This window comes from Armatimonadota bacterium (genome assembly GCA_017993055.1).
Lineage (GTDB): Bacteria > Armatimonadota > UBA5829 > DTJY01 > DTJY01 > JAGONM01.
Genome location: JAGONM010000015.1, coordinates 1 through 57671, shown reverse-complemented (window position 1 = coordinate 57671; position 57671 = coordinate 1). Strand labels below are relative to the sequence as shown.

General features: G+C 65.9%; 45 protein-coding genes (1 of these 45 running past the window's edge). 34 read left to right on the top strand and 11 right to left on the bottom strand.

The features are described 5' to 3' along the window. From KBC96_07660 to KBC96_07590, 15 genes are all read left to right on the top strand, one after another. Window positions 1–1436: the 3' portion of a UDP-N-acetylmuramoyl-L-alanyl-D-glutamate--2,6-diaminopimelate ligase gene (locus tag KBC96_07660; GenBank protein MBP6964265.1), read on the top strand. 40 nt of this gene lie to the left of the window's left edge; only the last 1436 of its 1476 coding nucleotides appear in the window; its start codon lies beyond the left edge, outside the window; the stop codon is at window positions 1434–1436. 7 nt (window positions 1437–1443) lie between these two features. Continuing rightward, complete coding sequence (locus KBC96_07655; GenBank protein ID MBP6964264.1) at window positions 1444–2829, top strand: UDP-N-acetylmuramoyl-tripeptide--D-alanyl-D-alanine ligase; 1386 nt, start codon at window positions 1444–1446, stop codon at window positions 2827–2829. Beyond that, window positions 2822–3796 (top strand): phospho-N-acetylmuramoyl-pentapeptide-transferase, encoded by a 975-nt coding sequence (locus KBC96_07650; GenBank protein MBP6964263.1) that lies wholly within the window; start codon window positions 2822–2824, stop codon window positions 3794–3796. The genes KBC96_07655 and KBC96_07650 overlap by 8 nt, the downstream gene beginning before the upstream one ends. Beyond that, window positions 3787–5190, top strand: coding sequence for a UDP-N-acetylmuramoyl-L-alanine--D-glutamate ligase (gene murD, locus KBC96_07645; GenBank protein MBP6964262.1), 1404 nt, complete (start codon window positions 3787–3789; stop codon window positions 5188–5190). Before KBC96_07650 ends, murD begins: the two co-directional genes overlap by 10 nt. Window positions 5191–5193: 3 nt before the next feature. Continuing rightward, entirely contained in the window at window positions 5194–6363 is a 1170-nt protein-coding gene (ftsW, locus tag KBC96_07640) for a putative lipid II flippase FtsW (protein ID MBP6964261.1), read from the top strand. Beyond that, window positions 6308–7405, top strand: a complete 1098-nt coding sequence (murG, locus tag KBC96_07635) for an undecaprenyldiphospho-muramoylpentapeptide beta-N-acetylglucosaminyltransferase (protein ID MBP6964260.1) — start codon at window positions 6308–6310, stop codon at window positions 7403–7405. The genes ftsW and murG overlap by 56 nt, the downstream gene beginning before the upstream one ends. A 37-nt stretch (window positions 7406–7442) precedes the next feature. Beyond that, entirely contained in the window at window positions 7443–8837 is a 1395-nt protein-coding gene (locus tag KBC96_07630; protein MBP6964259.1) for a UDP-N-acetylmuramate--L-alanine ligase, read from the top strand. Then, on the top strand, window positions 8834–9742 hold the full coding sequence (murB, locus tag KBC96_07625; protein ID MBP6964258.1) for a UDP-N-acetylmuramate dehydrogenase: 909 nt from the start codon (window positions 8834–8836) through the stop codon (window positions 9740–9742). Before KBC96_07630 ends, murB begins: the two co-directional genes overlap by 4 nt. Further along, on the top strand, window positions 9742–10761 hold the full coding sequence (locus KBC96_07620) for a D-alanine--D-alanine ligase (protein ID MBP6964257.1): 1020 nt from the start codon (window positions 9742–9744) through the stop codon (window positions 10759–10761). The genes murB and KBC96_07620 overlap by 1 nt, the downstream gene beginning before the upstream one ends. Further along, window positions 10758–11546, top strand: coding sequence for an FtsQ-type POTRA domain-containing protein (locus tag KBC96_07615; protein MBP6964256.1), 789 nt, complete (start codon window positions 10758–10760; stop codon window positions 11544–11546). Before KBC96_07620 ends, KBC96_07615 begins: the two co-directional genes overlap by 4 nt. A 144-nt stretch (window positions 11547–11690) precedes the next feature. Further along, window positions 11691–12464, top strand: a complete 774-nt coding sequence (locus KBC96_07610; GenBank protein MBP6964255.1) for a DUF881 domain-containing protein — start codon at window positions 11691–11693, stop codon at window positions 12462–12464. Between the two features lie 53 nt (window positions 12465–12517). Beyond that, window positions 12518–12820: a small basic family protein gene (locus tag KBC96_07605; protein MBP6964254.1), complete on the top strand. Its 303-nt coding sequence runs from the start codon at window positions 12518–12520 to the stop codon at window positions 12818–12820. 34 nt (window positions 12821–12854) lie between these two features. Next, on the top strand, window positions 12855–14093 hold the full coding sequence (gene ftsA, locus KBC96_07600) for a cell division protein FtsA (protein MBP6964253.1): 1239 nt from the start codon (window positions 12855–12857) through the stop codon (window positions 14091–14093). 29 nt (window positions 14094–14122) lie between these two features. Then, window positions 14123–15160, top strand: coding sequence for a cell division protein FtsZ (ftsZ, locus tag KBC96_07595; protein ID MBP6964252.1), 1038 nt, complete (start codon window positions 14123–14125; stop codon window positions 15158–15160). Window positions 15161–15270: 110 nt separating this feature from the next. Then, window positions 15271–16995, top strand: coding sequence for a radical SAM protein (locus tag KBC96_07590; protein ID MBP6964251.1), 1725 nt, complete (start codon window positions 15271–15273; stop codon window positions 16993–16995). A gap of 239 nt (window positions 16996–17234) precedes the next feature. Here KBC96_07590 and KBC96_07585 read toward each other — a convergent pair whose 3' ends face one another. The 3 genes from KBC96_07585 to KBC96_07575 are packed head-to-tail and all read right to left on the bottom strand — an operon-like array spanning window position 17235 to window position 20632. After that, on the bottom strand, window positions 17235–18314 hold the full coding sequence (locus KBC96_07585) for a hypothetical protein (GenBank protein ID MBP6964250.1): 1080 nt from the start codon (window positions 18312–18314) through the stop codon (window positions 17235–17237). A gap of 15 nt (window positions 18315–18329) precedes the next feature. Beyond that, entirely contained in the window at window positions 18330–19400 is a 1071-nt protein-coding gene (locus KBC96_07580) for a PD40 domain-containing protein (protein MBP6964249.1), read from the bottom strand. 32 nt (window positions 19401–19432) lie between these two features. After that, the gene (locus tag KBC96_07575) at window positions 19433–20632 is read right to left on the bottom strand and encodes an MFS transporter (protein MBP6964248.1); all 1200 of its coding nucleotides are present in this window, start codon (window positions 20630–20632) and stop codon (window positions 19433–19435) included. Between the two features lie 283 nt (window positions 20633–20915). Here KBC96_07575 and KBC96_07570 point away from each other — a divergent pair, with 283 nt between their 5' ends. The 10 genes from KBC96_07570 to KBC96_07525 all read left to right on the top strand — a co-directional run bounded on the left by KBC96_07570 (window position 20916) and on the right by KBC96_07525 (window position 33205). After that, entirely contained in the window at window positions 20916–22013 is a 1098-nt protein-coding gene (locus KBC96_07570; GenBank protein ID MBP6964247.1) for an EVE domain-containing protein, read from the top strand. Further along, window positions 22010–23923 carry an endo-1,4-beta-xylanase gene (locus tag KBC96_07565; GenBank protein MBP6964246.1) on the top strand — a complete coding sequence of 638 codons (1914 nt, stop codon included), beginning with the start codon at window positions 22010–22012 and terminating at the stop codon, window positions 23921–23923. The genes KBC96_07570 and KBC96_07565 overlap by 4 nt, the downstream gene beginning before the upstream one ends. Window positions 23924–23977: 54 nt before the next feature. Then, window positions 23978–24850 (top strand): NAD(+)/NADH kinase, encoded by an 873-nt coding sequence (locus KBC96_07560; GenBank protein MBP6964245.1) that lies wholly within the window; start codon window positions 23978–23980, stop codon window positions 24848–24850. 198 nt (window positions 24851–25048) lie between these two features. Then, window positions 25049–26737 (top strand): DNA repair protein RecN, encoded by a 1689-nt coding sequence (recN, locus tag KBC96_07555; protein MBP6964244.1) that lies wholly within the window; start codon window positions 25049–25051, stop codon window positions 26735–26737. Next, window positions 26734–29079 (top strand): hypothetical protein, encoded by a 2346-nt coding sequence (locus tag KBC96_07550; protein MBP6964243.1) that lies wholly within the window; start codon window positions 26734–26736, stop codon window positions 29077–29079. Before recN ends, KBC96_07550 begins: the two co-directional genes overlap by 4 nt. A gap of 28 nt (window positions 29080–29107) precedes the next feature. Next, a complete protein-coding gene (locus tag KBC96_07545; protein ID MBP6964242.1) occupies window positions 29108–29311 on the top strand; it encodes a 4Fe-4S binding protein in 204 nt (67 codons plus the stop codon). 1 nt (window position 29312) lies between these two features. Then, window positions 29313–30518 (top strand): 3-methyl-2-oxobutanoate dehydrogenase subunit VorB, encoded by a 1206-nt coding sequence (locus KBC96_07540; protein MBP6964241.1) that lies wholly within the window; start codon window positions 29313–29315, stop codon window positions 30516–30518. Continuing rightward, the gene (locus KBC96_07535; GenBank protein MBP6964240.1) at window positions 30502–31245 is read left to right on the top strand and encodes a 2-oxoglutarate oxidoreductase; all 744 of its coding nucleotides are present in this window, start codon (window positions 30502–30504) and stop codon (window positions 31243–31245) included. Before KBC96_07540 ends, KBC96_07535 begins: the two co-directional genes overlap by 17 nt. A gap of 25 nt (window positions 31246–31270) precedes the next feature. Next, complete coding sequence (locus KBC96_07530) at window positions 31271–31810, top strand: 2-oxoacid:acceptor oxidoreductase family protein (protein ID MBP6964239.1); 540 nt, start codon at window positions 31271–31273, stop codon at window positions 31808–31810. A gap of 594 nt (window positions 31811–32404) precedes the next feature. Then, on the top strand, window positions 32405–33205 hold the full coding sequence (locus KBC96_07525) for a C40 family peptidase (protein MBP6964238.1): 801 nt from the start codon (window positions 32405–32407) through the stop codon (window positions 33203–33205). Window positions 33206–33970: 765 nt separating this feature from the next. On the opposite strand, the gene KBC96_07520 is transcribed toward KBC96_07525, so the two are convergent. Continuing rightward, on the bottom strand, window positions 33971–34804 hold the full coding sequence (locus KBC96_07520; protein ID MBP6964237.1) for a DUF1819 family protein: 834 nt from the start codon (window positions 34802–34804) through the stop codon (window positions 33971–33973). Between the two features lie 792 nt (window positions 34805–35596). Here KBC96_07520 and KBC96_07515 point away from each other — a divergent pair. Beyond that, window positions 35597–37573: a hypothetical protein gene (locus KBC96_07515; protein MBP6964236.1), complete on the top strand. Its 1977-nt coding sequence runs from the start codon at window positions 35597–35599 to the stop codon at window positions 37571–37573. 1264 nt (window positions 37574–38837) lie between these two features. Next, window positions 38838–40382: an AAA family ATPase gene (locus KBC96_07510; protein ID MBP6964235.1), complete on the top strand. Its 1545-nt coding sequence runs from the start codon at window positions 38838–38840 to the stop codon at window positions 40380–40382. A 253-nt stretch (window positions 40383–40635) separates the two neighbouring features. Here KBC96_07510 and KBC96_07505 read toward each other — a convergent pair whose 3' ends face one another. After that, the gene (locus KBC96_07505) at window positions 40636–41196 is read right to left on the bottom strand and encodes a four helix bundle suffix domain-containing protein (GenBank protein MBP6964234.1); all 561 of its coding nucleotides are present in this window, start codon (window positions 41194–41196) and stop codon (window positions 40636–40638) included. A gap of 214 nt (window positions 41197–41410) precedes the next feature. On the opposite strand from KBC96_07505, the gene KBC96_07500 reads away from it, so the two are divergent. Beyond that, window positions 41411–42775, top strand: coding sequence for a hypothetical protein (locus KBC96_07500; protein ID MBP6964233.1), 1365 nt, complete (start codon window positions 41411–41413; stop codon window positions 42773–42775). A gap of 92 nt (window positions 42776–42867) precedes the next feature. On the opposite strand, the gene cysK is transcribed toward KBC96_07500, so the two are convergent. Then, the gene (gene cysK, locus KBC96_07495) at window positions 42868–43758 is read right to left on the bottom strand and encodes a cysteine synthase A (protein MBP6964232.1); all 891 of its coding nucleotides are present in this window, start codon (window positions 43756–43758) and stop codon (window positions 42868–42870) included. Between the two features lie 954 nt (window positions 43759–44712). Further along, complete coding sequence (locus tag KBC96_07490; protein MBP6964231.1) at window positions 44713–46824, bottom strand: family 10 glycosylhydrolase; 2112 nt, start codon at window positions 46822–46824, stop codon at window positions 44713–44715. Between the two features lie 293 nt (window positions 46825–47117). Here KBC96_07490 and KBC96_07485 point away from each other — a divergent pair, with 293 nt between their 5' ends. The 6 genes from KBC96_07485 (at window position 47118) to KBC96_07460 (ending at window position 53364) form a co-directional block, all read left to right on the top strand. Beyond that, window positions 47118–47828 carry an SIS domain-containing protein gene (locus KBC96_07485; protein MBP6964230.1) on the top strand — a complete coding sequence of 237 codons (711 nt, stop codon included), beginning with the start codon at window positions 47118–47120 and terminating at the stop codon, window positions 47826–47828. Between the two features lie 32 nt (window positions 47829–47860). Then, on the top strand, window positions 47861–49717 hold the full coding sequence (locus KBC96_07480) for an endo-1,4-beta-xylanase (protein MBP6964229.1): 1857 nt from the start codon (window positions 47861–47863) through the stop codon (window positions 49715–49717). Window positions 49718–49897: 180 nt separating this feature from the next. Continuing rightward, window positions 49898–51163 (top strand): aminotransferase class III-fold pyridoxal phosphate-dependent enzyme, encoded by a 1266-nt coding sequence (locus KBC96_07475; GenBank protein ID MBP6964228.1) that lies wholly within the window; start codon window positions 49898–49900, stop codon window positions 51161–51163. 206 nt (window positions 51164–51369) lie between these two features. Next, window positions 51370–51582, top strand: a complete 213-nt coding sequence (locus KBC96_07470; GenBank protein MBP6964227.1) for a ribbon-helix-helix protein, CopG family — start codon at window positions 51370–51372, stop codon at window positions 51580–51582. Beyond that, window positions 51566–51832 carry a type II toxin-antitoxin system RelE/ParE family toxin gene (locus tag KBC96_07465; protein ID MBP6964226.1) on the top strand — a complete coding sequence of 89 codons (267 nt, stop codon included), beginning with the start codon at window positions 51566–51568 and terminating at the stop codon, window positions 51830–51832. The genes KBC96_07470 and KBC96_07465 overlap by 17 nt, the downstream gene beginning before the upstream one ends. A 134-nt stretch (window positions 51833–51966) precedes the next feature. Further along, a complete protein-coding gene (locus KBC96_07460) occupies window positions 51967–53364 on the top strand; it encodes an MFS transporter (GenBank protein MBP6964225.1) in 1398 nt (465 codons plus the stop codon). 123 nt (window positions 53365–53487) lie between these two features. Here the strand turns inward: KBC96_07460 and KBC96_07455 are convergent, their stop codons facing one another. From KBC96_07455 to KBC96_07440, 4 genes are all read right to left on the bottom strand, one after another. Next, window positions 53488–54615 carry a M20/M25/M40 family metallo-hydrolase gene (locus KBC96_07455; GenBank protein MBP6964224.1) on the bottom strand — a complete coding sequence of 376 codons (1128 nt, stop codon included), beginning with the start codon at window positions 54613–54615 and terminating at the stop codon, window positions 53488–53490. Between the two features lie 152 nt (window positions 54616–54767). Then, window positions 54768–55172: a four helix bundle protein gene (locus tag KBC96_07450; protein MBP6964223.1), complete on the bottom strand. Its 405-nt coding sequence runs from the start codon at window positions 55170–55172 to the stop codon at window positions 54768–54770. Between the two features lie 59 nt (window positions 55173–55231). Then, complete coding sequence (locus KBC96_07445; protein MBP6964222.1) at window positions 55232–56269, bottom strand: SIS domain-containing protein; 1038 nt, start codon at window positions 56267–56269, stop codon at window positions 55232–55234. A gap of 29 nt (window positions 56270–56298) precedes the next feature. Then, window positions 56299–57483: a GNAT family N-acetyltransferase gene (locus KBC96_07440; protein MBP6964221.1), complete on the bottom strand. Its 1185-nt coding sequence runs from the start codon at window positions 57481–57483 to the stop codon at window positions 56299–56301. Window positions 57484–57671: the final 188 nt, after the last annotated feature.

The following is a 57671-nucleotide window of genomic DNA, read 5'->3' as shown; positions in this document are numbered from 1 at the left end:
CCTCTCCCGCGGCGGCCGACCCCGAGATAAGCTCGATAGCCTACGACTCCCGACGCGTCCTCCCCGGCGCGTTGTTTGTTTGCATCAGGGGCGGCAGATTCGACGGCCACGAGTTCATCGGCCAGGCGGTGGAGTCGGGCGCCTCGGCGCTGATCGTGGACTCCCCGGCGCGAGTTCCCGCGGGCACGAGCATTCCCGTTCTCTCCGTCGCCGACGCGCGCGACGCGCTCTCGGCTCTCGCGGCGGAGTTCTACGGGCATCCGTCCCGGCGGTTGAAGCTGGTCGGCATCACCGGCACCAACGGCAAGACGACTACGACCTACCTCGTCGAGAGCATGCTCCGCCGTGCCGGGCGCAGGGCGGGAGTCATCGGCACCCTCGGAGCCAGTATTGACGGCTCGTCCGTGGATCTGGACAGGACCACGCCGGAATCGGTTGACCTGCAGGCGATCCTCTCGAAGATGGTCGAGCGGGGCATCGAGGCCGCCGCGATGGAAGTCTCCTCCCACGCCGTCTACATGCGCCGTACCGTCGGCTGCGAGTTCGACGTCGGCGTCTTCACGAACCTCACCCAGGATCATCTCGATTTCCACAAGTCGCTCGACGAGTACTTCGAGACCAAACTCCGGTTCTTCCGCGATTACCCGAAGGCCTCCGACAAGCCGTTCGTCGCCGTCGTGAACGCCGATGATCCCTACGGCCCGAGGGTGATCGAGGCGGCGCGCGGCACGTCGCTGACGTACGGGGTCCGAGGCGGCGCCGACGTTCGGGCCTCCGGGATTCATGCGACTCCCCGCGGGGTCGAGTTCCGCGCGTCGTGTTCCCTGGGGGAGTGCGATGTCCGGATGCGTCTCGGAGGTCTCTTCAACGTCTACAACTCCCTTGCCGCCGTCGGGGTCGGCGTCGTTCTGGGGCTCGGCCTCGACGATATCAGGGAGGGCCTGGAGGCCGTTCCGGCGGTCGCCGGCCGGTTCGAGTCGGTGGACTGCGGGCAGGACTTCGCCGTGATCGTTGACTACGCGCACACGCCTGACGGCCTGGAGAACGTGCTACGCGCCGCAAGGGAGATCGCAGACGGCAGGCTGATCGTCGTTTTCGGCTGCGGAGGTGACAGGGACCGAGCGAAGCGGCCGATCATGGGGCGGATCGCTTCGGAACTCGCCGATATGTGCGTCGTCACCTCCGACAACCCGCGGTCCGAGGAACCGATGGCGATCATAGATGAAGTTCTTGCGGGGATGGAGCGGGCTTCGGCGCCTGCGGAGGTCGTGCCTGATCGGCGCGAGGCGATCGGTCGGGCGCTGGCCGCGGCCTCCGCGGGAGACGTCGTCATCATTGCGGGCAAGGGCCACGAAACGTATCAGATATTCAGGGACGAGACGATCCACTTCGACGATCGGGAAGTGGTCCGGGAACTGCTCGAGAAGAAAGCTTGACGGGGACTTGGAGAAACTGACTCTGGCGGAAGTCGTGAAGGCCGTGCAAGGCCGCCTGGTCCGAGGAAATGCCGACGCGGAGATCACCGGCGTCAGCACGGACACGCGAACCCTCGCTCCCGGGGACGTCTTCTTCGCGCTCGTTGGCGAGAACGCCGACGGGCACCTGTACGTCTCCCGCGCGCTCGAGGCCGGGGCAGGCGCGCTGGTCGTCTCCGACGAATCCGCGATCCCCGCGGATGTCCGGGCGCCGGTCATCCTGGTCGAGGACCCACTCTGGGCGCTCGGCGACCTTGCCGCCTTCTACCGATCCAGGTTCGACGTGCGGGTCGTCGGTGTCACCGGCAGTGTCGGCAAGACCACTACCAAGGAGATGCTCGGCGCGATCCTCCAGCGCAAGTGGTCGGTGCTCAAGAACGAGATGAACTTCAACAACGAGATCGGCGTGCCGCAGACGCTGTTCCAGCTCGACCGCGGCCACGAGGTCGTCGTGCTCGAAATGGCGATGCGCGGCATCGGCGAGATCCGCCGCCTGGCCCAGATCGCCCGCCCGGAGGTCGGCCTGATCACGAACGTCGGCCTCTCCCACATCGAGAGGCTCGGCTCTCAGGGAGCGATCGCCGACGCCAAGGCGGAACTGCTTCAGGAGCTCCCGCCGGACGGGCTTGCGGTGCTGAACGCCGAGGACGGATACTTCAACCTGATGACCGAGCGCTTCGGCGGGCGGGTCCTCAGTTTCGGTTCGTGCGACGATGCCGACGTGTGCGCTTCCCGGATACTTCAGGCGTCCGACGGCCGATGCGAGTGCGTCATCCGCGCGGAGGCGGGGGAGATAGGGGTCTCCCTGCCCGTCGTCGGCTATTACAACGTCTACAACGCGATCGCCGCCGCGGCGGTGGCTGTCGGGATGGGCGTGGAGCTTGAGACCATCAAGGACGGGCTGGAGAGCTACACCCAGCCTTCGATGCGCATGGAGTTGACCAGGTCGCGGCGCGGATTCACCGTGCTGAACGATTCGTACAACGCCAGCCCCTCCTCGATGATCGCGGCACTCAAGACGCTTCAGGCTCTGGTCGGCTACAAGCGCACGATAGCGGTGCTGGGCGACATGCTGGAGCTCGGCGACTACGCCCCCAAAGCCCACTGGGACGTCGGCGCCGCCGCGGTCCGAAGCGGCGTGGTGAGTCTGGTGGCTGTCGGCCCGCTCGCGGCGGAGATAGCCGCCGGGGCGAAGGATGCCGGGCTTCCCGACGCCGAGGCGGCATGGTACCCGGACAGCTCGGCGGCGGCGTCTCAGATAGGTTCGCTGGTCAGGAAGGGCGACGCCGTCCTCGTGAAGGGATCCCGGGCGATGAAGATGGAACAGATTGTGAGGGCGCTGCTCGATGAATAAAGCCGCAATCGCATTCCTGGTCGGTTCGGCCGCGTCGCTGATCCTCGGGCCCGCGATCATACGCCTGCTGGCCGGGCTGAAGGTCCGCCAGACCATAAGCGAAGACGTGCCGGAACGCCACCGCGCCAAGCAGGGGACGCCCACGATGGGCGGGTTCATCATTCTCGTCGGCGCGGCGGCCGGACTCGCGTCGGTCCGGGCCGGCAACGGCGAGCTGACCGCGGTGATCCTGCTTACGCTCGGGATGCTGCTCCTCGGGTTCCTCGACGACTTCCTTATCGCCGTTCGGGGCAAGTCCCTCGGCCTCAAGGCCAGGCAGAAGCTGCTCGGCCAGTTTGTCATCGCCGGCCTGTTCATGTGGTGGGTCTACGCTAACCGCACAAGCGGCACCACCGTACTACATCTTGGGAGGGAGTCATTCTGGGACCTGGGGTGGTCGTACTATCCTCTCGCGGTCCTGGCCGTGGTGTGGGTGTCGAACGCCTTCAACCTCGCGGACGGTCTGGACGGCCTGGTGGGCGGCATGTCGCTGATTCTCTGTCTCGCCCTCGGCGCGATACTCGGATGTCTTCCCGGCACGGTTGACCTCGCGGCATTCTCGTGGGCGATAGCCGGAGGGTGCCTGGGCTTCCTCTGGTACAACACGAACCCGGCGAAGGTGTTCATGGGCGACACCGGCTCGCTCGCCCTCGGAGCGGCGACTTCGGGCGTCGCCGTCGTGGCGAAGATGGAACTGATCTACCTGGTGCTCGCGCTGGTGTTCGTCGTCGAGGGCGTCTCGGTGATGCTCCAGGTCGCTTCGTTCAAGCTCACCGGCAAGCGCATCTTCCTCATGACGCCGATTCATCATCACTTCGAGAAGGCCGGCTGGGCGGAGCAGAAGATCGTCGTCAGGTTCTGGATCGTCGCGGGACTGCTCGCGGTGATCGTGCTATACTATGTGGGGGTGCTCAACCTATGGCGCTAGAAAAACAGACGGATTTCTACGGAAAGAGGACGCACATCATCGGAATGGCCCGCTCGGGGCTTGCCGCGGCCGAGGTGCTCGCCGCCCTCGGCGCTCACGTTACCATGCACGATATGAAGGACGCCGGAGCGCTCGGGGACGCGATGAAGACGGCGCACGAACTCGGCATCAGGGCGCAAGTCGGGGCGGAAGCATACGAGGGCATCTCCACGGCCGAAGTCGTCATCACCAGTCCCGGCGTGCCGGAAACCTGCCCCGGCCTGATCACCGCCAAGCATCACGGGGTCCCCGTGCTCTCTGAGATCGAGCTGGCATACCGCATCTCGCCCGCGCCGATCATCGCCATCACCGGCACCAACGGCAAGACCACGACCACCGCGCTCATCGGCGAGATAATGAAGGCCGACGGCAGGCACACCTACGTGGCGGGAAACATCGTCGCCGGCGAGACCCGGCTCCCGCTGGTGCGCGCCGCCTTCAGGGCGTCCGCCTCCGACGTCATCGTCGCCGAGATCAGCTCGTTCCAGCTCGAGTGGGTGACCTCCTTCCGCCCGAGGGTCGCCGTTCTTCTGAACGTGACCGAGGATCACCTCGACCGCCATCCCGACATAAGGACTTACGCCGCGACCAAGGCTCGCCTGTTCAAGTTCCAGCAGAAGGCCGACTACGCGGTTCTCAATGCCGACGACCCGGTCGTCATGCAGTTCGCGCCGGGAATCAAGAGCCGCGTGATGCTCTTCAGCGGCTCCCGCGAAGTCGGCATGGGTACATTCGCCCGGGGGACCGAGGTCTGGATCCGCACCGCCGAGGGTGAGTCTTTCGTGTGCGATACCGCCAACATGAAACTTCGAGGAAAGCACAACCTGGAGAACGTCCTCGCGGCGTCGGCGGCGGCCGTCGCTTTCGGCGCGAGCCGCCACGCCGTCCAGGAAGCGGTGGACTCCATCCTGCCGCCGGAGCACAGGCTGGAGCCGGTTGCCGTGCTTCGGGGCGTCGAGTTTCTCAACAACTCGATGTGCACCAACGTCCGGGCCGCCGTCAGGTCGCTGGAGGCGATCGGCAGGCCGGCCGTCGTGATAGCGGGCGGCAAGGACAAGGGCGCGGACTACGGGCCGCTGGGCGAAGCATTCGTCACCTACGCCCGGCACGTGGTGCTGATCGGCAAGGACGCCGCCCTGATCGAGAAGGCCGCGCGCGACGCGGGATTCGAGCGCCTCAGCCGCGCCGAGTCCATGCAGGAGGCGGTCCAGCAGGCGTGGGAACACGCGGAGCCGGGCGACTCGATAGTACTGTCCCCGGGATGCGCGAGTTTCGATATGTTCAATGACTTCGAGCACCGCGGGCAGGTTTTCAAAGAGGTCGTGGCCTCTCTGCTCGAGCGAGTGGGAGTGTAGAACGTGGAACGGAAGAATCGCGCGCCCGACATCTGGCTCTTCGTCATCACCGTGGCGCTTCTGTCTATCGGGGTAGTCATGGTCATGGACGCCAGCTACGCCCGGGCGGGCCAGGCGCAGTTCACCGGCGGCGACAGCTACTACTATGTGAAGCGGCAGGCCCTTTTCGCGGCTGTCGGCCTGCTGGCGATGTTCGTCATGCAGAGGGTTCGCTTCTGGCGGCTGAAACCCTTCGCGTCGGGACTGCTCATCATCTCGTTCGTCGGGCTGGTCGCCGTGCTGATACCGAGCATCGGCCACATGGCAAACGGAGCGCGCCGATGGATCGTCGTCGGGCCGGTCAGCTTCCAGCCGGCGGAGTTTGCCAAGCTTGCCCTCGCGCTCTATCTGGCGACGCTCCTCACCAGCCGGAAGTACGACATACGGGATCTCTGGTCGGGGATCGCGCCCGCTCTCCTGCCGCTCTGTGTCATCGCGGTCCTGATAATGCTGGAGCCTGACATGGGTACGGCCATAGTGACTTGCGCGACGGCCCTGGTGCTGATCTACGTGGCGGGAGCCAGGCCCAGACACCTGGCGGCGATACTGACCGCCGGCTTCGTTGCGGGCGTCGCCCTCATCATAAAGGAGCCCTATCGCTGGGAGAGGGTAGAGGCCTGGTTCAACCCGTTCGCGTTCTATCACGGGAGCGGCTATCAGGTCTGCCGGTCGCTGATCGCCATCGGTTCGGGCGGTCCGATCGGCCTCGGCTTCTGCGACGGACGCGAGAAGGTATTCTACCTCCCGGCAGAGCACACCGATTTCATCTTCGCCGTGCTCGGAGAGGAAGCCGGACTGCTCGGGACGCTTATCGTGGCCGGCCTCTTCATGCTGTTCGCCGTGCGGGGATTCCGGATTGCGCGCCGGACGAAGGACAAGTTCGGGAAGTTCCTGGCGGTAGGTATCACCGGGCTCATCGCGGGTCAGGCGCTGTTAAATATGTATGTCGTGACGTCTCTTGCGCCCGCCACCGGGGTGCCTCTGCCTTTCATCAGCTACGGCGGGTCGTCGCTCGTGCTGAACCTCATGTGCGTCGGCATACTGCTTGGAATATCCCAGTTCCCGAATGGTGTAGACGATGAAGATAGTTCTTACCGGCGGAGGAACCGGCGGCCACGCCTATCCCGCGGTTAGCATCGGACGCGCGATCCGCGCCGAATCCCCCGCGTGCGAGCTGTTGTACATCGGGAGCCGGGGGGGCATGGAGCAGGACATGGCGGAGAAGGCCGGCATCCGTTTCGTCGGCCTCACGAGCCGCAAGATGGGCCGCGCCCTCTCGTTCGGGACGTTCCTGACGGCCGCCTCTCTCGCCAGAGGTTTCCTCGAGGCGTCGGCTGCCCTGCGCAGGTTCAAGCCCGACCTTGTGATCGGCACCGGGGGATATGTCGCCGCCGCCGTCGTGATGGCGCAGGCGATGAGGCGCGGCAAGACCCTGATCCACGAGCAGAACGTCGTGCCGGGCCGCACCAACTCGATGCTCGCGCGGTTCGTCTCCAGGATATGCGTGTCCTTCGATCAGGCCGCCGCGCATTTCCCCGAGGGGAAGTCGGTCGTCACCGGGCTGCCCGTCCGCCCCGAGATTCTCGACAGGCCGGACAGGGCGTCGGCGCGCGAGCGGCTCAGGCTGAACCCGGACCGCTTCACTCTGCTGGTTTTCGGCGGCAGCCAGGGCGCCAGGAGCCTGAACCGGGCGGTCGCGGACGCTCTGCCCCGGCTCAGGAAACTGCCGATACAGGTGTTTCATCAGGCCGGCACGAAGAACTTTCACGAGGCGCTGAACGTCAAGAAGGCCGCCGAATGGAGCGGCTACCACCTCCACTCCTATGTGGACGACATGGCGGCCGCCTATGCCGCCGCGGACATGGTGGTGTGCCGGTCGGGGGCGTCAACCGTATGCGAGGTGACGATCGTCGGTCTGCCGGCGGTCTTCGTTCCGTACCCGTTCGCCATCACCGACGAACAGCGCCGCAACGCGCACTACGTCGCCGATCGGGGCGGCGCCCTAGTCATCGAGGATTCGGACCTCACGGGCGACGCGCTCGCCGACTGCGTCGAACGGTTCCTGAACTCGCCGGATGAGCTTGCGGAGATGGCCGAAGCCTCGAGGAAACTCGGAAGGCCCGACGCGGCGCGCGAGGTCGTCCGGGTCGCCGTGGAACTGATAACCGCGAAATGAAGGGACCCGCCTGTCAGGGGCGGGGCTGCGGCATCCAATGCTGAATGATGCACTGACCAGCAAACGCATACACATGATCGGGATCGGCGGCGTGTCCATGAGCGGGTTGGCCGCCGTCCTCGCCGAGAGGGGCGGCCGCGTTTCCGGCTCGGACATCAGGAAGTCGCCCGTCACCGACCGCCTGGAGGACCGCGGCGTGCGTGTGTTCGAGGGACACGATGCGGCGAACGTCGGCGGCGCGGAGGTCGTCGTGGCGACGGCCGCGATTCCCCCGGACAACCCCGAGCTGGTCGCCGCGCGGGAGAAGGGGCTGCCCGTCATCGGCCGGGCCGAACTCCTCGGAATGCTGATGGAGGGCACTCGCGGCATAGCGGTCGCCGGGACGCACGGCAAGACTACCACCACCTCCATGGTGGCCGACGTTCTGATCGCGGGGGGCATGGACCCCACGGTTCTGGTGGGCGGCGATTTCGACCGTCTCGGCGGGAATGCCAGGGTGGGGGAGAGCGACGTCTTTCTGACCGAGGCCTGCGAGGCCTTCAGCTCGTTCCTTCAGCTTCGCCCCACGATCGCCGTAGTGACAAACATCGAGGCCGATCACCTCGAGTTCTACGGATCGCTGGACGGCGTCATGGCGGCGTTCAGGCAGTTCCTCTCCCAGGTGGAGCCGGCGGGATGCGCCGTGCTGTGCGTTGACGATCCGTGCGTCCGCGAGCTTCTGCCGTCCGTGGGCGGCCGCGCGGTCACCTACGGGCTGAGCCCCGAGGCGTTTCTCCGCGCCGACGACGCCGACTGGAACTCGCCCCGGCCTTCGTGCGCGGTGGTGTGCGCCGGCATGAACGTCGGCCGCCTTGCGCTCAACACTCCCGGCAGGCACAACATCCAGAACGCGCTCGCGGCGCTCGCCGTCGGGCGTGAGCTTGGGCTTCCTTTCGACACGATGCTGGCCGCCCTCGCGGAGTTCAGAGGCGCCGAGCGGCGGTTCGAGGTTCTCGGGGAAGCCGCCGGGATCACCGTCGTGGACGACTACGCGCACCACCCGACCGAGGTCCGCGCCACGATGGAGGCCGCCCGGACGTTCGGCCGCAGGGTCGTCGCGGTCTTTCAGCCGCACCAGTACACCCGCACCCAGGCCTTCGTCGGGGAGTTCGCCGAGAGCCTGAGCCTCGCCGACTCCGTCGTGCTCACCGAGATCTATCTCGCCCGGGAGAAGCCGATCCCCGGGGTCAGTTCTTCCCTCATCGCGGACTCGATCAGGCGGCGGCATCCCGGCAGGGAAGTCTCTTTCGTTCCCGACAAGGCCGACGTCGCCGAGTCGCTGCTTCCGAATCTGCGCGAAGGCGACCTCGTCATAGTCATGGGCGCGGGCGACATCAGGCCGGTCGGCGAGGAACTCGTGGTTCGCCTGGCCGAGCGCGAGGCGGCGCCGTGAGCCCGCCGCGGTATCAGGGCAAAGACGTTCCGCGCATCAAGGGCAGGGTGCTGTTCGATGAGCCGCTCAAGCCCTACACGTCGTTCCGCGTCGGCGGACCCGCCGACCTGCTCGCCCTGCCTGAAGACGAGGACGGCCTCTGCGCGCTCGTCGAGTGGGCGCGCGCCGGCGGCATCCCGCTGACGCTGATCGGCGGAGGGTACAACCTTCTGGTCTCGGACAAGGGCGTTCGAGGCCTGGTGGTCAAGCTCGGACGCGGGTTCGACCGAATCTCCGTCGAGGGCGCAGTGGTGACCGCCGGCGCGGCGGCGAGGCTCCCCGCGCTGGTCGAGGCCGCGACCGCCCGGGGACTGGCGGGCCTGGAGGGGCTCACCGGCGTTCCGGGAACCGTCGGCGGCGCGGTCTTCATGAATGCGGGCACGCGCTACGGCTACGTCTCCAACTCGCTCCGGTTCGTGCGGGCCGTTGATCAGGCCGGAAACCGGGTGAGGGTCGAGGCGGACGACCTCGGGCTAGGGTACCGGGAGAGCAGGCTGAACGAGATGGGCCTGATCGTCACCGAGGCCGTCTTCGGTCTCTGCGAAGGCTCCGCGGAAGACATCCGGTGCCGGTGCGAGGAACTGCTCGCGTGCCGAAAGCTCCAGCCGGGCGCGGTCGGCACCGCCGGCTCCACCTTCAGGAATCCGCCGGGAGGATACGCCGGAGAGATGATAGAAGAGGCTGGAGGGAAGGGCCTGCGGGTCGGCGGGGCCGAGGTCTCCGCGATTCACGCGAACTTCTTCTTCAACGTGGGTGATGCGAGCGCGGCCGACATCCGCGCGCTGATGATCAAAGTGCAGGACATCGTCCGGGAGCGGTTCGAAGTGGAGCTGCAGCCGGAGGTTCGGATAATCGGAGAGTGGTGATGGACAAGCTCAACGTCGCCGTGATCATGGGCGGCAAGTCCGAGGAACGGGACATATCGCTGGTGACCGGCAAGGCGATTCTCGCCGGGCTCGATCCGGCTAGGTACGACGCGTATCCCGTGGACAGCGCCCGCATCGGCGCCGAGTCCCTCGGGCCGGCGACTCTCGCCCTGCCCGCGCAAGGCTCCGGTGATGAGAGGATCGTCGAGCTGGTTGCGCTCGACAGCATCGTCACCCGCAACGGCCGACGAGCGCCGGACGTGGTCTTCATCGCGCTCCACGGCAGGTTCGGCGAGGACGGCACGGTGCAGGGCCTGCTCGAACTGCTCGGTCTGCCCTATGTCGGCTCCGGGGTCCTGGCGAGCGCGCTGGCCATGAACAAGATCATGGCGCGGAAGGTATTCGAGGTGGAAGGCATCCCCGTGCCCAGGGCGGTCGCCGCCAGGCGAAACGACGACCTGGATGCGGTCGCCGACAGATGCGAAGGCGAGATCGGCTACCCCCTGATAGTGAAGCCGAACGAGCAGGGCTCGACGATCGGCATGGAGATCGCCCGCGACCGCGGCGAGCTCATTCACGCGGTCCGGCTCGCCGCCGAATACGACCGCGACATCCTGATCGAGCAGTTGGTCCGGGGCGTCGAGATCACCGCCGGCGTTCTCGGCAACGATGAACCCGAGGTCCTCCCGCTCGTCGAGATAGTGCCCGCGAGCGGTTTCTACGACTATGACGCCAAGTACACCCCGGGCGCCACGGAGAAGATCGTGCCGGCGCGAATCCCGGCGGGCAAGTACGAGCTGGCGCAGGACTACGCTCGCCGCGCCCACCTGATGCTCGGCTGCCGGGGCATGTCCCGGGCCGATATGATCGTGACCGACGCGGCCGTCTGCATGCTCGAAGTGAACACGATACCCGGAATGACGCCCACGAGCCTGCTCCCGAAGGCCGCGCAGGCCGCCGGCATCGAGTTCCCCGATCTTCTCGACAGGCTTGTCGGGTATGCGCTGGAGAAGCCATGACCTCTCGCAGACGGACAACCATGTCGGAGCGGTCCCCGGCCCGTCCGAGGCGGCGCAGGCGGCGGCTCGTCACCCTTCGCAGGCTCATCTTCTCCGTCCTGCTCGTCTTCCTGGCGGCAGAGGCGGCGCTCGCGCTCCTCAAATTGCCGGTCTTCGAGATAAGCGACGTCCGCGTCTACGGTAACCGCGTCCTGCCCGCGGCGTTCGTCGCCGACTGCACGAAGGTGCCCGAGAAGAGCAACATACTGCTCTTCAAGACGGACACGATAGTTCGCCGCCTCCGGGCCAGCCCGATCGTCGAGAAAGCCACGGTCAGCCGCCGGGTGCCGGATATCCTGATCGTCCGCATCACGGAGCGGCGGGCGTACCTGGTTCTGCAGACTTCCGAAGGGGCTTACGAGGTGGACGCCCGGGGCATCCCGTTCCGCAAGGTCGCGCGGCCGGACCCGAAACTGCCCGTGGTCTCCTGCGAGGCGCCTTGCCCGATAGTTCCGGGCAAACCGGTCGTGATACCGGCGTTCAAGACAGCCGTCAATTGCCTGCAATTGGCGCGCAGGCAGGGCGATATGCGCGTCCGCAAAATAACCGTTGACCGCAACAATGATTTGTGCTTAAATGTGGGGGATGGGCTTCTGATCAAGTTGGGGCAGCCGCGCCAGATCGAGGACAAGCTCGAGAAAGCCGGGCAGACGATCAAACTCGTCCCCAATCTCGAGTACGTGGACGTGACCTGCCCGGAAGCGCCCGCGCTCAAGCTCAGGAGTTCGGGCTCCGCGCCGTCCTGAAGGCGGTCCGTTGACAACGACTCGACTCGAGCCGTCGGCGCGGCCCGATTCGGGTTCTCTTGATTCCGCGCCGCCGCAACTCACCGGGCCTCAGCCGACGGGCTGCGGGGCGGACGCGGTTCTCCACCGGGGATTGGTCCAGTAATGATAGCGCCTTTCGGCCTCAAGAAAAGCTCATGGTTATGGCATGTCACGATGCTCAGCCTCGTGCTCGGCATGCTGCTCGCGGCGGCGCTGAAGACCCAGCAGACCATCAGGACCGGGTCGGGCATCCCCAGCACCCGCCTGCCGATACTGGCGCAGTCGTGGGCGAACGAGCGGGAGCGCAACCAGACCCTTCAGCGCGAGATCGAAGACCTCCGCGGCAAGATCACCCAGTACGAGAACGCCCTCGGCGAAGGCGGGTCCCAGAGCGGCCTTCTGCGCGACGAACTGCGCACCGCTAAGTTCCAGGCCGGACTGCTGGAGGCGAGGGGCGAGGGCGTGCAGGTCATCCTGCAGGACAGCAAGAAGCGGCCCCCCGCCGATGCGGGCCCGGAGTTCGTGGACGACTACAACATACACGATTACGACATCCGGGACTTCGTGAACGAGCTGCTCGCTAGCGGCGCGGAAGCCGTCTCGGTCAACGACCAGCGCATAGTGGCGACCACCTCGATCCGATGCGTCGGGCCCACTATCCAGGTCAATGGGGCCCCGATGGCGCCCCCGTTCGCGATCACGGCGATAGGTCCGCCCGACGATCTGGAGAGCGGCCTCAAGATGCGCGGCGGAATCCTGGACCAGTGGCGGGTGGACGACCTGTCGGACATGGTCAGGATATACAGGAAAAAGGAACTGGTCGTGCCGGCCTATTCCGGCAGCACCAGGTTCAAATACGCCCAGCCTGTCGAGCCGGAGGTCGAGGTCAAAAAGTGATTCTGCTGCTGCCCCTGGCGGGCGCCCTGATAGGATTCTTTGCGATATACTTCATGAACGTGTCGGTGCCGCCGAACATCGCGAGCTATCTCTCTCTCGCGGCGCTGGCCGGTCTCGACGCCGTCTCAGGCGGCATCAGGGCCGGGATCGAGGAGAAGTTCGAGGCCGACATATTCCTGTCCGGCTTCGTCGTCAACGCCCTGCTGGCGGGGTTGCTCGCGTACCTCGGCGATCAGATCGGCGTAGACCTGTTCCTTGCGGCCGTCGTGGTGCTCGGCGGGCGGCTGTTCCTGAACCTGTCGCTCATCAGGCGGCAGTGGCTGACGAAGATCGCGCTTTCAAAGAGGGAATCCTAGACGGCGCCGGCTGATCGGCGGTGCGGGGTGGATTTTGTCGGATAGTCGCCTGATAACCGGACTCGATATCGGCACCACCAAGATCTGCGCGGTGATCGCGGAGGCTTCGCCCGGGTCTGCGCCCGAGGTGATCGGCGTCGGCATCAGTCCGTGCGACGGCCTGAAAAAAGGCGTGGTGATTGACCTCGAGTCCACGACGGATGCCGTCCGCAGCGCGGTTGACAAGGCTCAGAGAATGGCCGGCGAGGAAGTCCGTTCCGTCGTCGTCGGCGTCACCGGCGAGCACATCGCCTGCCTGAACAGCCGGAGCGTCATAGCCATCACGCACTCGACGCGCGAGATCACCGACGGCGACGTCGAGCGGCTGCTCGATACCGCGAAGATCATCGTCCTGCCGGCCGACCGGGAAATCGTCCACGCGATCCCCCGCTGGTACTCGGTGGACGGCCAGGACGGGGTGCACGCGCCCGTCGGCATGCACGGCAACCGGCTCGAGGTCGAGACGCACATCGTGACCGGGATGACCAGTTTCATCCAGAACGTCATGAAGTGCGTCCGCCAGGCGGGCTGCGAAGTGGACGGCACGGTGCTCGAGCCGATCGCCACCTCCGAGAGCGTGCTGTCCCCTGCGGAGACCGAACTCGGCGTGGTCCTGGTGGATATCGGGGGCGGCACGAGCGATGTTGCCATTTACGTCGGAGGTAGTATATACTATTCCGGAGTTGTGCCGGTGGGTGGCAGCCATGTCACCCGCGACATAGCGATAGGTCTGAGGACTTCGATCGAAGAGGCCGAGCGGCTGAAGGTGAACTTCGGCTCAGCTCATACTCTGTGCGAGGACCAAAACGAACCGTTTGAGTTCGTCAGTCTGAGCGGCGAGAGGCCCAGGCAGCTTCCCCGGAAGGTGCTGGCCGAGATCATCGAACCTCGCATGGTCGAGCTGCTGCAGATGGTCCGAGAGCATGTAGAGAAGGCAGGATGCGCCGACAGGGTGCCCGCCGGCATTGTGCTGACGGGAGGCGGGTCACTGCTCAGAGGACTGCCGGAGCTTGTGGAACAGGCTGTCGGCATGGCGGCCAGGGTCGGGTCGCCTACTGGTGTTACGGGACTGGTGGAGTCGGTGAGCAGCCCGGCGTGCGCGACGGCCGTGGGCCTGGTCGAGTTCTGGGCCAGGCACGAGCGCGGGAATGCTCGCGACAGTGAGGGCGAGGCCGTTCTTCCTCGCGTATGGAGACGGCTTCGGGATTTACTCGCCGGAATCGGTGGGGACTAGGTTTTCAATAAACAAAGGGGGGGCATAGAATGGCTGATCAGTACGCGAAGATCAAGGTAGTAGGCGTTGGTGGAGGCGGGACGAATGCCGTCAACCGCATGATCGAGTGCGGCGTCTCCGGTGTCAACTTCCTGGCTATGAACACGGATGCTCAGGTGCTTGACATGTCTGCGGCGGAGCTGCATCTCCAGTTGGGCGAGGGCATCTGCAAGGGCCTGGGCTGCGGAGGAGATCCCGAAATCGGGCGCATGGCGGCCGAGGAGAGCAAGCAGGAGATCAAGAAGACGCTGGAAGGCGCGGACATGGTCTTCGTGACCGCGGGCATGGGCGGGGGCACCGGCACCGGGGCGGCCCCGGTGATCGCTGAGATCGCGAGGGAGATGAGCGCGCTCACAGTCGGTGTCGTGACCAAGCCGTTTGCCTTCGAGGGACCGCGCCGGTCCCGCGTGGCGGAGGAGGGCGTCGAGAGCCTCCGCGACAAGGTAGACACCATCATCGTCATCCCGAACGACAAGATGCTCGGCATCACCGAGAAGAAGGCCACCCTCCTGGAAGCCTTCCGCATGGCCGACGACGTCCTCCGGCAGGGCGTCCAGGGCGTCTCGGACATCATCACCGTTCCCGGCATGATCAACGTTGACTTCGCCGACGTGAAGACCGTCATGTCGGATGCCGGCGCCGCTCTCATGGGCATCGGCTACGCGACGGGCGAGAACCGCGCCATCGAGGCCGCCCAGTCGGCCATATCGAGCCCGCTGCTCGAAACCAGCATTGACGGCGCGCGCGGCGTGCTCCTCAACATCACGGGCGGGTCGGACCTGACCCTCTCCGAGGTCTACGAGTCCGCCGACGTGATCTTCAAGGCGAGCGACGAGCGCGACGCGAACATCATCTTCGGCACGGTCATAAGCGACCGGATGGACGGGGCCGTTCAGGTCACCGTACTGGCCACCGGCTTCGACGCGACCAGGCCCGTGAAGAACGACCGCATGGGGTCCCGGGAGAGCGTGCCCGTATCGGCCAACGCCGACGAACTCGACATACCGGCGTTCCTTCGCCGCAGATAGTATCTCGATCTGCCGACGAACCATGTGAGCAAGCCGATCCCTCCGCCCTGGCGGTCGGGTCGGCTTGTTCGCGCCTTTTGCAGGTGCGCCGGCGCTCCCCGCATCAGACCATGTCCAGCCGACTCATCCGCGGGATTCGAGATCAGCTTTCGAGGGAGACCGGCGCGAGCCGCACCCCCCGCGCCGGCGGCCTCCGCTTCGCGCTGGCATTCCCGAACACCTACCGCGTCGGCATGTCGAGCCTCGGGTTTCACGCCGTCTACCGCATTCTGAACGACACGGAAGGCGCCTCCTGCGAGAGGGTGTTCCTCCCCGATCCCGAGACCCTCGAGGACCTGCGCCGCACGGGCGAGTCCCTGCTGTCCATGGAGACCCTGACTCCCGTCCGGGACTTCGACGTCGTCGCCTTCTCCGTCTCGTTTGAGATGGACTACCCGAACCTACTGCGAACGCTCTCCCTGTCACGCATGGATGAAGTCGCCGCGGATCGCGGTCCCGACCAGCCGCTGGTGATCGCGGGAGGCCCGGCGGTCACGTTCAACCCCGAGCCGCTCGCGCCGTTCGTTGACGCCTTCCTCATCGGCGAAGCGGAGGAAGCCCTCCCGGGGATCGTGCGTGCGCTGACCGACGCCCCGTTCCGCGACCGCCGGGCGCTCCTCCGCCTTCTCAGTTCGATCGAAGGGGTCTATGTGCCGAGCCTGTACCGGCCGCTCTACCGGGAGGACGGCGCTCTCTCCGGCATGGAGGCGCTCGACGGCGCGCCGGGGCGGGTCAGGCGCAGGTGGGTGCGCCGCCTCGACGAGTTCGCTTCGACGACGGCGATCCTGACCCCGGACACCGAGTTCTCCGGCATGATCCTCACCGAGCTTGCCAGGGGATGCGGGCGCCAATGCAGGTTCTGCGCGGCCGGATATGCGTTCCTGCCCCCTCGCGCCCGGTCGGCCGAGAGCGTGATCGCCGCCGTCAGATCCTCGGAGGACGCCCTGGGTCGGGCGCGCGTCGGATTGGTCAGCGCCTCGGTCTTCGACCACCCGTCCTCGCTCCCCGTGTGCGCGGCTCTTACCGACCGGGGCCGCGAGTTCTCGATATCGTCCATGCGCGCCGACGCGCTCACCCCGGAGATCGCCGAGACCCTCCGGCGCGGCGGCCAGGAGACCCTCACGATCGCCCCGGAAGCGGGGTCGGAGCGCCTGCGCCGGGTGCTGAACAAGGTCATGTCTGACGACGACGTTCTGCGCGCCGCCGACGTCGCCTGGGACGCCGGTTTCCGCAGGCTGAAGCTCTACTACATGGTCGGCCTGCCGACCGAGGCTCCGGAGGATATCCGTGGAATCGCCGACCTGACCGTCCGAGTTGCCGGCGGGCGCGCCTGGGAGAGGGTGACCGTCTCGGCAAGCTGTTTCGTCCCGAAGCCGTGGACGCCCTTCCAGTGGGCCGCGATGGACGGCGAGAAATCGCTCTCCGGTAAGCTGTCGGTCATCCGCTGCTCGCTCGGCGGGGTCAAGTCGGTCGAGGTAGTCGGGGAGAGCGCCCGGGACTCCGTCGCGCAGGGGGTACTCGCGCGGGGAGACCGCCGGCTGAGGGAGGCCCTGCTTGCCGCCGCGCGCGAGGGAGTCAACTGGCGGACGGCGTTCCGGCGGGGCGGGGTGGACCCTTCCTTCTACGCGACTCGTGCGAGGGATGTGAGCGAGGTTCTGCCCTGGGACCACATGGACCTCGGCGTGCGGAAGGACTACCTCCGGCGCGAGTACGAACTGGCAGTGCTCGGCGAGCCCACTCCCCCGTGCGACGTCGGCCGATGCGCGAGGTGCGGGGTCTGCGCTTCGTCCCCCTAGCGGGAGGGCCGTTCCCCGCGCAGGCCGCCCTTCGATACACTCTCCGCTTCGCTCCGAGCACTCAGGGCTGACGGTGTGTGTCGCATGTAGTACCGGCGTCATCCTGAACGACCGCCCGTCATCCTGAACGACGTGTGGTCATCCTGAACTCGATTCAGGATCCAGGACCCCCCGGGTGGATGCTGAGTCAAGCTCAGCATGACGGCAGGTTGGCGGCATCCGGCATGTGCTCCCCGCGCCTAGAGCGGTCCCGGCGACTTGCGCAGTCGGGCGGCCACGTACTCGTAGAAAGCCTTGTTCGGCACTTCCTCGTGCCCGATCCGGGTCGGCGGGTAACGCCTGCCCTGCACGAATAGGAAGTGGCTCTCCAGCGCGTTGATGTCGTGCCCGCGGTCCACGACGAGCATCCGGCGGAGCGAGCTGTCGGGGACCTCTATAGGGGCCTTCTCCGGGACGGCCGACAGGTACGCGAGGTGCCTCACGTCCGCGTCCGGGACGCAGATGTCGCCGCAGCCCGCCCGGATCTTCCGCGCGAGTCCGCCGTCCTGGTCGCTGAAAACGGGGACGTGCTTCTCCAGCGTGTCTATCGCGTCCGCCAGGAAGACGCCGACCGCCGTCCCGATCCCCCAGAGCATCCCCGCGGCGACGATCGCCGTGTCGTCGGATGCGCCGCGCCCGCGCCTGTGCCGGATGTACATGTACTCGACGCCCTCGCCGTCCGGCCCCTCGTCCGCCACGATCAGCCCCACGTCGCGGTAGTACTGGATCATGTCCTCGTGCGCGCCGTGGGCCAGTATGTCGCCGTTCAGCTCGAGCTGATGCATGACGCGCGTGTCCACCAGGCAGCACTTGCCGCCTCCGATGGTGATGCCGTAGCGCTCCTCGGCCGCGAATCGGACCTCCGTGTCGTCGCGGAGCCCACCGGCATACAGCCCGCGCAGGACCTCCATGCCCGAGACGTCCAGGCCCCTCAGCGAGGCCGTATTGAGCAGCGGGAGCCCTTCATCGTCCTCGAGCGGGGGGCGCTCCTCCCCGGCGAGCACCCTGTCCGCGTACTGCCCGATGCCGTCAATCAGGCGCTGCCGGTCCTCGCGGATCGCGACGGGGTCGAGCCGGAGCGCCCTCGAGATGTCGTCCATCGTCGTGTTCGAGTACCTGACGCCGTAGAACACCCCGTGTCCCTCGTGCGCGTGCCCCTGCACGGACTGCATGAGGATCAGGCGCTCGACGTCCCAGGTGGTGCGGAGCGTCTCCGCGGAGTCGAGCTGTCGGAAATCCCGGACGATGCGGTCGTAGGGGGCCACCCCGTGTTGAGACATGCGTCGCTCCTTCGATCAGCGGTCGGTGCCGGTGTTGATCTTCCCCGCGCCGAAGATCCCCGGATCCATGTATATGTCCCTCGGCACGGCCCCGTAACCGGGAGATATGTTCGCCAGCCTGACGGTCATCTTGCCCGTCTCGTATGTCGCGAACACGAGCTGGTCGCGAGACGGGGACCATGCGGACGCGCGGGTCTCCACCTTCAGGCCGGCCGATCGGTCGAAACTGGTCTGGTAGTAGGGGCCGTAGCCCTTCGCTTTGTCGGCCGGCGTGCAGAAGAGGTTCGCGGGGTTGCTGCCGTAGACGAAGGATATCCACTTGCCCGTGTGAGACCAGACAGGCGCGGCATAATCGCGCCCCCCGACCGCTATCGGCCTGCTGCTCCCGCCGGATGCCGAGCACGCGTAGATGCCCTCGCCCTTGCCCTTCACCAGGTAGAGGAGGTCGTTTCCCTTCGGCGACCATGACGGATCGAGTTCCTGCCCGGGCCCGTCCACCAGCCGTTTGGCCGGTCCGCCGCCCGCCGGCATCACCCATATTCCGGCGGTGCCGCCCCTCTCGCTGGAGAACGCTATCCGCCTGCCGTCCGGAGACCACGCGGGGCCGAAATCCCTTCCCCCGGAGTTCGTGAGCTGCTTGTCGGGCGTCCGCTCGGTGTCCGCCCTCCAGAGGTCAATCTCCGCTCCAGTCCCGGAAGCGAAGACGACGTAGCGCCCGTCCGGCGAGCAGTCGAACAGGCCCGCGCTCGGCAGTCGGCCGACGTACACGCTGCGCTCGGACACCCTGTCTATGATCCCGGTCGAGTTCGCGGACCACAGGTAGTATCGCCCGTCCGGGTGGCGCGCCAGCAGGCACATCGGCCCGTCCACGTTCGGCCACTTGACCGCCAGGACCTCGTGCTCGAACGGGATGTACTCGTGCTTCCGCCCCTCGGAGTCGAGGATGTATATCCCCTTGCCGTCCGAGAGGTTCCCCGCCACGATTATCCGCGATCCGTCCGCGCTCCACCCCGTCGGGGGCGTGGATTGCGCGGACCAGGCGCCTTGAGCCGCCAGCGCGAGCACGACCAGTATCAGTCTCTTCAATGAAACACCTCCGCTATCCGCCGCGCAGCCGCCTAAGTCAGCCGCCTGATCCCCGGCTGGAACAACAGCACCCCCGCCGCGCTCGCCGCGCACACGATCCCGCCCGCCGTCAACGCCGCCGGCGCGCCGACCGCCTGGGCCACCGCGCCCATCATGAGCTGTCCGATCGGCCCCATCCCCACGAACGCGAACATGTACGCGCTCACGACGCGCCCGCGCAGCTCGTCCGGCACGACGGTCTGTATCAGGGAGTTCGTGCTCGCCAGGTACATCAGGTTGCTGAACCCGAGGCCCACCAGGAAGACCTGCGACAGCGCGAAATGGCGCGAGTTCGCGAAGAGCACCAGCATCACCGGCAGCAGCAGGGTCGCCGTGGTGAGTATCAGCCCCTTGCGCTCGGACTTGCTCAGCATCGCCAGGGTGAGCGCGGCCGTCAGCCCGCCGACCCCCACCGACGACATCAGCAGGCCGAGGCCCCTGATGCCCACGCCCAGTATGTCCTCCGCGAAGACCGGCATCAGCATCGCGTAAGGCATCGCGAAGAGGCTCGGCACCGCCGCCAGGCACACAAGCGTCCGCACGGTCTTGTTGTGCCGGACGTAGCTCAGTCCCCCGCGGAAGTCCGCCCAGATCCCCTGCTCGTCGTCCGGCTTCCGAAAACTCTCGATCCGTATCAGCGCGACGGCCGCGATCATCGCCAGGTAGCTTGCCGAGTTGAAATAGAAGCACTTGCCCAGCCCGATCGCCGGCACCAGGATCCCCGCCAGCGCCGGGCCGACTATCCTCGCGCTGTTGAACGCCGTCGAGTTCAGCGCGATCGCGTTCATGATGTGGCGCTTGCCGACCAGCGTCGGGACCACCGACTGGCGCACCGGCATGTCGAACGCCGACGCGAACCCCGACATCGTCGCCAGCACCATCACGTGCCAGACGGCTATCACCCCGTAAGACGTCAGCAGGCCCATCATGAAGGCCGACGCCATCAGCACCGTCTGCGTGAGGAAGAGCAGCCGCCGCCGGTCAACCCTGTCGGCCAGCACCCCGGCGAGCAGGGTCAGGAGCGTCACCGGGAGCGCCCCGAGGAATCCCACCGTGCCGAGCATCAGCGACGAATGGGTCAGGTCGTATACCAGCCACCCCTGCGCGGTGTTCTGCACCCAACTGCCGATCGCGGACAGGACGATTCCCGTCCAGTATAGCCTGTAGTTTCGGTAGCGGAATGCATCGAACAACTGCCTTGTTCCCTGCTGATTGCGGTGCGGCGATCCGCCTAAAGAATGACACACGAGCAATGCTGTGTCAAGCGCGGTTCTCCCCGGACTGAGGCGGAGGCAGAGCAGAGCGCGGATCGCGATGACCGGTCCCACCCGGACGACCGAGCAGGAAAGGTCCTCTCAGGTGTTGAACACTCTGGCAAACGAGGCGTGTCTATTGCCGGGCCCGGGAATCTGGGATTACGGTTGGGTGCACGTCCCCCTTTGTCCATCGAGTGAGTACAAGGAGTTGGTGCAAGGCATGGATAAGCGCGACTACTGGCTTGACCTGTTCACGGGCGTGACATGGCAGCAGTTCCAGGATGCCGGGGCCGCTGTGAGCGGATTCCGTGCGTCCCGAAAGGTGCATGCCGAGAAAATCAAGCCGGGGGATTACCTTCTGTGCTACCTGACGGGGGTATCGAGATTTGTCGGAGTGCTGGAAGTACTGTCTCCGGTGTTCGAAGATACGACTCCGATATGGGCTGATGAAGATTTCCCGTGCAGGCTCAAGGTCAAGGTAGTAGCTGCGTTGACCCCGGATACAGCCGTGCCGGTACATCATTTGAGTGATCGTCTCAGCTTCTTTCAAAACATGAAGGCACCTAGCTCGTGGACTGGTCGCTTCAGAGGCTCTCCCTGCAAGTGGAACCGCCAAGATGGTGAGGCTGTATTGAGAGCGGTTGAGGATGCCGTCCGTAACCCGGTCTTGCGTCCCGTGGATCCCGCCAAGCTCACCAGACGGCCAAAGACTCTCAAAGCAGCGATTGGCCCGGTGACGGTGCCGGATGGTGAGTCGGGGGTAGAGGAGCACGCGGCTAGAGAGCCCAGAGAACATGGCGAGATCCAGTGGCTTCTGCTAAAGCTCGGAAACGACATGGGCTTGGACGTATGGGTTGCCCGCAATGACAGAGGGCGACAGGTCAATGGACGCAAGTTCGCCGACCTTCCCCGCATCAAGAAAGAGCTTCCGCTTCAGTTCGACGAAGCGACGAACAAGACTATTGAGCACATTGACGTGCTATGGTTGCATGGCAACGCTATCGTGGCCGCCTTCGAGATCGAGAGTACTACGTCAATATACTCTGGTCTTCTGCGCATGTCTGATCTCGTTGCCATGCAACCGAACCTGAATATTCCACTCTACCTGGTGGCACCCGAGGAACGGAGGGACAAGGTCATCACTGAGGTGAATCGCCCGACATTCTCAAGGCTGAGACCGCCGCTCGCGCAGATGTGCAGATTCCTCTCCTTCTCATCGTTACGGGCCTCGGCCAGTGAGATCGCGACTGTAGTACGGCATCTAAAACCCGAGTTTCTGACCGAGATATCGGAGTCATGCGAGGCAGATGAGCTATGAAGTCTGTCTGTGGGACGCGTTGGTTCATTCCCGCTCTTCTTCTGAGTCTTCTTCAGCCCCTTTCCGCCGATGTCGTCCGCAACCGCGACTCCCCCTTCGGGGTCATCTGCTCGTGGCCGGGGATCAGGGACGCCGGCGTCAAGTGGGTCCGGTGCGGGGCAGGGTGCTCCGCCCTCGACTGGGGCGCGGTCGAGAAGGAGCGCGGCGTCTACGACTGGAAGAGCGCCGATGCCGAAGTCAACGGCTGGACGAAGGATGAGGGCGTCGAACTGCTCGTCATCCTCGGCTACACCCCCAAGTGGGCCTCCTCCGGCCCGAACGGAGAGAACAGCGCGCCTCCACGAGACCTGAAGGACTGGACGAACTTCGTCCACACCGTCGTCTCCCGCTACAAGGGCAAGGTCAAGTACTGGGAGGTCTGGAACGAGCCGGACATCGGCTTCTGGACCGGCACCATCGAGCAGTACTGCGACCTCCTGAAGGGCGCGTACGTCGCCGCGAAGAAGGCCGACCCCGAGTGCAAGGTCGTCTTCGGGGGGCTCGCCGGGGTCAACCTCCCCTTCCTGGAGCGCGTCTACCAGTACGGCGGCGGCCCCTTCTTCGACGTCATGGCGGTCCACCCCTACCAGTGGGGCGATACGTTCAACGACGAGTGGTTCTCACTCCAGCTCCGAAACCTGCGCGATCTGATGGTGAACTACCGGGAGCGGTACAAGGAGGTCTGGCTGACCGAACTCGGCTGGTCCACCGGCGACGCGGGCATCACGGAGGACGTCCAGGCGCGTCTCCTCCAGCAGGCGATGATCGCCGGCCTGAGCCTCTCGGACATAGACGTCACCAAGGTTTTCTGGTTCTCGGTCAAGGACTGGGGCGGCCCGGGATACGGCCTCATCCGCCCTGACGGCGCGCGCAAGCCCGCGTTCGAGGCGTACCGGTTCGTGACCGGCATGCTGGAGGGTTCTCAGTACCTCGGCCCGATCGAGCATCAGGCGCTCCGCTGTCACAGGTTCCGCGGGAAGGACGGCAAGCTGCTCCTAGCGGCGTGGCATCCCGGCAAGGAGAAGGCGCCGCTCGAACTGCCCGCCGGGAAGCGCTGGGTCGAGGCGAAGCGGCTCGGCGGCCCGGTGCAGATCGAGGGCGGCGCCGTCGAGGTCGGCCCGGACCCGGTGTTCGTGCTGAGCGCCGATGAAGTCCAAGATCCCACGCCGATGTCCCGCCCGGATTACGACGACAGGTCGAAGCGCGACGTGTGGCTGGGGATAGCTCCCCCGGAGGGCACCTCGCGGCTCTACTTGATCCGGGGCGTGCACCAGGTTCTGACGTTCAAGGCGCACAACGACTCCGGACGGGGCGCGTTCGTGCGGCTCGAGGCGCGCATCAACGGCCGCGAGGGTTCCTGCCGGCCCGTCTATCTCGCCGGCGGGGAAGTCGGGGACGTCACGGTGAAGTTCCTGCTCCCGGCCGACTTCGAGGCGGGCACGGCCGAACTGCTGGTCCAGGGGACGGTTCAGTCGGAACAGCTTCCGTGGATGCGGATACCCGTGCGCGTATCCGACGGCCCGGTGATCGAGTTCCTGGCGAACAGCACCGTCGAGAGCCGCTATCTCGTCGAGAACGAGGGCAGCGGGGGCGCGCCGAGCGTGCGTTTCAGCGGCACGTGGACCTACAAGCTCGACCTGTCGAAGGCGAAGAGCGCCTACCTGGAGCTGGACGTCGGGGCCCACGAGGCGAACGAGTGGCAGGTGCTCGCGTCGTCGGATCGGGTCGCGTGGAAGACTGTCCTCTCCGGCAAGAGCAACCGGAGCCGGCACGAGGTGGACGTGAGCGCCTGGGCCGGGGGTCCGCTGTACATCAAGTTCGCGGGCAACGGCCAGCAGCTCGGCGAGTTGGCGCTGTCCGTCGGTTTGTAGAGGCGCGCCCGCATCTGCTATAATCACTTGATTCCCACCGTGACGCAAGAGACCATGAAGACCATCGCAATCATACTGAATACGACCAAGCAGGCGGCGGTCGAGCTTGCCCGCAGCCTCGCGCCGCACCTGCAGGGCAGGGGCGCCTCCGTCATCATCGAGTCGGACGCCGCCGGGGAGTGCGGCTTCCCCGAGCTTGCGGCCACTCCCAGGGAACTCTCGTCGGCGGACTTCGCGCTCGTGCTCGGCGGCGACGGGACTCTCCTGCGCGCCGGGCGGATCATGGCTCCCGCCGGGGTCCCGATGCTCGGCGTGCGGTTCGGCGAGTTCGGCTTCATGACCGACGTTCTGCCGGGGGACGCGCAGTCCGCCGTGGACGCCGTTTTGGAAGGCCGATGCGAGGTCGAGGAGCGTATGATGCTCCGGGCCTCGGTCAGCCGAGGGGGGAAGGAGATCGCCTCCGCCGCCGCGCTGAATGACGCGGTGATCCACAAGGGCCCGCTCGCCCGCATGCTCCGCCTGCAGGCCTACGTCTCGGACAAGTACATCACCACCTACCAGGCCGACGGGCTGATCGTCGCGACGCCTACCGGCTCGACCGCCTACTCGCTCTCAGCCGGGGGGCCGTTGGTGGCGCCCGAGCTGAGCGTCACGATCATCACCCCGATCTGCCCGCACACGCTCAACGTGCGGCCGCTCCTGGTGCCTAGCCGCGAGATCGTCAAGGTAGTGATCGGCGGCGACATCGAGGAAGTCGTCATGCTCACGGTGGACGGCCAGGTCGGGGTCCGGTTGGAGGAGGGCGACGAGGTCCTCGTCGGGGAGTCCGAGCACAAGGCGCGGCTCATCGAGGTCGGCGGCATGACGTTCTTCGACAAGCTCCAGAGCAGGCTCCGCTGGGGCGGGCGGTTCGACTGTGAGGTGTGAGGATAGAGGAATGACGGGGGAGAGGGAAACCCGACAGCCCTGAGTGTCCGCTCCGGCGGATGTATCGAAGGGCGGCCTGCGGAGCGCCCAATGCAGTGCAGGCCCGACCGTCCTTCGATACGCGCCCGGAGGCGCACTCAGGACTGACGGCTCTGTCGCTCATCCCTCCTCTCTTCTCCATCCTCGGGTTTCCATGCCATGATCCAGCAGCTTTTCATCAAAGACTTCGCGGTGATAGACAGCCTCGAGCTGGAGTTCGGCCCCGGCCTCAACATCCTCACCGGCGAGACCGGCTCCGGCAAGTCCATCATCGTTGACGCAATCAACATCGCGCTCGGCGAGCGGGCCGACGCCGACGCCATCCGCAGCGGGTGCGAGCGGGCCACCGTCGAGGCGGTCCTCGACGTCTCCGGCCTCGATCCCGGGGGGCTCTCGTCCATGAGGGAGGCGGGGTTTGCCCCTGAGGACGGCCGCGTCATCGTCAGCCGCGAGCTGACGCGCGGCGGAAAGTCCCAGTGCCGCATCAACGGCCGCCCCGCGACGGTCTCGCTCCTCAAGGAGATCACCGACCGCGCCGTTGACATCCACGGCCAGCACGACCACCAGTCCCTGCTCCGCCCGGAACGGCACCTCGACACGCTCGACGAGTGGTGCGGCGAGCCCGCGCAGGCCGAGCGGCGCCTGGTGGCGGAAGCATACGCCCGGCTGAGGGCCCTTCAGGCGGAGTTGAGCCGGCTCGAGACCGACCGGCGCGAGCGGGCACACAACATTGACCTCTACCAGTTCCAGCTCGAGGAGATCCGGGGCGCGAACCTGAGGCCGGGCGAGGAGGAGGAACTGCTCGCGGACAGGACCCGCCTCGCGAACGCCGAGAGACTTCATGCCGCCGCGTCCGCCGCTTTCGAGGCGATCGGCGACCGCGCCCAGGATATCTGCGCGCTCGACAAGCTCAGCGATGCCGTCGCGGCCCTGCACGATCTGGCCGACCTCGATCCCCTGCTTCAGCCGACCGCCGAGGTACTCCAATCGGCGCTCTACCAGGTCGAGGATGCCTCCCGGGAGCTTCGCGCCTACCGGGATGCGGTCGAGTTCAGCCCGGAGCGGCTCGAGGCGATCGAGGAGCGGCTCGACGTTCTGCGGGCCCTCAAGCGCAAGTACGGGGAGACCGTCGAGGAGATCGAGGCATACGGCGTGGAGGTAGAGCGGAAGCTCGACGCCCTGGCGCACGGCGAGGAGCGCACCGAGGAACTGACGGGGGAGATCGAGCGAGCGAGTCTCGAGGCCGGGTCGCATGCCCGGGCGCTGTCCGAGATCCGGCGCAGGGGCGGCGCGGATTTCGCCTCGCGCATCGTCGGCGAGCTGGAGATGCTCAGCATGCCAAACGCTCTCTTCGAGGTCTCCCAGGCGGAAAAGCCCCTCGACGCGGCCGGGGTTGACGACGTGGAGTTCCTGATCTCGGCGAACCCCGGCGAGCCCGTCAAGCCGCTCGCGAAGATCGCGTCCGGGGGAGAGATGTCGCGCATCATGCTCGCCGTCAAGTCCGTGATCGCGTCGGCGGACAGGCTGCCGACTCTCATTTTCGACGAGATTGACGTCGGCATCGGCGGGCGCACGGCGGACGTGATCGGCGAGAAGCTCCAGGCGCTCGCGGCGAGTTGCCAGGTGCTCTGCATAACTCACCTGCCCCAGATAGCCAGCCGACCGGCGGACCACTTCCGCATCGAGAAGCGGCTCGAGGACGGGCGGACGGTCGTTCGGGTCCGCCGCCTCGACGACGAGGAGCGCGTGGAGGAGCTTTCCCGGATGCTCGGCGGCGCGGACCCCTCGGACACGGCGGTGCGGCACGCGCGCGAGATGCTCTCGGGCAGGGGCGGTCGCAGGCCATGATGAGACTGCCTCGCTCCAGACGGGTCTCCGCGCGGTTCGTCCTTCTCCTGGGCGTGGTCCTGTTCGCGCTCGGCCTGGTCGCCATGACGGCCGCTCTGCGCGGGAATCGGCCCGCCGTCCCCGAGAAGGCCCCCTCCGACGGGTCCGGCGCCGTCACGAAGCAGGAACGGCCCCCCGAGCCCGACGTGGTCTGCGGCCTGACCATAGTGAGCCCGTCGAGCGGCGAATCGGTCGGAGGCAAGATCCGCGTCACCCTCCGCGTGCGAACCCGGAAGTCCAGGCTCACCCATCTGAACGTGCGGATCGGCGAGGACAACCCCACCTGGCCGGGCGACTGGACCGAGTTCGTGAACGGCAGGCCGTCGAATCCCGAGAAGGAGCGCGTCGAGGAGTCCGGCGTCGGCGTGAAGGTCTACACCTGGGAGTGGGACACCCTCCCGGCGCGCAACGGCAGGTTCGTCGTCCGCGCGGAAGGCGACTTCGAGCTGGAGGACGACGGCGGGACGAAAAGCTGCGCCGTCGAGCAGCGCTTCTCAGTCCTGAACCTATCGGTCGCGTCGAGCGATCCGAAGTCGTATATCGTCTGGCTCGGCGAGCAGGGGCGCACCAGGCCGATCTCCGTCAATCTCAGGGACGACGACCTGCGCGGCGGCCCGGTCATGCTCAAGCTCAGCATATACCCGACCGAGACCGAGCAGGGCGGCTCGGGCGACCCGATTCGGGTGATGACCGCCAACGTGGTCCGCCTCGATTCGAAGGCGACCTCCATGACGTGGACTTTCCAGTGGGACGGCAAGGACGGCCGCAACTCCTACGTGCGTCCCGGCGTATACTCATTTGAGGTAGAGGCATCTCAGCAGAGCGACGGCGACTCCGCGTCCCTTCGGAGCGGCGAAGCCCAGAACGGCCGTCCCCGGCCCCTGCTTTCCGTCGAGCGCGCCCGGACGAGCGACGGGCAGTACCTGTACGAGGCCGAGTTCGCGGGCGAGCGGAACAACGGCACCCCCGGCCGGTCGGACGATGATTTCTTCGAGTACTACGTGCCGTACCGCCTGTCGGACGCGGCGGACGTCAACCCGATCGAGGGGCACGTCCGCCTGCTGAGCCCGCGGCTCCAGCAGGTCTACCGGTGGAACGTCGCCGACCTGATCTGCCGGGAACACCGGGGCGCTCACGACGGCCTCGACGCGGACAGGCGCGGGATCCGGCACTCGGTGCTCGTGCGCGTGCCGAAGGAGTTCATGCCGGCCGACGGGATGTACCGGTTCGTACTCGACTTCCGCGACGATCACGGCTACCGCTACCGCGGGCAGGTCGGCAGGTTGGCCCTTCCGCTGACCGTGCTGGCCCCGAGGTACAGGATCGAGGGCTTCAAGACGGGGCAGTTCTACGTGGCGTGGTGCCGCTCGGAGGCCGTCGAGAACATCCTGAAGCGCACCCTCGACGTGGGGTGGGCGGACCGCGTCTCGCGGGAAGGAAAACCGGTGGGGAAGGCGAACTCAGGTATGGAGGGGGCCGCAAAACGCTGGGTCAGGGACGACCCCCGAAAAGTGTTTCTCGTCAGGCGCGGGACGAAGGAAGCGGCGCCCGAGTGGTTCGGCGCCCGCCCCGGGGAGATTCGGGCGGCGGTGAACGGCGGGCTCATCGGCCTGCCGCTGATGGAGCCGGTCGGGGACCTCGGCGCCGGTTCGGGCTGGCGGTACTGCATACCGAGCCCCAGGGCCGGCCTCTGGGCGTTCAGCATGGACCCGTCCGGCGGCGGATTCGCGAGCGCGGAGGTGGAGCAGGCCCCGGTCTACTCACACTGGCTCGAGCGGACCGTCCCCGACGTCTATCACGCGCCGAAGTCGGTCAGGGAGGCGTATCCCTACGGGCGCGGGCCGCTGGGCCTGCTCGTGAAGGACGGCGCGAACATGAGCGCCCCGTCGTGGTGGCCGCCGATAGTGCCGGGCTCGTCGCTCTCGGTTGACCTCCCGATGCAGAGGAGCGCGATAGCGTTCTCGGACGACGCGGGCGGCGGACGAAGGCATTTCTTCCTGGTCAGCGCCACGTCGTGCACCTGGGCGATGATGGCGGAGTTTCTCTCGTCCGGCGGAGGGCTGGCCGGCTCCATGCGGGCGATGCTCGGGCGGCGCGACGGGTATCCCGTCGAGCTGACGATCTCGAGGGCGTTCATGCTCGACGGCGGCACGAGCACGCAGTTCGCCTACAGGGCGGCCGATTCCGGGGGCAGGGTTTTCAGGGACATAGTCCTCCCCGGCCGCGACAGGCGCATCACGGACATCGTCGCGGTGAGGGCGGCCTGCGCCGATCTCGGCAACCGTCCGATGCGCGTGAACTGAGCCGCCCGGGCCGAAAGGAGTTCGAGCGTTGGGCAACATTCTGATAAACAGGGAGCGGTGCAAGGGCTGCGAACTCTGCGTCTCCTTCTGTCCGCGGAATCTCATCCGCCTCTCCGAGGAGTTCAACAGCAAGGGACAGCACCCCGCCGAGTTCGAGGAGTCCGAGGAGTGCACGGGGTGCACCGTCTGCGCGATGATGTGTCCCGACGTCGCGATCGAGGTGTACAAGTAGCATGTCCAAGCGAGTATTGATGAAAGGCAACGAGGCCGTCGTGAAGGGCGCGATAGCCGCTCAGTGCCGAGCCTTCTTCGGGTACCCCATCACCCCGCAGAACGAGGTCCCGGAGTACATGTCGCGCTACATGCCCGAGGCCGGCGGGGTGTTCATCCAGGCCGAGAGCGAGATCGCGGCGATCAACATGGTCTACGGCGCGGCCTGCGCCGGAATACGCGCGATGACGTCGTCGTCCAGCCCGGGGGTCAGCCTCAAGCAGGAGGGACTCTCGTACATCGCCGGCGCCCAGCTTCCCTGCGTGATAGCCAACGTCCAGCGGGGCGGCCCGGGCCTCGGGAACATCGCTCCCGCCCAGGCCGACTACTTCCAGGCGGTGAAGGGCGGCGGGCACGGCGACTACAAGCTTCTCACGCTCGCGCCCTGGTCCGTGCCGGAGATGTTCCACCACGCGGTCCTCGCCTTCGACCTCGCGGACAAGTACCGCAACCCCGCGATGATCCTCTCCGACGCCATCGTCGGCCAGATGCTCGAGCCGATAGACATCCCGGACAGCGTGGAGGTCAACATCCCCGACAAGCCGTGGGCGACCACCGGCGCGAAGGGCCGCGCGAGGAACGCCGTCACCTCGCTCTACATCGTGCCCGAGGACCTCGAGGAGATCAACCTTCAGATACAGGCGAAATACGCCGCCGCCTGCCGGGACGAAGTCCGGTGGGAGGAGTACGAGACGGACGACGCCGACCTCGTGCTGGTGGCATACGGCAGCACCGCCCGGATATGCCGCACCACGATGAGCCTCGCCAGGAAGAAGGGGCTCAAGGTCGGGCTGTTCCGCCCGATCTCGCTGTTCCCGTTCCCGACGAACCAGATTTCGCGGCTCGCCCTCGCCGGCAAGCAGTTCCTCGTCGCGGAGCTGAGCGCGGGCCAGATGGTCGAGGACGTGCGGCTGGCGGTCAACGGCGCGGCGAGCGTGGACTTCCACGGAAGGCTGGGCGGAACGGTGATGAGCCCCCTGGAGGTCCTGGAAAAGGCCGAGGCGGTTCTCAGCCGGCCCCTCTTCCCGGGGTTCGGCCAGGCCGTGGTGGACGGAAGGCTGGTTGACGGGAACGGCACGGTGTGCCCGTCGGCGACCGACTCCCCGGTTTCGAATACCCTCGGCGCCGCCGCCGAGGCCGGAGGTGGATCAGATGCAGCAGGTATTTAGCCGCCCCGAGGCGCTTGCGGACGTCGGCATGGCGTACTGCTCCGGATGCACCCACGGCATCCTGCACCGCCTGGTCGCCGAGGTGATAGACGAGCTGGAACTCCTCGAGCGCACGATATGCATCTGCCCCGTGGGATGCTCGGTCTTCATGTACGAGTACATGTCCTGCGACTCGATCGAGGCGTCGCACGGGAGGGCCCCCGCCGTCGCCACCGGCGTGAAACGGGCGCTCCCCGACCGGGTGGTGTTCACATACCAGGGCGACGGCGACCTGGCCGCGATAGGCACGGCGGAGATCGTCCATGCCGCCGCGCGCGGCGAAAACATCAGCGTAATCTTCGTCAACAACACGACTTACGGCATGACCGGCGGCCAGATGGCCCCGACCACCATGCCCGGCCAGGAGACGACCACCACCCCCGGCGGGCGCAGCGTCGCGACCGCGGGCAACCCGATCAGGGTCTGCGAGCTTCTGTCGTCGCTCGACGGCGTGGCATATCTCGCCCGAACCGCCGCGACGAGCCCCAAGGGCGTGATGACCACGAAGAAGGCGATCAAGACCGCCTTCACCATGCAGCTCCAGGGCAAGGGGTTCTCGCTCGTCGAGGTGCTCTCCACCTGCCCGACCCAGTGGGGCATGACGCCGCTCGACTCGATGAAGCACGTGGACGAGGTGATGGCCCCGTACTACCCGCTAGGGGTGTACAAAGACGTGGACGCCGTCTGACCCGTCCGACAAAGAGGTGGGAACCATGCACGAAGAGATAATCATGGCCGGGACCGGCGGCCAGGGGATAATGATAATGGGCCAGCTCCTCGCCCACGCCGCGATGTCCGAGGGGAAGCACGTCGTCTGGTTCCCCTCCTACGGGCCGGAAGCTCGCGGCGGGACGGCCGACTGCACGGTCATCATCTCGACCGAGGAGATCGGGTCGCCGATCTCGTCGAACCCGGACACGCTGATCGGCATGCACCAGTTCCTCTACGACAAGTTCCAGCCGAACGTGAAGCCCGGCGGCAAGGTGATGATCAACAGCTCGCTGATAGACCCCGGCACCGCCCGGGACGACCTGCACGCCCTCGAAGTCCCCGCCAATGCCGCCGCGGAGGAGATGGGAAACTCCCGGGCGGCGAACATGATCATGCTCGGGGCGTACGTCCGGTCAACGGGCATCGTCTCGATGGACTCGCTCGTCGCGGCCCTCCCGGAGGTGCTCCCGCCCCACCGGCACAAGCTCATCCCGATCAACGAGAAGGCGCTTCGCAGAGGAGCGGAGCTTGCCCTGAGTTGACATCAGGCAGGTGAAGGGTGATGAGTTATTAGTGATGGGTGATGAGTGATTGGTGATGGGTGATGAGTGATTAGTGATGGGTGATGAGTGACGTGCAAGAGCCGCCCCGCCGTCATGCTGAGCTTGACTCAGCATCCATCCGGGGTGGTCCTGGATCCTGAATCGAGTTCAGGATGACGACACGTCGTTCAGGATGACGGTCGGTCGTTCAGGGTGACGCCGGTACTACATGCGACACACACCGTCAGCCCTGAGTGCTCGGAGCGAAGCGGAGAGTGTATCGAAGGGCGCGGGGAAGCAGAACCCCCTCGGCCCGGAGGCCGGTCCCCCTTGACAAGGGGGACAGCCCGGAAGCTCTCTCCTTGAGCAAGAAGCCACACCTGCTCCCCTCCTTGTCAAGGAGGGGCTGGGGGAGGTTCCGGGAGGCCGTCCCATTCGCTGGACTCTGAACCCGAGTAGGAGCAGGTTACTGTAGGGGCCAAGCATTTGCCCTTCGGACTGAGACCCGGCGTCGGACATGAGCGCAAATGCTTCGCCCGATTGGAGTACGAGTACGAGTACGATTACGAGTAGGAGTAGGAGCAGGAGGAAAGAATGCACGGAACGATCACGAAGAACGTGGCGGCGATGTACGCCGAGACCACCCGCAACTCCGAGCAGGTGAGCCAGGCGATAATGGGCCAGCCGGTCGAGATCGAGAAGGAAGAAGGCGGCTGGCTTTACATACGGACCTGGGACGGCTACCACGGCTGGATCGAGGCCCGGTGGGTGCGCGAGGGCGAGTGGAGCCCGGCCCGGATAGCGGCGGTACTGCCCGCCTTCTCATACGCGTACCGGGCGCCCGACGCGTCATCGGGCCATCACACGATCCTCGTCGTCACTGCCGCGATGGAGGCGCTCGGGACCGACGGGAAGTTTGCGCGCGTGCGGCTTCCGGACGGACGGGAGGCATGGGTGCCGGCGAACGAAGTGAGCGTGACTCCGGCGGGCGACCAGATGCTCCCGTTCGGCGCGACCGGCGCGGAGATCGTCGAGACCGGCCGGCGGTTCATCGGCGTGCCGTACCTCTGGGGCGGCTCCAGTCCGTTCGGCATTGACTGCTCGGGGTTCGTGCAGCTCAGCTACAAGCTGAACGGCATCCACCTGCTCCGCGACGCGGGCATCCAGGCGGGCGATCCGAGGGCGGTCCCGGTCGAGAAGGGCGATCTCGTTGCGGGCGACCTGGTCTTCTTCGCGGGTGGCGAGGACAAGGCCCGGATCACGCACGTCGGGATGGCGGTCGGCGACGGGACGTTCATTCACTCATCCGGGGGCGCGGGCGTCGGGATAAACCGCCTGACGGATGAGCCATACGAGGCGAACTACTGGGGCGCGCGGAGGATGCCGGGGGTGTAGCGCCCCCGCCCCTGCTCCGACTCGTACTCCTACTCGTACTCGTAATCGTCCTCGAATCGGGCGAAGCATTTGCGGTCATGTCCGACGCCGGGTCTCAGTCCGAAGGGCAAATGCTTGGCCCCTGCAGTAACCTCCTCGGTTTCAAGGTTCGAGCAATGGGACGGCCTCTCCCGGAACCTCCCCCGGCCCCTCCTTGACAAGGAGGGGAGCAGGTGTGGCTTCTTGCGCAAGGAGGAGAGCTTCCGGGCTGTCCCCCTTGTCAAGGGGGACCGGCCTCCGGGCCGAGGGGGTTCTGCTTCCCCGCGCCCTTCGATACACTCTCCGCTTCGCTACGAGCACTCAGGGCTGACGGAGATAGGTGGTCGGAAGAAAACCCGCTAGTCCTGAGTGCGTCCTCCGGGACGTGTATCGAAGGACGGTGGCATAGGTACAGAGGTTGGTGGAGCAAGGCCGCCCTTCGATACACTCCCCGCTTCGCTCCGAGCACTCAGGGCTGAGGGAGATAGGTGGCCGGAAGAAGACCCGCTAGTCCTGAGTGCGTCCTCCGGGACGTGTATCGAAGGACGGCGGCACAGGTGCAGGGGCTGACGGTGTGTGTCAGACGAAAGGCCGGCGTCACCCTGAACAACCGACCCTCATCCTGAACGACGTGTCGTCATCCTGAACTCGATTCAGGATCCAGGACCCTCCGGATGGATGCTGAGTCAAGCTCAGCATGACGGTGTGGTGTTCACTCATCACCCATCACTCATCACTCATCACCAATCACGCCCCGCCCAGCGCCTCCACCAGTTCCCCCAGGCTCCCGTGGACGAGGCGCCAGTACCGCCCGTCGGCCGCCAGGAGCCTCTTCTTCTCCGCCGCCTTCGCCAGCGAGTCCATCTGAAGGCCGCTCAGCAGGAAAACCTTCGCAAACGCCGAGTTCCGGAGCCTGTCCGTCGAGATCAGCAGGCTCTCGCTCAGGAACTCCTCGCAGATGCAGTACGCGAAAACCTCGGGGCGCGGGATGTGCGGCAGAGGGTAGTACCCGTGCACCCGCCTGCGCCCCAGGGTCACCGATATCGTGTCGAGTATCCCCGCCTGCCGCATGATGCGGAGCGCGAGCGCGATCGTCCGGGGGCTGTCGAACCCCCAGACCCTCCGGGCGTACTCGATGGCGAAGTCCCGCGTGATGACCGAGTCCACCGAGAAGAGAGTCGCCGTGTTCAGCATGTGGAACTCCGGCTCGCCGTACCCCTGCGGGATCTTGCCCAGCACGAAGTAGGCGTGGAACAGCTCGCCCGCGACTGCCTCGATCAACGGGTCGGTCCGGGCCGCGCGCCAGTAGATAAGGTCGCGCCGGACCTCGTCGCTCTTTTGCGCCGAGACCATCTTCAGGAACGCGGCCGCGGGAAACGTGCCGTCCGGGTTCACGAAATACCGCTGGATGATCTTCGTCGCGACGCGGTCCCTGGTGGTGTATGAGGAGTAGGGGAGGGCCTCCGAGATGCGGGCATGAAGCTCCTTGCGGCGCGGGGCGTCGGCGAACGATTCGATCGCCCGAATGCTCTCGTCGTAGTGGAGTTCCTGGCTGAAGACTGTGAATCCCTCGGGTGACACGCCCATCCCTGCCGATCGCCTGCGGATTTGGCCTGGGACATCATATCAGATAGTCGCCTCGCGTTCAACAGCCGGCTCGGAGCGAGTGGCCGGCAGCCGCAACCGTCCAGTCCTGAGTGCGCCTCCGGGCGTGTATCGAAGCCTGTCCTGAGTAGCGCAGCGTATCGAAGGAGACGGCCTTCCGGAACCTCCCCCGGCCCCTCCTTGATAAGGAGGGGAGCGACTCCGCTGTCCCCCTTGTCAAGGGGGACCGGCCTCCGGGCCGAGGGGGTTCTGCTTCCCAGCCGCCCTTCGATACACTCTCCGCTTCGCTCCGAGCACTCAGGGCTGACGGAGATAGGTTGCAGGAAGAAGACCCGCTAGTCCTGAGTGCGCGCTCCGGCGCGTGTATCGAAGGACGGCCTCCCGGAACCTCCCCCGGCCCCTCCTTGATAAGGAGGGGAGCGTCCGGGCTGTCCCCCTTGTCAAGGGGGACCGGCCTCCGGGCCGAGGGGGTTCTGCTTCCCCGCGCCCTTCGATACACTCTCCGCTTCGCTCCGAGCACTCAGGGCTGACGGTGATAGGTTACAGGAAGAAGCCCCGCTAGTCCTGAGTGCGCCTCCGGGCGTGTATCGAAGGACGGCCTCGCGCGCCTCTCGGTACGCCCTTCGGGCTACTCGAGGAGAACGGCCTCTGAGCTTGCCCACTCTCCCCATCCGTTGACAACGCGCGCCCCCGGCGATATACTCAGGGAGACGCCGCATCCGAAGTACGCCCGGCGCGGGTCCCCTCCGCCGCTCACGAGCAGCCGACATGGAAGTATCCGGCACCGACAACCGCATCGAGCGCACCGGCATATCCCTCCGCGCGATAATCGTCGGCCTCATCCTGGTGGCCGTCGTGTGCTTCGTCGTATCCTGGGGCGAGCTGGTCATCATGAGCATCCAGATCGGCTTCCTCCAGATGCCGCCCGCCGTCATCGGCATATTCTTCTTCCTGCTCCTCCTGAACAAGGGCATGCAGAGGCTCAGGCGCGCGCTCGGCCTCAGCGCCGGCGAGCTGATGATGATCTACTGCATGATGCTCGTCGCCTCCATGATATCGTCGCGCGGCATTATCGAGAAGATCATCCCCCTGCTCGTCACGCCGAACTACTTCGCCAACCCGGCAAACCGCTGGCAGGAGCTGTTCTTCCCGAACATCAAGAAGTGGATGGTCCCGTTCGACCCGGACGGCGGCACACAGCAGTTCGAGGCCCTCAGGTTCTTCGAGGGGCTCCGCTCCGGGGAGGGCATCCCGTGGAGCGCGTGGGTCGTGCCGCTCCTCGCCTGGAGCGCGCTCGTACTGCTCGTCATCTTCGCCTTCCTGTGCCTGGCGACGATCCTTCGGCGGCAGTGGGTGGACAACGAGAAGCTCGCCTTCCCGCTCGTTCAGCCGCCGCTCGCGCTCGTTAGGGACGACCAGCCGGGCGGCCCGCTCTTCGGCAACAGGCTCTTCTGGGGGGGAGTCGCCCTCCCGGCCGCAATATTCGCCTTCAACGGCCTGCACAACTGGTACCCGAACATCCCGGCGGTCAACCTGGCCCAGAACCTCAACCAGTACCTCGTGAACCCGCCGTGGGACAGCATGTACTTCACCACGATGTACCTCTCCTTCGCGGCGATCGGCTTCTTCTTCCTCCTGCCCTCTGACGTGCTCTTCGCGATATGGTTCTTCGCGATACTGGCGCGCGTTCAGGACGTCGTGGCGACCTCTTTCAACATGGAGCCGCAGGTGATGCCGATGTACGGCACGCCGCTCTTCATCGGCTACCAGACCGCGGGGGCCTACTGCGTCCTGGCGGGCTACCTGGTCTACATCTCGCTGCCGCACCTGCGGAAGGTCGGGCGCGCGGCGTTCATGATGGAGAAGGCCGACGACGAGCAGGAGATGATTCCGTACAGCGTCGCCTTCTGGGGGCTGTTCCTCAGCCTGGCGCTGATAATGGGGTGGTGCCACCTGGCCGGGATGTCGCTCTGGATCGCCCTGCTCGAGTTCGGCGTGTTCATATTCGTGATCGCGCTCGTGATGGCGAGGAGCACCGCGGAGGCCGGCATGCTGATGACCGAGACCAGCTTCCGCCCGATAGACTTCTACCGGATGTTCGCGCCGGTCCACTCGCTCGGCCCGGGCAACGTGATGATGCTTACCTTCTTCGACGGGGCGTTCCTGCGAGACCAGCGCGGCCTCCTGCTGACGGGCTTCCTCGACGGCCTGAAGATATCGGACGGCAGCAACGTCCGCCGCCGCGCGTTCCTGCCGGTGTTTCTCATCGCGATCCTGGCGGCGCTGGCGGTCGCCGGGTTCATCCAGATATGGCTGCCGTACACGAAGGGCGGCATCACCCTGTATACATATGTCTACCAGGGCAACAACCTGTGGGCGTTCGGCGAGTACCAGCAGCACATGGCGAGCTCGACGGCGCTCACGTGGCAGGCGCCGGTGTTCTTCGCGGTCGGGGTGATCGTGACGGCGTTCCTGGCGTACATGCGGGCGATGTTCTTCTGGTGGCCGTTCCACCCGCTGGGTTACGCGCTCTGCATCTCGTGGACGACTTCGGTGTTCTGGTTCGCGTGCTTCGTCGCGTGGCTGGTGAAGGGGCTGATCCTGCGCTACGGGGGGATGAGCCTGTACGTGAAGGCGCGGCCCTGGTTCCTGGGGATGATCCTGGGGGAGTTCGGGATGGCGGTCGTCTGGGCGCTGATCGGCGCGCTCACCGGCGCCCCGACCCCGACGTTCCCCTGGCCGTGATGGGTGACCAGTGACCGGTAACCAGTTACCGGAAGAAAACCCGCTAGTCCTGAGTGCGCGCTCCGGCGCGTGTATCGAAGGACGACGGCACAGGTGCAGGGGTTGGCGGAGCAAGGCCGCCCTTCGATACACTCTCCGCTTCGCTCCGAGCACTCAGGGCTGACGGTGTGGGTGACCAGTGACCAGTTACCAGTTACCGGAAGAAGACCCGCTAGTCCTGAGTGCGCGCTCCGGCGCGTGTATCGAAGGACGGCGGCACCGGCAAGAACGCCCTTCGATACACTCTCCGCTTCGCTCCGAGCACTCAGGGCTGACGGAGTGGGTGACCAGTGACCGGTAATCAGTTACCGGAAGAAAACCCGCTAGTCCTGAGTGCGCGCTCCGGCGCGTGTATCGAAGGACGGCGGCACCGGCAAGAACGCCCTTCGATACACTCTCCGCTTCGCTCCGAGCACTTAGGGCTGACGGTGTGGGTGACCAGTGGCCGGTAACCAGTTACCGGAAGAAAACCCGCTAGTCCTGAGTGCGCGCTCCGGCGCGTGTATCGAAGGACGATGGCACAGGTGCAGGGGTTGGCGGAGCAAGGCCGCCCTTCGATACACTCTCCGCTTCGCTCCGAGCACTCAGGGCTGACGGTGTGGGTGACCAGTGACCAGTTACCAGTTACCGGAAGAAAACCCGCTAGTCCTGAGTGCGCGCTCCAGCGCGTGTATCGAAGGACGACGGCACAGGTGCAGGGGTTGGCGGAGCAAGGCCGCCCTTCGATACACTCTTCGCTTCGCTCCGAGCACTCAGGGCTGACGGAGATAGGTGGCCGGAAGAAGACCCGCTAGTCCTGAGTGCGTCCTCCGGGACGTGTATCGAAGGACGGTGGCATAGGTACAGAGGTTGGTGGAGCAAGGCCGCCCTTCGATACACTCTCCGCTTCGCTCCGAGCACTCAGGGCTGACGGTGTGTGTCGCATGTAGTACCGGCGTCACCCTGAACGACCGACCGTCATCCTGAACTCGATTCAGGATCCACAAGCCCCGGATGGATGCTGAGTCAAGCTCAGCATGACGGCGGGGCGGCTCTTGCACGTCACTCATCACCCATCACCAATCACCCATCACTAATCACTCATCACCCATCACTAATCACTCACCCGCCCCCCTCCCAAAGAATTCACGAAATCCTCTCGGTCCGTTCATTCATTTCGGGCATTTTCGCGCCCTTCATATATGGGGGAACATTTGTTCGACCGACCCCCAGGAGGAGGCCGACCATGAAACGCCCGAACGCCCAGGACCGCCCGCTCCCGCACGACATCGGCGCGGAGCAGGGGCTCATCGGATGCTACGCGATGTCCCGATGCACGCCGATCGAACCCGCCGAACTCGCGCGGGTCGAGTCAACCATCACGCTCGACCACTTCTACCGGGAGCACCACGCCCTCATCTACGACGCCCTCCGCGTGATGTTCTCCCAGGGCGCGAAGGCCCCGGACTGCCGCTGGATCAGGGAGCGCGTCGAGCGGGGGACTCCTCTCCTCGACGAGGAGGAGTCCGGCTACCTGGACCACCTGCTCGCGTCCGAGCCGTGCGCCGCCGGGCTGTCGTACTTTGCCGACCGCCTGCACCGGGCGTTCCTGCGGAGGAGGTTGATGCTGAGGATGTTCGACCTCTCCGCCCGCGCGCTGAGGGAGGACTCCCCGATCGGGGAACTGCGGGATGAGGCGAGGGGCCTCGCGCTCGGCCTGGCGGAGGGGTTCGCGCCGGACGGCCCGCCGATGCTCTCCTACCGGGAGATCGTGACCGGGGAGGTCCCGCCGGTCGAGTGGGTGGTCGAGCAGCTCGTCCCCAGGCATGGGATCACGATGATCGCGGGCGACCCGGGGGTGGGGAAGTCGTGGCTCGCGTACCACATCGCGCAGTGCGTGGCGCTCGATCTGCCGGTGCTCGGGCAGTTCGCGACGAGCCCGACGGGGGTGCTGATCCTCGACACTGAGAGCGGGCGGAACCTGCTCTCCCGGCGGATGACGAAGCTCCACCGGGGGCTGTCCCTGTCATATCCGTCCTGCGCGTCCCATACGTCCCATGGGACTGATGAGACCGACGAGACTGATGGGGCGGATGGGTCCGACGCGCCGCTATCGGTGGTCTGCGGGGCGATCCGGCTCGACGAGCCTTCGGGCCTGGCGGAACTCGGCCGGCGGATCGAGGAGGCCCGGGCCGGGCTGGTGATCATTGACCCGCTGGCGATGGTGCACGGCCTCGACGAGAACTCCAGCACGGAGATGGCGGGCCTGCTCGGGCGGCTCGGGGCGCTTGCGAAGGAGCGGGGTTGCACCCTGCTGATCGTCCACCACGCGCGGAAGCAGAGCCAGGTGTCGAACGACGCGGGCCAGCGGCTCCGGGGAAGCTCGGCGATCCGCGGGGCGCTCTCCAGCTACCTGTTCCTGAGGAAGCTCCGGTCCGGGCGGATGCAGGTGGAGCAGGCGAAGTCGCGCGAGGAGGGGGAGGTCCCGGCGTTCGAGGTGGAGGTTGCGGACGCGGAGGGCGACTCGGTTGAGGTGCGGTACGTCGGGGAGTCGTCGGCGAAGGCGGACCGGACGCAGGCGGCGCTCGACTTCGTCCTCCGCGCGCTTGCGGATGCGGGCGGCTCTCTCCCCAGGAAGGACCTGATCGAGCTGGCGAAGGTGGAGGGGATTGCCCAGCGTGCTGTCGATCGGGCACTGCGAGGGGCTGCTGAGTCTGGGGAGCTGTGTAAGATGCGGACTGGGCTGTCCGTCAGCTATCGGCTGCCCGAGCCGAGCCTCGGTCCGGAGTAGTAAGGCTTTGCCAAAGGCTCTGCCACATATGGTTTGGCAAAATGGCAAAGCCTCCACGCTCAGAATGAACAACCGCAGAGATGCATCTCGGGGAAGGCCGGTTTGCAGGCCCTCATTGAGATTCGGGCCTGCGCAAACAGCCTCGAGCCTTGGGTGAAGTGGTCTTATCCGTCCTATTCGTCCCATGGGACTTGTGGGACACATGAGACCGATGAGACTGATGAGACAGATGAGACTGATGAGACTCGTGGGACTAGCGCCCCTGCTTGCCTCGGTGGTCGAGGCGGGCGCGCATCATCCGCTCGCGGACGCCGCCCTCCTCCAGGAACTTCTTCTCCAGGCTCCTGATCTGCCGGTCGAGGAGGTAGTTGGCCTGGTGGATCAGGCAGATGACGGTGTTCGCGGCGACCTCGGGCGAGCCCTGCTCGACATACGTCTCATACGTCCCGTAGGTCACGTTCGCCCCGTAGGCCAGGTCGCGGATGACCTTCGCCTGCGGATGGTCCTTCTCCCAGATCGGGAGCTTCTTCAGGCGAAGGAAGTCCTTGTAGTCTTCGAGAAGCTCCTGCAGGCTTGCCCGGGCGACGTTGGTGAGCTTGATCTCGGTGGAACTGGAGGCGGCGGCGGCCTCGCTGCCCTCCACGATGTTCTGCTTGCCGGATCGGGCGGCCTGAACCATCTGGTCGAAGGTGCGGCTGCGCCTGTCTATGAAGCGTTCGCAGAAGAAAACGGTGGCATCGAAGACGAGGAGGGCCTTCCGGTAGGAGAGCAGGGCCTCATAGCCGCCGTGCGGCGCGATGAAGCCGTCCGGCATGACAGGCTCCTTTCCGGGTGACGTGTCCTTCATCCCATTCGTCATATTGGTCTTATCCGTCCTATGGGTCCCATGGGACCTATGAGACTGATGGGACCTATGGGACTTGTGCGACGGAGAGGGCGGGTTTCCCTGCGTACTTGCCCGTCGTGCCCCCGGGGTGCTAGAATCCCCCCGGAGGAATGCACCTATGCGCACCTGGAGGATCATTCTCATGCTGGCACTGGTCTCGTCCGCGCTCTGCGCGCAGGGCACGATAGATATCGGCGGGCGGCTCGAGCCGCTCTGGGACGACTATCTCATCGAGAAGATGGACGGCGCGAGCCTCCAACTCCATCACCCCGTTACCAGGGAGGAGGTCTTCCGCTTCGACGCGCCCTGGGAAGGCCCGACCAGCGCCTACGTGACATACCTCCACGACGGCGAGAAGTACCGGATGTACTACCGAGGCTCCGGCGATCCCGGGAGCCACGTCGAGGTCTGCTGTGTCGCCGAGAGCGCAGACGGCGTCCACTGGACGAGGCCGAACCTCGGAATCTATGAGTTCGGCGGCTCGAAGGACAACAACATCGTCTGGATGGTCTCCGGCGGCCACGCGTTCGCCCCGTTCAAGGACCCCAACCCGAACGCCAGGCCCGACGAGATCTACAAGGCCGTCGCCCCCGAGAACGCCGGCGAGCGGGTCAACGTCCTGAACGCGTTCGTGTCGCCGGACGGGTACCGCTGGAAGCAGGTGGAAGGCCCGCCGATCATCACCGACGGCAAGTTCGACTCTCAGAACCTCGCCTTCTGGGACCCGAACCGGGGCGAGTACGTCTGCTACTACCGCGACTATCGAAACCGGACGCGGGAGATCAAGCGTGCCTCGTCGAAGGACTTCGTCCACTGGAGCAAGGGCGAGTGGGTCACGTACACCGGGGCGCCGCCGGAACAGCTCTACACGAACGCGATCACCCCGTACTTCCGCGCGCCGCACGTCTACGTCGGCTTCCCGAAGCGCTTCGTGCTCGAGCGCAAGGCGGTCGAGTCTCACAAGGAGATGGGCGTCTCCGACGGCGTGTTCATGAGCGGCCGCGACGGCCTCATCTTCCATCGGTGGCCGGAAGCCTTCATGCGCCCGGGGCTCGATCAGTTGAACTGGACCGACCGCAACGTCATGGCCGCCTGGGGAATACTGGAGCTGACGCCGGGCGAGATCTCGATCTACTACTCGCAGCACTACCGCCATCCGAGCGCACACATGGTCCGCACGACGGTCCGCACCGACGGCTTCGTCTCGGTGAGCGCGGGCTACGGGGGAGGGGAGTTCGTCACGAAGCCGCTCACCTTCGAGGGGAAGGAGCTGGCGATCAACTACTCGACCTCAGGCCCGGGCGAGGTCGTCGTCGAGCTTCAGGATGCTTCGGGGAAGGCGATACCGGGGTTCGCGATGGACGACTGCCCGCCGATCTACGGCGACGAGATCGAGCGCGTGGTGAAGTGGAACGGCGGGAGCGACGTCTCATCCCTCGCGGGGAAGCCGGTCAAGCTGAGGGTGAAGCTGAAGGACGCGGACCTGTACTCGGTGAGGTTCCGGTAGCCGTCCCGTTCGTACTCCTACTCGTACTCGTACTCTCCGGAGCTCCCGATTACGATTACGAGTACGATTACGAGTACGATTACGAGTACGGGCTAGAGCAGCGCCGTGCTGAAGTACCGCTCGGCACGGTCGGGGAGGACCGTCGCGATGTTGCCGGGGATGCGCTTCGCCAGTTCACGCGCCGCCCAGACGTTCGCGCCGGACGAAATCCCCACGAGCAGGCCGAAGTCGCGCCCGAGCTGCCGCGTCGTCTCGATCGCGTCCTCGTCGGTCACCTCGATCACCTCGTCAACCAGCGACACGTCGAGCACCGCCGGGATGAACCCATCGCCGATCCCCTGAATCTGATGCAGGCCCGGCTCATGGCCGAGGAGCGCCGACACGTTCTTCGGCTCGACCGCCACGATGCGCGCGCCCGGCTTGTGCTCCTTGAGGAACGTCCCGACGCCCTGCAGGGTCCCGCCGCTCCCTACGCCCGCCACGAAGCAGTCCACCTCGCCGCCCGTCTGACGCCAGAGCTCGACCGCCGTCTGGGTGTAGTGGACCCTCGGGTTGTCGGGGTTCTCGAACTGCTGGGGGACGTAGACCCGCGGGTCGGAGGCCGCGATCTCGTTGACCCTCTTCACCGCGCCGCCGATGCTCTCGCAGTCCGGCGTGAGGATCAGCTCGGCCCCGAGCGCGAGGATCAGCTTCTTCCGTTCCTCGCTCATCCCCTCGGGCATCACGATGCGGACCTTGTACCCCTTGACCCGCCCGACGAGCGCGATCCCGATCCCGGTGTTCCCGGATGTCGGCTCGACGATGATCGAGTCGGGCGTCAACTTGCCGTCGCGCTCGGCCCCTTCGAGCATCGCAAGCGCGACCCGGTCCTTGATGCTCCCCCCGGGATTGAGAAACTCAGCCTTTGCGAATATGTTCTCGCCCTTGAGCCGGAAGAGCGGCGTGTTGCCGATGAGATCGAGTATGTTGTCGGTGAGCATGATATCCCTCGGGTGTGTGGATAGCCTGATGTTACCAGCTTTCGGCGCATTCGGCAAGCAGGCCGCCCTTCGATACACTCTCCGCTTCGCTCCGAGCACTCAGGGCTGACGGAGTGGGTGGCCGGAAGAAAACCCGCTAGTCCTGAGTGCGTCCTCTGGGACGTGTATCGAAGGACGGCGGCACAGGTGCAGGGGCTGACGGTGTGTGTCGGACGAGAGGCCGGCGTCACCCTGAACAACCGACCGTCATCCTGAACGACGTGTCGTCATCCTGAACTCGATTCAGGATCCAGGACCCACCGGATGGATGCTGAGTCAGGCTCAGCATGACGGCAGGGGGCTTCACCCGTCACGCCCCAGGGCGCCCTTCGACACACTCTCCGCTTCGCTCCGAGCACTCAGGGCTGACGGAGTGGGCGGCCGGTGACCAGTTACCAGTTACCAGTTACCGGAAGAAAACCCGCTAGTCCTGAGTGCGCGCTCCAGCGCGTGTATCGAAGGACGGCGGCACAGGTGCAGGGGTTGGCGGAGCAAGGCCGCCCTTCGATACGCTCTCCGCTTCGCTCCGAGCACTCAGGGCTGACGGTGTCTGTCGCCCGCAACATCCCGTCATCCTGAACGACGTGTCGTCATCCTGAACTCGATTCAGGATCCAGGACCCTCCGGATGGATGCCGGATCGAGTCCGGCATGACGGCAGGGGGCTTCACCCGTCACGCCCCAGGCCGCCCTTCGATACACTCTCCGCTTCGCTCCGAGCACTCAGGGCTGACGGAGATAGGTGACCAGTGATCGGTGATTAGTGATTAGTGATTGGTGATTGGTGAGTGGTGATTGGTGGGCGTCCCATCCGTCCCGTCGGTCATATCCGTCCTATTCCGCGAACTGGAGTACGAGTACGAGTACGAGTACGAGTAGGATTGAGAGCAGGAGCGGCGGAGGGCGCCGCCGCCCCCGATCAGTAACTGGTGATCGCCGTCGCGCGAATCTGCGGATGGAGGTCCGTGCCGCTCTTGAAGCAGGAACTTGCGCCGGTGACTGCCACATGGGAGTTCTCCGCCGGGACGCTGAGCCCGAAGGGGAGGACCCTGATCCCCGCGAAGCCGGAGCCGTCCGCGGGGGCGCTCCCGTCGTCCACGTAGAAGAAGCCGCTCTCGGCGTGGGTGACCTTGCCGACGGTGGAGACGAGCAGTCCGATGTTGTTCAGGCCCACGCCGCCTGCCACGCCCGGCTGACCCGCGCCGTCAGTTCCGCCTACGCTCCGCCCGATCATCTCCAGCGGATCTATCGCGCCGCTTCCGGCAAGGGAGACCGCCGACGCCTCGATGTACCGCTCGCCGTCGAGGTTCGTCTTCAAGACGCCGTTCACGTCCGCGCCGTCTCCCGGCAGGCGCCCGTGGCCCGCCATGTTCACCCGGATGCCGCACGAGCGGTCCGGAGCCTCGACGTAGAAGTGATCCGAGAATGAGGCGCTCACGATCGAGCCGACGAGCGCGATCTTGGTATTGTCACCGAGGGCCTTCGCCGCGGTGGGCGAGACGCAGGGGAGGAAGCCGAGATCGATGTCGCGCCGAAGGACCTGCCCGGCAACGAGGACCTGGGCCGTGTATGCGCGGCTCGGGTAGCCTGACTTAGAGGCGGTGACGGTGTAAGTCCCCGGCGGGAGGTTCAGGAACCCGTAGGTGCCGGTGGCGTCGGTCGGCATGGATCGGGTCACGGGGCCGCTGACGGTCACGGTCGCCTTGCAGATCCACGACTGGTAGATCGGGTCGTTCAGGGCGGCGTCGGTCACGGTGCCGAAGATGATCCCGGCGGTCGGCGATTCCTTCCAGGGCATGGCGGGGACGGCGACGGGATTCTGGAACATATTGGCCTTGACGGTGTTGTAGAACGTCGTCTCGCTGCCGTGAGTCACCACGGTCGTACCCGAGTTAAAGACCGGCTTCCCGGGGTTGGCCGGGTCCTCCAGGCCGATGGTGAACCCGTAGCGGAAGACGCCGAGCCCTATGCCGTTCGCGCGGCTGTACTGCCACTGGGCGAGGATGCCGGACATGACGTTCATGTACCCGCCGATGCCGTCAATCGAGTGCCTGCCGGTGGACGTCTGCATGCTCTTGAGCCAGTTGCTCCAGAGCCGGTGATCGCCCTGCTGATCGCCGCCGCAGTAGGTCTTGCCGCCGTATGTCCAGCAAGGCTCGGTCGCGGTGCACCAGTCGCGCTTGTAGTTCATCAGGATGTTGACGTCCACGATGCCTTCCTGCATCCAGCCCTTGTGGTCCTGGCACACCTCGGAGTAGGCGCGCGTGCCCTCGAAGTTCGTGTTCGGATCGGAGCCCATCCAGCCTATGGTGTCCACGGTCATCTTGATCTGCGGGTTGATCTTCGTGGCCTCGACGTAGCATTTCCTCACCAGGTCGGTGACCTGTCGGCGCTTCCATGCGGCCCAGACCGGCCAGTTCGTGTCCGAGGTGGATGTGGGCGGGTAGTAGCCGTACTCGCTTCGGAAGCGCTCCTTGGCGATCGGGTTGTAGCCGTACTGGTTTCCGTCATAGCGGACGTAGTCGAAGTTGAAGCCGTCGAGGCCGGGATACTTGGTGACGATCTCCTTCACGATCTTGCAGACGTAGTCCTGGGTTCCGGGGCAGCCCGGGTCGAGTAGCTGGGTGCTCTTGGTGCCGGTGTTCGTGTAGGTGGCCCAGTTGCTGAGAGTGGGGGTCATGGCCACGCGATAGGTGAGTATCCAGGCCCAGCACTCCATGTTGCGGGCGTGCGACTTGGCGATCATGTCGGCGAGAGGGTCATAGCCCGGCTGGACGTCGCTGGCCCACTCCTCGAGGTCCGAGTCGTAGTAGCACCCGGCGACGATGCGTATCTCCGGCACGACGACGTTGAAGTTGTTGTCGGCCAGCGTGTTGATCATCGTGCTGGTCGCCGTCGGGTTGGCGAACTCGCTGGCGTATCCATATACCCACGCCATCCGGTACTCGGGCGGGTCGGCGGACGCCGGTGCATGGGAGAAAACGAGCGCTGCAAGGACTAGCAAAACAGGAACGATTGGTCGTGTGGTCATAGTATTCCTCTCTGTCACCATTGTGTCACAAATCGGCCGATCTGTCAATAGGTAAGGCGGGCTCAGCCGCCCTTCGATACACTCTCCGCTTCGCTCCGAGCACTCAGGGCTGACGGAGATAGGTTACCGGAAGAAAACCCGCTAGTCCTAAGTGCGCCTCCGGGCGTGTATCGAAGGACGGTGGCAACTCCGCCTGCTGAGATCGAGCGCGCACGGAGGGGCTGCCCGGAAGGATTCGGGGCGCGCGCGGCTGAACCTTACCTCAGACGAACAAGCTCGGAAAGGAACACCCCATGAACAAAGCTCAGGAGTTCTACTCTAAGATCACCGAGGTGCTCGGCAGGATCAACGATACGCAGTCGGAAAGCATCCGGAAGGCCGCCGAGATGGTGGCGGACAGCATCGCCGACGAAAAGATACTCTACCTGCTCGGCGGAGGCCACTCGCTCATGATCGCGGCCGAGGCATATCACCGCGCGGGGGGCCTCGCCCCGGTGGACGTCATCCACGACAAGAGCTTCGGGCGCGCCGAGCGGTGCGAGGGCTACGCGAAGCAGCTCCTCGACTGGTATAACCCGCCGCCCGGATCGGTCGTAGTAATAATCAGCAACTCCGGCCGGAACGCGCTCGGCATCGAGACCGCCCTGGAGTGCCGGCAGCGCGGCGTCAAGACGATCGCCGTCACCTCGCTCGCCCACTCGCGGTCGGTGAGCGCGCGGCATCCCTCCGGCAAGCGGCTCTTCGAGGCTGCCGACCTGGTGATAGACAATTGCGGCGTGCCGGGCGACGCGATCCTCGAGGTCGAGGGCGTGCCGGGCAGGATATGCGCGACATCCACCATCGCCGGCGCGATGATAGTGGACATGATAATCGCCCAGACGGTGCAGAACCTGGTGGACCGGGGGATCGAGCCGCCGGTCTTCATCAGCGCGAACGTCGAGGGCGGCGACGAGCACAACAAGAAGGTGTTCGCGAAGTACCAGCACCTCATCAAGGGATTGTGAGAGAAGTCAGGAGTCAGGAGTCGGGAGTCAGAATGTCAACGAGGATAGCCTGCCTCGCGGGAATAGCGATGCTCATCATCAGCACAGCCTCATCCGCGCCGAAGTACGACCCGAGCCCGTTCGGGATGAACGGCCTCAAGATGGCCCACAACCGGAAGAACCCGAACATCTGGGCCGACATGGAGCGCGTGTCGAAGATCATGAAGGACGCCGGGATGCACTGGGACCGGCTCGAGCTCTGGTGGAACGTCGTGGAGCCGGAGAAGGGCAGGTTCGACTGGACGTTCGCCGACCAGGTCGCGAAGTTCTACAGGGACAACGGGATGAACGCCTGCGTCATCCTCTGCTACTCGTCCGCCTGGTCGAACAACACCCCTCCCGCGACGCCCGAGGAGCGCGAGGCCTACGCGAACTACGTCTACCAGGTCGTCAGCCGGTACAAGGACACCTTCAAGGTTTGGGAGATATGGAACGAGCCGAACATCCCGACCTTCTGGCCGAAGCCGAACGTGAAGGACTACACTCTCATGCTCCGGGAGGCCTACGAGGCGGCGAAGAAGGCCGACCCCGGCTGCACGGTCCTCGCGGCGGCGACGAGCGGCCCGGACCTGGGGTTCATCGAGGGCATTCACGAGAACGGCGGCTGGGACTCCTGCGACGGCATCTCCATACACCCCTACTCGATGGCGGGCGGGCCTCTCTATCAGCGGCTCGACAAGATACTCCGCCTGACCCAGTCGCAGATAGCGGGCTGCGGCAAGCCGAAGCCGCTCTGGATCACCGAGATGGGCTGGACGAGCCGCGACGAGCGGGAGGATCGGAACCAGGCGGTCTACCTCGTCCAGTCGTACGCGATCGCGCTCGCGAACGGCGTCGAGAACCTGATGTGGTTCTGCCTCGACGACTGGGGCGAGAAGTGGGGCCTCGTCCGCAGTTACGAGCCGTTCGACCCGAAGCCCTCCTACGAGGCCTACAGGATGTTGACCGAGGCCCTCGGCTCCCCCGGCCCGTGCGCGGAGTTCGAGGGATACGCGTCGGTCGGCAAGGACGTCGCGTGCTACGTCTTCGGACCCCCTCCCCCCAACCCCCTCCCTCGAGGGGAGGGGGAGAACCGACCGAAACCCCCTCACGCCGCGGCGCGGAACGATGACTCGACACCCCCTCCCCCGGAGGGAGGGGGCAGGGGGAGGGGGATCCCCGACGGGAAGCGCGTGCTCATCCTCTGGAGCATGGACGGCAGCCGGAGAGCCGTCACCCTCCGGCAGAAGAGCGGCCTCGACGCGAAGGACGTCCTGGGCAACGAGATTGACGTGAAGGAGGGGCGGTTCGCGGTGGCCGATGTCCCGGTGATAGTGACGAACGCCGACCCCGCCCTGCTGGGGACGGTCAGCAGGACCGCGACCCCGAACCTCGAGCGCAAGGGGCGGGACCTTCTCAACAACGGCTCGCTCGACGTCATCCACGGGAGCAATCCCGGCTGGTGGACCCCCGGCAGGTTCGACTCGACCGCGAAGGACGGCAAGTTCGAGACGAGCGGCCTCGGGCGGAACGGCTCCGGGTGCGTCTCGATCTCCGGGTCGGGCGAGCGCGCGGTGTGGGACGCCTCCCCGATTCCCGTCGAGCCGGGCAAGAGGTACAGGCTCACCGGCTGGCTGAAGACCCAGGACGCGACGGGCGAAAGCTCGATCGCGCTCTACTGGTACACGGGCAACATGTGGACCTACATCGGCGAGGAGCGCACGGAGTACATCGCGGGCACCGGGGACTGGTTCAAGGCGTCGGTCGCCGCTGAGGCCCCGAGGGGCGCGACCTTCGTCCGGGTGAACCTGATTAGCACGAACAACACGGGGACGACGTGGTTTGATGATATAGAGCTGGTGGAGGAGTGACTGACTGGAAGCGCTGGTCCTGAGCGCGCATACCCCCCGTCCAGTCCTGAGTGCGCCTCTGGGCGTGTATCGAAGGACGGCGGCACAGGTGCAGGGGTTGGCGGAGGTATGCCGCCCTTCGATACACTCTCCGCTTCGCTCCGAGCACTCAGGGCTGACGGTTCTGTCAAGGAGAAGGAAATGGACGAGACTGCCGAGAGGATCATCGAAGAGACGATAGAGAAGTACAAGGAGTACGTGAACCCGATGCTCGCCAACCTGATGCGGTTCGCGGGTTTCGGCGACGTGGAGGCCTCGGCTGAGGGATGCGTCGTGACCGGCGTCTCCGGGGACGAGTACATTGACTGCCTCGGCGGGTACGGCGTCTTCAGCCTCGGGCACCGCCACCCGGAGGTCGTCGCCGCGGTCCGCGCCCAGCTCGACCGGATGCCGCTCTCGTCGAAGATCTTCTTCGGGAAGCCTCTTGCCGATCTCGCCGAACTGCTCGCGGAGATCACCCCCGGCCGCCTGCGGTTCAGCTTCTTCTGCAACAGCGGCGCGGAGGCTGTGGAGGGCGCTCTCAAGGCCGCCCGGATGTTCACCGGCAGGAAGCATTTCATCGCGACGGCCGCCGGCTTTCACGGGAAGAGCATGGGCTCGCTCTCCGCGACCGGGCGCGAACTCTACAAGTCGCCCTTCGAGCCGCTGATCCCCGGGTTCGCGCACGTCCCGTTCGGCGACGCCCGGGCCGTCGAGGACGCCTTCACCGACGACACCGCCGCCGTCATCGTCGAGCCGATCCAGGGCGAGGGCGGGATTCGCATACCACCGGACGACTACCTTCCGAGGCTCCGGGAGATCTGCACTCGGCGGGGCGCGCTGCTCATCATGGACGAGGTGCAGACCGGGCTCGGGCGCACCGGGAAGCTGTTCGCGTCGGAGCACTGGGGGGTCGAGCCGGACATCATGACGCTCGCGAAGGCGCTCGGCGGGGGAGTCATGCCGATCGGCGCTTTCGTCGGGACGCCCGAGGTCTGGGAGGCGGTCTTCTCGGAGAACCCGCTGATGCACACCTCCACCTTCGGGGGCAACCCGCTCGCCTGCGCGGCGGCGCTGGCGGCGATCGAGGTCATACGGCGCGACGACCTCTCCGGTCGGTCGGCGAAGCTCGGCGCGGGTTTCAAGGCGAAGCTCGAGGCGGTCCGCGAGAAGCATCCGAAGGCGCTGGCGGAGGTCCGGGGCATGGGGCTGATGATCGGCGTCGAGTTCACGCACGAGGACGTCGGCGAGCTGGTGATCGGCGGGCTGGCGCGCAGGGGGGTAATCGCGGCATACACGCTCAACAACCCGAAGGTCCTCCGCTTCGAGCCGCCGCTCATCATCACGGAGGAGCAGATCGCGACGGTCGTTTCGGCCTTCGACGAGTCGGTCGCCGAGGCGCTGGAAATGCTCGAGGGGATACTGTAGACCCCAGGGCATCGTTCGGGCAGGAGTTGCACTCCTGCCCGCGCCACCGGGCCGGGAGTTGAACTCCCCGGCGAGCCCTGCGGGAGGGAGTACAACTCCCTCCAATCAGCTCCCTCCCGAACGTGGAACTCACCTGTTGATTTTCTCCGCCGGATGGGGTATGATATACATGTATATCAGATTGGAGGGCCGCCCCGATGAAAAGCATGCTCGCAGTCAGGCTCCCGGCGGATATTGACGACCGCCTCGCGTCCCTGGCGAAACGAACCGGACGCACGAAGACCTTCTACGCCAGGGAAGCGATACTCAGGTACATCGAGGACATGGAGGATACATACGTCGCGCTCGATCGGTTGGAGAAGCCCGGCCGCAGGCTGACGATGGAGGAAGCGGAGCAGCGCCTTGGCGTGGAAGGTTGAGTGGGACGAGCGGGCTGTCAGGGACGCCGAGAAACTCGGACACGAAGCCAGGCGCAGGATACTGAAATACCTGCGCGAACGCATCGCCACCGACGCAGACCCTCGCCGCCTCGGTAAGCCTCTGACAGCCGACAGAGCGGGCTTCTGGAGGTACCGAGTCGGAGACTACCGCATCGTGTGCCGCATAGAGGACGACCGGGTGGTTGTGCTCGTCCTCGCAGTCGGACACAGAAGCACCGTATACGACTGATTCCCCGAGCGGTCCGCGGGAGGGAGTACAACTCCCTCCCGAACATCAACTCCGTCCCGAACGTGTTCGCGAACGCGCGAAAGTTTTTCGCCGGCCACGCAGGATGATTGCGCCCGGCGGCGTATCCTCATACCATGACTTCCCCAACCGACGAGAATCAGACAGAAGAGAGCCTGCTCCCCGATCAGCCCGACCCGCCCGTCTCCGACCGCGAGATCGAGCGCGCGATCAAGTTCTCGTACGTCCAGTCCATGCTGAGCGCCATCTTCGCCGCGTCCACCGGCGGGATGTTCCTCATCGGCTACGCGCTCCAACTCGGCGCGACCGACGTGCAGATCGGCCTGATGAGCACGATCCCGATGCTGACCATCGTCGTTCAACTCCTCTCCTCGATGCTGATCGAGCGGGGGATAAGCCGGCGCCGGCTCACGATCGCCGCGTCGCTCGTCAGCGTCCTCGGCTGGCTGGTCATCATCATGATGCCGTCCCTGACCCGCGGGATGCCCGCGAACCTGAAGATCGCCGGGCTGATCGGCGTCATCACCGTCAACACGATGTTCGCCTACGTCGCGGGGAACGCCCGGTCGAGCTGGATCGGCGACCTCATCCCGGCGAAGAAGCGCGGGACGTTCTTCGGGCGGGCGATAATGTACGCGGGGATCATCGGGGCGGTCTTCGCCGTCGTCGAGGGCACGTTCCTCGACCGCGCGAAGCACTTCGGCCTCGCCGGGTTCAGCTGGCTGTTCATGTTCGGCATGGTCTTCGGGCTGGTCAACATCCTGCTGTTCCTCCCGCAGTCCGACGTGCCGATGACCCACCACGAGACGCGGCCGAGCTTTCGGGGCATGGTGAGGGACACGCTCGCCAATCGGGCGCTGATGGTCGTGATGCTCTACGCGGTGATCTGGTCGTTCCAGGCGATCGCCGGGCCGTTCTACGCGACGTACATCCTGCGCGACCTGAAGATGCCGTTCCTCGGCTTCGGGATACTCGGCGGGGTGGCGACCGTCACGATGCTCCTGTCGTCGCCGTTCTGGGGGAGGATGGTGGACCGATACGGCTGCCGCCCGGTGCTCATCGCCTGCTCGGTCGCTCTGTCTCCGATCCCGCTGGTCTGGCTGGGGCTGACGAAGCCGCTGACGGTCTACCTCGTGGTGATACCGGTCAACCTGATCGGGGGGTTCGCCGTGGCGGGCGTATCGGTGGCGCTGAACACGCTCATCTACAAGATCACCCCCAGCGCGGGGCGGTCGGTGCAGCTCGCGGTCTACTCGGTGGTGGTTCTTCTCCTGGCGGCCCCGCTCCCGGCGATCGGGGGGCACCTGCCTGAGTGGCTCAAGGCGCTCGGCGTCTCGACCGACATCCGGTGCACGTTCTACGTGACGGTGCCGTTCATCCTGCTGGCGGCGTGGGTTGCGGGGCGCATCAGGGAGCCGGACGCGGGCTGCGCGAGGGAGATGGTGCGGAACCTGCCGGGGCATCTGCGCGAGGCGGTGAACAGCGACGAGCGACGGGTGATTAGTGATTGGTGATTAGTGATTAGTGATGATTGATGGGTGATTAGTGATTGGCGGCAGTCCCATCAATCCCATCGGTCCCATCCGTCCCATTCCCTGGACTTTGAACCCGAGTACGATTACGAGTACGAGTAGGAGTCAGAGGCGCTCCGCCGCCGCCTTCACCAGCTCCGCCACCATGTCCGCGCACTTCAGCCAGTCCGGGATCGTGATGTGCTCGTCCACCGAGTGGGCGCCCTCGTAGCCGACGCCGATCACCGTAGCCGGGAAGCCCTGCGCGTTGAAGATGCTCGCGTCGCTACCCCCGCCGGTCTCGTGGAGTTTCGGCTCGATGCCCGCCCGCCGCGCCGCCCTCAGGGCGATCCGCACCACCTCGTCGTCCTCCGTGAGGCGGTAGGTGTGGTATGAGCGGTTGACCTCGACCTCGACCGACGCGCCCGTCTCCGCCGCCGCCTCCCGGAAGCACTCGGTCATGTGCTTCACCTGCGCGTCGAGCTTCTCGTCGTTCCGGCTCCTGGCCTCGCCCCGCACCTCGCAGAACTCGGGGACGATGTTCCGGGCCGTGCCGCCGCCGATGCTGCCGATGTTGGCGGTCGTCTCCGGGTCAATGCGGCCGAGGTTCATCTTCGCGATCGCCTTGCTCGCCGCCACCACCGCGCTGATGCCGTCCTCCGGGCGCGCGCCCGCGTGGGCCGCCTTGCCGCGAACCTTCACGAGGATGTTGTCGTGGGACGGGGCGGAGACCGTGACGCACCCGACCGGCTTCCCCATGTCGAGCACGAAGGCGCACCTCGCGCGGAGCTTCGCAGGGTCCATGTACCGCGCGCCGTAGAGCCCGGTCTCCTCGCTGATGCTGAACATGACCTGCACGTCGCCGTGGGGGACTCCCCGCTCCTGAACGAGGCGGATGCCCTCCAGGATCGCCGCGATCCCGGCCTTGTCGTCCGCGCCGAGGATCGTCTTGCCGAGCCCGCGGATCGTGTCGCCCTCGATCTCGTAGCCCCACCCGTCGGTGGTCGGGGAGACGGTGTCCATGTGCGCGCTGAGCATGATCGGCACGGCGTCCGGGAGGGTCCCTCTCATGAAGCCGTAGACGTTGCCGGTGTCGCCGCCGATCCGCTCGCCCGCGTTGTCGCGGGACACCTCGAGTCCGAGCGCCTGAAGGTCGCCCGCGAGGATGTCGGCGAGTTCCTTCTCGTGCCTGCTCGGGCTGTTCACCGCCGCGAGGCGGAGGAAATCGTTGATCAGTCGTTCCTGGTTTGCCATGAAGTCTCCTACTCCTACTCGTAATCGTACTCGTACTCGTACTCGTAATCGTACTCGAATCGGGCGAAGCATCGGCGTTCAGGTCCGGGAGCTCGGCGCTCTTCAGCAGGCCGATGCTCAGCCCATGCAGGTTACTGTTCCTGCTCCTACTCTTAATCGTACTCGTACTCGTACTCGTACTCGGCTCTTTCCTCTCCCACTCGGTTCGCCGTGCTCTCGATGAGCCGCACAAGCATGGACACTATCCGCTGCAGCTTGCCCTTCCCGCACTCGACGTCGTCCGCTCTCAGCAATCCCTTCGCCACAATGACATCCAGACAGGCAGCGCACTCCAGGGCCGAGCCGCACGCAGTATCCAGATAGCGACACCGGTCGCGAATGGATCGCTTCGCATTCCCCTCGGCGATGTTGAGCGGAACGCTCGTAGATGCCCGGTCGAGTTGGTCCTTGACAGAGCACTTGCCCGTCATGGACTGAGTGATGTCGTCGGCCCAGGCAACGAAGGAAATGGCTTCCTGGTACACATCCAACTTCTCGTGATCGAATCGGGTAGCCATCGCCGCGGCCTCTCGAGTACGAGTACGATAAGGAGTACGAGTAGGATTGGGAGTACGAGCTACATCGTCAGCGTCACCTTGCACAGACCCCTCGGGCGGTCGGGGTCGTGGCCCTTCACGACCGAGAGGTACTGCGCGAAGAGCTGGCCCGCCACGATGTAGACCAGCGGGCTGTACGTCTCCTCGACCGCGACCGGCAGCTTCACCGGTATCGTCGCCAGCTTCAGGATCTCGTCCTCGCTCGAGAAGACGATCGTCTCGACTTCCCACCCGACGAGCTTCTCCGCAAGCTCCACCATCGTCGGGAAGCCCTTGCCCTGGGGCGCGTACATGAACACCGGGAAGCCCGCGTCCACGACGGCGATCGGGCCGTGCATCAGGTCGGCCATCGAGAACGGCTCCGCCGACACGTAGCAGGTCTCCGCGAGCTTCAGCGCGGCCTCCTTGCTGGTCGCGTAGTTCATCCCCCGCGCGACGACCTTGCACTCCTCCATGTACCTGTACCGCTGGGCGATCTCCTCGATGCGGCTCTCCACCTGGAAGACCCTCGATATCATCCCCGCCGCCGCCTCGAGCCGCGGGATCAGGTCGTCCTCGACCGCCAGGATGTCCGAGATCATGTATATCAGCGCGAGTGTGGTGGTGTACGTCTTGGTCGCCGCGACGCTCCGCTCCTCGCCCGCGTGGCAGAGCAGGGTGTGGTCCGCGATCTTGGTCAGTTCCGAGCCTGCCACGTTCGTGATGCCCGCGGTGAGGGCGCCCATCTCCTTCGCCCGCCGCATGACCTGCACCACGTCGGTGGACTCGCCGGACTGGGAGATGCCGATGACCAGTGCGTTCGAGAGGTCGAACTTCGCGTCGTAGAGGGTTATGACCGACGGGGCCGCGAGAGACACCGGTATGCCGTTGTCTATCTCGAACAGGTACTTGCCGAACAGCGCCGCGTTGTCCGAGGTTCCCCGGGCGGTGATGATCGCCATCTTGACGCCGCGCTCACGGATGGCCTTGCACAGCTTGCGGACGTTGCCCCGCTCCGCGTCAATGACCTTCTGTATCAACTGCGGCTGTTCGTGAATCTCGTCGAGCATGAATGACATCGTCGTCTCCTTAGTGTTGCGCGAGTGGCTCAAAAATGGTCCGGGCCCCAGAAGACCGGGCGCCGCTTCGGGAAGAGCGCCGACACGATCTCCGCAGTCTCGTTCGCCGCGCCCGCCGCCAACTCCTTGCCGTCCTCGATGCCGAAGAGCAGGCGGAAGAAGTCCGGCTGGCTGATCTGGATGCGGACCGGCCGCTCCCCGCCGAGCGAGACATTCCCCCCTGACACGGACAGGACCAACCGGCCCATCTCCGTGTCGAGGCTGACCGAGCCGGACGGGCAGCCGGATTCCCTCGCGCGCAGGTTCAACTCGGGCAGGAGCCGCCGGCCGAGCGACCTCATGTTCGTCACCAGGCACATCCCGCCCCTGGTCTCGGCGGCGCTGAAGTCCTGCACGACTTCCCGGAAGGCGGAGAGCACCCCGGGCTCCTCGGGGATGCACGCGTTTATCGTCTTCGCGCCCCGGCGGCGCATCCGGGCGGCGTTCGCCCGCATCAGCGCCCCGATGCTCCGCTCGCGGCCCGGGAGACAGCCCAACTCGCCGATCGAGGAGTTCTCTCCGTTCGACCGGCCGAGCAGGTAGCCGACCGCCGAGCCCTTGTAGTCCGCCACCAGGGTGTCCTCCGGCGGGCCGAACCTCGGAAGGACGTAGCCCTTCCAGTACCCGGGAGTGCGCGCGGTCGTGAACGGCCTCCCGCCGCTGAACGCCCGGTGGATGCCCCGCAGGGCGTCGAGGTCCCGGGCGAAGTCGCATTCGCGGACGGTGAACTCCGAGGCGGCGTGGGGAAGGCGGGACCGGATCGCCCCGGAGAACGTCTTCATCGGCACCGAGCGCCACCCCAGACGGGCATAAAAGTCGCAGATGCCGGTGAAGAGCACCGAGAAGTCCATGCCCTCCCGCTTCATCACGCGGATGATGTCCCGGAGGAGACGGGTGTTCAGGCCCCGCCCGCGGTAGCCCGGGTCGGTGGCGACGTTCCCGATTCCGCCCATCACGAGCTCGGCGCTCCCGACGCAGACCCGCCGCTCGACGACCTGCACCGCGCTCACGATGCGGCCGTCCTCCTCGCAGACGCGGGTGTACGCCCGGCGGTACCATGGGTCGCCGTAAAAATAGGGGACGAAAAGGCTCCTCGGCACCGGGGAGAAGACCCTCTCCCACAGGTCGAGGCACTCCTCGAACTCGGACAATCGTATCGCGCGGAAAACGGGCATACCAGGTTCTCTCTACCATTACCCCGTGAGCCCCGAGTGTGCCGGTGAATGACGGCACGTATCGAAGGGCGTTCTTGCGGCGCCAGGCCGTCCTTCGATACACGCCCGGAGGCGCACTCAGGACTGACGGGTTACTCTATCAACGCTCAGCTCTCAGACGCTCATACTGCTCAAGGATCATCCCGGCC

Excerpts from the sequence above, each read along its gene's own strand:
- KBC96_07650 (MBP6964263.1), top strand. The coding sequence starts at position 2,822 with ATGAATAAAGCCGCAATCGCATTCCTGGTCGGTTCGGCCGCGTCGCTG.
- murD (MBP6964262.1), top strand. The coding sequence starts at position 3,787 with ATGGCGCTAGAAAAACAGACGGATTTCTACGGAAAGAGGACGCACATC.
- murG (MBP6964260.1), top strand. The coding sequence starts at position 6,308 with ATGAAGATAGTTCTTACCGGCGGAGGAACCGGCGGCCACGCCTATCCC.
- KBC96_07630 (MBP6964259.1), top strand. The coding sequence starts at position 7,443 with ATGCTGAATGATGCACTGACCAGCAAACGCATACACATGATCGGGATC.
- KBC96_07620 (MBP6964257.1), top strand. The coding sequence starts at position 9,742 with ATGGACAAGCTCAACGTCGCCGTGATCATGGGCGGCAAGTCCGAGGAA.
- KBC96_07615 (MBP6964256.1), top strand. The coding sequence starts at position 10,758 with ATGACCTCTCGCAGACGGACAACCATGTCGGAGCGGTCCCCGGCCCGT.
- KBC96_07610 (MBP6964255.1), top strand. The coding sequence starts at position 11,691 with ATGATAGCGCCTTTCGGCCTCAAGAAAAGCTCATGGTTATGGCATGTC.
- KBC96_07605 (MBP6964254.1), top strand. The coding sequence starts at position 12,518 with ATGAACGTGTCGGTGCCGCCGAACATCGCGAGCTATCTCTCTCTCGCG.
- ftsZ (MBP6964252.1), top strand. The coding sequence starts at position 14,123 with ATGGCTGATCAGTACGCGAAGATCAAGGTAGTAGGCGTTGGTGGAGGC.
- KBC96_07590 (MBP6964251.1), top strand. The coding sequence starts at position 15,271 with ATGTCCAGCCGACTCATCCGCGGGATTCGAGATCAGCTTTCGAGGGAG.
- KBC96_07585 (MBP6964250.1), bottom strand. The coding sequence starts at position 18,314 with ATGTCTCAACACGGGGTGGCCCCCTACGACCGCATCGTCCGGGATTTC.
- KBC96_07570 (MBP6964247.1), top strand. The coding sequence starts at position 20,916 with ATGGATAAGCGCGACTACTGGCTTGACCTGTTCACGGGCGTGACATGG.
- KBC96_07565 (MBP6964246.1), top strand. The coding sequence starts at position 22,010 with ATGAAGTCTGTCTGTGGGACGCGTTGGTTCATTCCCGCTCTTCTTCTG.
- KBC96_07560 (MBP6964245.1), top strand. The coding sequence starts at position 23,978 with ATGAAGACCATCGCAATCATACTGAATACGACCAAGCAGGCGGCGGTC.
- recN (MBP6964244.1), top strand. The coding sequence starts at position 25,049 with ATGATCCAGCAGCTTTTCATCAAAGACTTCGCGGTGATAGACAGCCTC.
- KBC96_07550 (MBP6964243.1), top strand. The coding sequence starts at position 26,734 with ATGATGAGACTGCCTCGCTCCAGACGGGTCTCCGCGCGGTTCGTCCTT.
- KBC96_07540 (MBP6964241.1), top strand. The coding sequence starts at position 29,313 with ATGTCCAAGCGAGTATTGATGAAAGGCAACGAGGCCGTCGTGAAGGGC.
- KBC96_07535 (MBP6964240.1), top strand. The coding sequence starts at position 30,502 with ATGCAGCAGGTATTTAGCCGCCCCGAGGCGCTTGCGGACGTCGGCATG.
- KBC96_07530 (MBP6964239.1), top strand. The coding sequence starts at position 31,271 with ATGCACGAAGAGATAATCATGGCCGGGACCGGCGGCCAGGGGATAATG.
- KBC96_07525 (MBP6964238.1), top strand. The coding sequence starts at position 32,405 with ATGCACGGAACGATCACGAAGAACGTGGCGGCGATGTACGCCGAGACC.
- KBC96_07515 (MBP6964236.1), top strand. The coding sequence starts at position 35,597 with ATGGAAGTATCCGGCACCGACAACCGCATCGAGCGCACCGGCATATCC.
- KBC96_07510 (MBP6964235.1), top strand. The coding sequence starts at position 38,838 with ATGAAACGCCCGAACGCCCAGGACCGCCCGCTCCCGCACGACATCGGC.
- KBC96_07505 (MBP6964234.1), bottom strand. The coding sequence starts at position 41,196 with ATGCCGGACGGCTTCATCGCGCCGCACGGCGGCTATGAGGCCCTGCTC.
- KBC96_07500 (MBP6964233.1), top strand. The coding sequence starts at position 41,411 with ATGCTGGCACTGGTCTCGTCCGCGCTCTGCGCGCAGGGCACGATAGAT.
- KBC96_07490 (MBP6964231.1), bottom strand. The coding sequence starts at position 46,824 with ATGACCACACGACCAATCGTTCCTGTTTTGCTAGTCCTTGCAGCGCTC.
- KBC96_07485 (MBP6964230.1), top strand. The coding sequence starts at position 47,118 with ATGAACAAAGCTCAGGAGTTCTACTCTAAGATCACCGAGGTGCTCGGC.
- KBC96_07480 (MBP6964229.1), top strand. The coding sequence starts at position 47,861 with ATGTCAACGAGGATAGCCTGCCTCGCGGGAATAGCGATGCTCATCATC.
- KBC96_07475 (MBP6964228.1), top strand. The coding sequence starts at position 49,898 with ATGGACGAGACTGCCGAGAGGATCATCGAAGAGACGATAGAGAAGTAC.
- KBC96_07470 (MBP6964227.1), top strand. The coding sequence starts at position 51,370 with ATGCTCGCAGTCAGGCTCCCGGCGGATATTGACGACCGCCTCGCGTCC.
- KBC96_07460 (MBP6964225.1), top strand. The coding sequence starts at position 51,967 with ATGACTTCCCCAACCGACGAGAATCAGACAGAAGAGAGCCTGCTCCCC.
- KBC96_07455 (MBP6964224.1), bottom strand. The coding sequence starts at position 54,615 with ATGGCAAACCAGGAACGACTGATCAACGATTTCCTCCGCCTCGCGGCG.
- KBC96_07450 (MBP6964223.1), bottom strand. The coding sequence starts at position 55,172 with ATGGCTACCCGATTCGATCACGAGAAGTTGGATGTGTACCAGGAAGCC.
- KBC96_07445 (MBP6964222.1), bottom strand. The coding sequence starts at position 56,269 with ATGTCATTCATGCTCGACGAGATTCACGAACAGCCGCAGTTGATACAG.
- KBC96_07440 (MBP6964221.1), bottom strand. The coding sequence starts at position 57,483 with ATGCCCGTTTTCCGCGCGATACGATTGTCCGAGTTCGAGGAGTGCCTC.